Annotated in this window: 58 protein-coding genes and 2 pseudogenes (1 of these 60 running past the window's edge); 21 read left to right on the top strand and 39 right to left on the bottom strand. The window is 71.1% G+C overall.

From position 1 onward, the window contains the following. Both EOINJALH_RS08340 and EOINJALH_RS08335 read left to right on the top strand, forming a co-directional pair. Positions 1-784: the 3' portion of a tripartite tricarboxylate transporter substrate binding protein gene (locus tag EOINJALH_RS08340; protein WP_088279886.1), read on the top strand. It extends 188 nt beyond the left edge of the window; the window shows 784 of its 972 coding nt (coding positions 189-972); the start codon falls outside the window, past its left edge; its stop codon occupies positions 782-784. A gap of 89 nt (positions 785-873) precedes the next feature. Beyond that, a complete protein-coding gene (locus EOINJALH_RS08335) occupies positions 874-1,215 on the top strand; it encodes a hypothetical protein (protein ID WP_088279885.1) in 342 nt (113 codons plus the stop codon). 155 nt (positions 1,216-1,370) lie between these two features. Here the strand turns inward: EOINJALH_RS08335 and soxB are convergent, their stop codons facing one another. The 6 genes from soxB to EOINJALH_RS08305 form a co-directional block, all read right to left on the bottom strand. After that, positions 1,371-3,107, bottom strand: coding sequence for a thiosulfohydrolase SoxB (gene soxB, locus EOINJALH_RS08330; protein WP_088279884.1), 1,737 nt, complete (start codon positions 3,105-3,107; stop codon positions 1,371-1,373). 28 nt (positions 3,108-3,135) lie between these two features. Further along, positions 3,136-3,789 (bottom strand): sulfur oxidation c-type cytochrome SoxX, encoded by a 654-nt coding sequence (gene soxX / locus EOINJALH_RS08325; RefSeq protein ID WP_088279883.1) that lies wholly within the window; start codon positions 3,787-3,789, stop codon positions 3,136-3,138. Positions 3,790-3,802: 13 nt separating this feature from the next. Beyond that, positions 3,803-4,621, bottom strand: coding sequence for a sulfur oxidation c-type cytochrome SoxA (gene soxA / locus EOINJALH_RS08320; RefSeq protein ID WP_088279904.1), 819 nt, complete (start codon positions 4,619-4,621; stop codon positions 3,803-3,805). A gap of 23 nt (positions 4,622-4,644) precedes the next feature. Beyond that, entirely contained in the window at positions 4,645-4,956 is a 312-nt protein-coding gene (gene soxZ, locus EOINJALH_RS08315) for a thiosulfate oxidation carrier complex protein SoxZ (protein ID WP_199873222.1), read from the bottom strand. Positions 4,957-5,077: 121 nt separating this feature from the next. Further along, complete coding sequence (soxY, locus tag EOINJALH_RS08310) at positions 5,078-5,536, bottom strand: thiosulfate oxidation carrier protein SoxY (protein WP_088279881.1); 459 nt, start codon at positions 5,534-5,536, stop codon at positions 5,078-5,080. Between the two features lie 187 nt (positions 5,537-5,723). Further along, complete coding sequence (locus tag EOINJALH_RS08305) at positions 5,724-6,926, bottom strand: hypothetical protein (RefSeq protein WP_088279880.1); 1,203 nt, start codon at positions 6,924-6,926, stop codon at positions 5,724-5,726. A 359-nt stretch (positions 6,927-7,285) separates the two neighbouring features. Between EOINJALH_RS08305 and EOINJALH_RS08300 the strand changes: the two genes are divergently transcribed. Then, positions 7,286-8,242 carry a hypothetical protein gene (locus tag EOINJALH_RS08300; protein ID WP_144289925.1) on the top strand — a complete coding sequence of 319 codons (957 nt, stop codon included), beginning with the start codon at positions 7,286-7,288 and terminating at the stop codon, positions 8,240-8,242. A 125-nt stretch (positions 8,243-8,367) separates the two neighbouring features. After that, positions 8,368-9,363, top strand: coding sequence for a methyltransferase domain-containing protein (locus tag EOINJALH_RS08295; RefSeq protein ID WP_088279878.1), 996 nt, complete (start codon positions 8,368-8,370; stop codon positions 9,361-9,363). Between the two features lie 298 nt (positions 9,364-9,661). Here EOINJALH_RS08295 and EOINJALH_RS08290 read toward each other — a convergent pair whose 3' ends face one another. From EOINJALH_RS08290 to EOINJALH_RS08260, 8 genes and pseudogenes are all read right to left on the bottom strand, one after another. After that, positions 9,662-9,892, bottom strand: coding sequence for a heavy metal-binding domain-containing protein (locus EOINJALH_RS08290; RefSeq protein WP_088279877.1), 231 nt, complete (start codon positions 9,890-9,892; stop codon positions 9,662-9,664). A 105-nt stretch (positions 9,893-9,997) separates the two neighbouring features. After that, positions 9,998-11,032, bottom strand: a pseudogene (locus EOINJALH_RS08285) (dihydrolipoamide acetyltransferase family protein); the annotation flags it as partial. Position 11,033: 1 nt separating this feature from the next. Further along, positions 11,034-11,457, bottom strand: a 424-nt coding sequence (locus tag EOINJALH_RS32605) for a biotin/lipoyl-containing protein (protein ID WP_310732290.1), incomplete at its 3' end; no start/stop codon positions are given. Positions 11,458-11,615: 158 nt separating this feature from the next. Then, positions 11,616-12,629 carry an alpha-ketoacid dehydrogenase subunit beta gene (locus EOINJALH_RS08280; protein ID WP_404872744.1) on the bottom strand — a complete coding sequence of 338 codons (1,014 nt, stop codon included), beginning with the start codon at positions 12,627-12,629 and terminating at the stop codon, positions 11,616-11,618. Position 12,630: 1 nt separating this feature from the next. Then, positions 12,631-13,878: a 3-methyl-2-oxobutanoate dehydrogenase (2-methylpropanoyl-transferring) subunit alpha gene (locus tag EOINJALH_RS08275; protein ID WP_088279903.1), complete on the bottom strand. Its 1,248-nt coding sequence runs from the start codon at positions 13,876-13,878 to the stop codon at positions 12,631-12,633. A 110-nt stretch (positions 13,879-13,988) separates the two neighbouring features. After that, positions 13,989-15,275, bottom strand: a complete 1,287-nt coding sequence (gene eno, locus EOINJALH_RS08270) for a phosphopyruvate hydratase (RefSeq protein ID WP_088279876.1) — start codon at positions 15,273-15,275, stop codon at positions 13,989-13,991. Next, positions 15,272-16,285, bottom strand: a complete 1,014-nt coding sequence (locus EOINJALH_RS08265; RefSeq protein WP_088279875.1) for a phosphotransferase family protein — start codon at positions 16,283-16,285, stop codon at positions 15,272-15,274. The genes eno and EOINJALH_RS08265 overlap by 4 nt, the downstream gene beginning before the upstream one ends. 32 nt (positions 16,286-16,317) lie before the next feature. After that, positions 16,318-17,322: a ketopantoate reductase family protein gene (locus EOINJALH_RS08260; RefSeq protein ID WP_088279874.1), complete on the bottom strand. Its 1,005-nt coding sequence runs from the start codon at positions 17,320-17,322 to the stop codon at positions 16,318-16,320. A 329-nt stretch (positions 17,323-17,651) separates the two neighbouring features. Between EOINJALH_RS08260 and EOINJALH_RS08255 the strand changes: the two genes are divergently transcribed. Together EOINJALH_RS08255 and EOINJALH_RS08250 are read left to right on the top strand one after the other, a co-directional pair. Continuing rightward, entirely contained in the window at positions 17,652-18,632 is a 981-nt protein-coding gene (locus EOINJALH_RS08255; RefSeq protein WP_088279901.1) for a DUF2157 domain-containing protein, read from the top strand. Next, a complete protein-coding gene (locus EOINJALH_RS08250; RefSeq protein WP_088279873.1) occupies positions 18,629-20,269 on the top strand; it encodes a GDYXXLXY domain-containing protein in 1,641 nt (546 codons plus the stop codon). Before EOINJALH_RS08255 ends, EOINJALH_RS08250 begins: the two co-directional genes overlap by 4 nt. Before the next feature lie 13 nt (positions 20,270-20,282). On the opposite strand, the gene EOINJALH_RS08245 is transcribed toward EOINJALH_RS08250, so the two are convergent. Continuing rightward, a complete protein-coding gene (locus tag EOINJALH_RS08245) occupies positions 20,283-21,305 on the bottom strand; it encodes a cation diffusion facilitator family transporter (RefSeq protein WP_088279872.1) in 1,023 nt (340 codons plus the stop codon). Positions 21,306-21,587: 282 nt separating this feature from the next. Between EOINJALH_RS08245 and EOINJALH_RS08240 the strand changes: the two genes are divergently transcribed. Together EOINJALH_RS08240 and EOINJALH_RS08235 are read left to right on the top strand one after the other, a co-directional pair. Continuing rightward, a complete protein-coding gene (locus EOINJALH_RS08240) occupies positions 21,588-22,352 on the top strand; it encodes a tRNA-uridine aminocarboxypropyltransferase (RefSeq protein ID WP_088279871.1) in 765 nt (254 codons plus the stop codon). Between the two features lie 103 nt (positions 22,353-22,455). Next, complete coding sequence (locus tag EOINJALH_RS08235) at positions 22,456-23,094, top strand: glutathione S-transferase family protein (RefSeq protein ID WP_088279870.1); 639 nt, start codon at positions 22,456-22,458, stop codon at positions 23,092-23,094. A gap of 287 nt (positions 23,095-23,381) precedes the next feature. Here the strand turns inward: EOINJALH_RS08235 and EOINJALH_RS08230 are convergent, their stop codons facing one another. Then, the gene (locus EOINJALH_RS08230; protein ID WP_158219691.1) at positions 23,382-24,173 is read right to left on the bottom strand and encodes a PEP-CTERM sorting domain-containing protein; all 792 of its coding nucleotides are present in this window, start codon (positions 24,171-24,173) and stop codon (positions 23,382-23,384) included. 740 nt (positions 24,174-24,913) lie between these two features. On the opposite strand from EOINJALH_RS08230, the gene EOINJALH_RS08225 reads away from it, so the two are divergent. Continuing rightward, complete coding sequence (locus EOINJALH_RS08225) at positions 24,914-25,555, top strand: hypothetical protein (protein ID WP_144289924.1); 642 nt, start codon at positions 24,914-24,916, stop codon at positions 25,553-25,555. A gap of 345 nt (positions 25,556-25,900) precedes the next feature. Here the strand turns inward: EOINJALH_RS08225 and EOINJALH_RS08220 are convergent, their stop codons facing one another. The 6 genes from EOINJALH_RS08220 to EOINJALH_RS08195 form a co-directional block, all read right to left on the bottom strand. Next, a complete protein-coding gene (locus EOINJALH_RS08220; protein WP_088279867.1) occupies positions 25,901-27,232 on the bottom strand; it encodes an RNA polymerase sigma factor in 1,332 nt (443 codons plus the stop codon). Next, positions 27,232-27,579, bottom strand: a complete 348-nt coding sequence (locus tag EOINJALH_RS08215) for a YciI family protein (RefSeq protein WP_088279866.1) — start codon at positions 27,577-27,579, stop codon at positions 27,232-27,234. The genes EOINJALH_RS08220 and EOINJALH_RS08215 overlap by 1 nt, the downstream gene beginning before the upstream one ends. A 256-nt stretch (positions 27,580-27,835) precedes the next feature. Further along, positions 27,836-28,789: a signal peptidase I gene (gene lepB, locus EOINJALH_RS33295; RefSeq protein WP_088279865.1), complete on the bottom strand. Its 954-nt coding sequence runs from the start codon at positions 28,787-28,789 to the stop codon at positions 27,836-27,838. Positions 28,790-28,833: 44 nt separating this feature from the next. After that, positions 28,834-29,121, bottom strand: a complete 288-nt coding sequence (locus EOINJALH_RS08205) for a hypothetical protein (protein WP_088279864.1) — start codon at positions 29,119-29,121, stop codon at positions 28,834-28,836. Continuing rightward, complete coding sequence (locus EOINJALH_RS08200) at positions 29,118-29,708, bottom strand: RNA polymerase sigma factor (RefSeq protein ID WP_158219690.1); 591 nt, start codon at positions 29,706-29,708, stop codon at positions 29,118-29,120. The genes EOINJALH_RS08205 and EOINJALH_RS08200 overlap by 4 nt, the downstream gene beginning before the upstream one ends. Before the next feature lie 643 nt (positions 29,709-30,351). Then, positions 30,352-30,693 carry a hypothetical protein gene (locus EOINJALH_RS08195; RefSeq protein ID WP_088279862.1) on the bottom strand — a complete coding sequence of 114 codons (342 nt, stop codon included), beginning with the start codon at positions 30,691-30,693 and terminating at the stop codon, positions 30,352-30,354. A 204-nt stretch (positions 30,694-30,897) separates the two neighbouring features. Between EOINJALH_RS08195 and EOINJALH_RS08190 the strand changes: the two genes are divergently transcribed. From EOINJALH_RS08190 to EOINJALH_RS08170, 6 genes are all read left to right on the top strand, one after another. Further along, positions 30,898-31,986 carry a DUF3616 domain-containing protein gene (locus EOINJALH_RS08190; protein ID WP_088279861.1) on the top strand — a complete coding sequence of 363 codons (1,089 nt, stop codon included), beginning with the start codon at positions 30,898-30,900 and terminating at the stop codon, positions 31,984-31,986. Positions 31,987-32,102: 116 nt separating this feature from the next. Beyond that, positions 32,103-32,621 (top strand): YqhA family protein, encoded by a 519-nt coding sequence (locus tag EOINJALH_RS08185; RefSeq protein ID WP_088279860.1) that lies wholly within the window; start codon positions 32,103-32,105, stop codon positions 32,619-32,621. A gap of 14 nt (positions 32,622-32,635) precedes the next feature. Then, positions 32,636-33,619 carry a diacylglycerol kinase family protein gene (locus EOINJALH_RS08180; RefSeq protein ID WP_088279859.1) on the top strand — a complete coding sequence of 328 codons (984 nt, stop codon included), beginning with the start codon at positions 32,636-32,638 and terminating at the stop codon, positions 33,617-33,619. Between the two features lie 55 nt (positions 33,620-33,674). After that, positions 33,675-34,472, top strand: a complete 798-nt coding sequence (locus tag EOINJALH_RS08175) for a metallophosphoesterase (RefSeq protein WP_088279858.1) — start codon at positions 33,675-33,677, stop codon at positions 34,470-34,472. Positions 34,473-34,607: 135 nt separating this feature from the next. Further along, a complete protein-coding gene (locus EOINJALH_RS31635; RefSeq protein WP_158219689.1) occupies positions 34,608-34,790 on the top strand; it encodes a hypothetical protein in 183 nt (60 codons plus the stop codon). Then, positions 34,762-35,094 carry a hypothetical protein gene (locus EOINJALH_RS08170; protein ID WP_234413716.1) on the top strand — a complete coding sequence of 111 codons (333 nt, stop codon included), beginning with the start codon at positions 34,762-34,764 and terminating at the stop codon, positions 35,092-35,094. The genes EOINJALH_RS31635 and EOINJALH_RS08170 overlap by 29 nt, the downstream gene beginning before the upstream one ends. A gap of 21 nt (positions 35,095-35,115) precedes the next feature. On the opposite strand, the gene EOINJALH_RS08165 is transcribed toward EOINJALH_RS08170, so the two are convergent. Then, positions 35,116-35,997: a LysR family transcriptional regulator gene (locus EOINJALH_RS08165; protein WP_088279857.1), complete on the bottom strand. Its 882-nt coding sequence runs from the start codon at positions 35,995-35,997 to the stop codon at positions 35,116-35,118. Positions 35,998-36,107: 110 nt separating this feature from the next. On the opposite strand from EOINJALH_RS08165, the gene EOINJALH_RS08160 reads away from it, so the two are divergent. From EOINJALH_RS08160 to eptB, 4 genes and pseudogenes are all read left to right on the top strand, one after another. Beyond that, complete coding sequence (locus EOINJALH_RS08160) at positions 36,108-36,527, top strand: hypothetical protein (RefSeq protein ID WP_088279856.1); 420 nt, start codon at positions 36,108-36,110, stop codon at positions 36,525-36,527. Positions 36,528-36,589: 62 nt separating this feature from the next. Then, positions 36,590-36,748: a hypothetical protein gene (locus EOINJALH_RS31630; protein WP_158219688.1), complete on the top strand. Its 159-nt coding sequence runs from the start codon at positions 36,590-36,592 to the stop codon at positions 36,746-36,748. Positions 36,749-36,763: 15 nt separating this feature from the next. Then, positions 36,764-36,884 (top strand): annotated as a pseudogene (locus EOINJALH_RS32595) (TerC family protein); the annotation flags it as partial. 292 nt (positions 36,885-37,176) lie between these two features. Then, positions 37,177-38,820, top strand: a complete 1,644-nt coding sequence (gene eptB / locus EOINJALH_RS08155) for a kdo(2)-lipid A phosphoethanolamine 7''-transferase (protein WP_158219687.1) — start codon at positions 37,177-37,179, stop codon at positions 38,818-38,820. A gap of 79 nt (positions 38,821-38,899) precedes the next feature. On the opposite strand, the gene EOINJALH_RS08150 is transcribed toward eptB, so the two are convergent. The 16 genes from EOINJALH_RS08150 to EOINJALH_RS08075 all read right to left on the bottom strand — a co-directional run bounded on the left by EOINJALH_RS08150 (position 38,900) and on the right by EOINJALH_RS08075 (position 51,602). After that, the gene (locus EOINJALH_RS08150) at positions 38,900-39,355 is read right to left on the bottom strand and encodes a GNAT family N-acetyltransferase (protein ID WP_088279900.1); all 456 of its coding nucleotides are present in this window, start codon (positions 39,353-39,355) and stop codon (positions 38,900-38,902) included. Positions 39,356-39,404: 49 nt separating this feature from the next. Next, positions 39,405-39,920 (bottom strand): cupin domain-containing protein, encoded by a 516-nt coding sequence (locus tag EOINJALH_RS08145; protein ID WP_199873220.1) that lies wholly within the window; start codon positions 39,918-39,920, stop codon positions 39,405-39,407. Positions 39,921-40,000: 80 nt separating this feature from the next. Continuing rightward, positions 40,001-40,387: a VOC family protein gene (locus EOINJALH_RS08140; RefSeq protein WP_088279854.1), complete on the bottom strand. Its 387-nt coding sequence runs from the start codon at positions 40,385-40,387 to the stop codon at positions 40,001-40,003. A 76-nt stretch (positions 40,388-40,463) separates the two neighbouring features. Then, complete coding sequence (locus tag EOINJALH_RS08135; RefSeq protein WP_088279853.1) at positions 40,464-40,844, bottom strand: GFA family protein; 381 nt, start codon at positions 40,842-40,844, stop codon at positions 40,464-40,466. A 104-nt stretch (positions 40,845-40,948) separates the two neighbouring features. After that, positions 40,949-41,899, bottom strand: a complete 951-nt coding sequence (locus EOINJALH_RS08130; protein WP_088279852.1) for an alpha/beta fold hydrolase — start codon at positions 41,897-41,899, stop codon at positions 40,949-40,951. A 33-nt stretch (positions 41,900-41,932) separates the two neighbouring features. Then, positions 41,933-42,568 (bottom strand): trans-aconitate 2-methyltransferase, encoded by a 636-nt coding sequence (locus EOINJALH_RS08125; RefSeq protein WP_088279851.1) that lies wholly within the window; start codon positions 42,566-42,568, stop codon positions 41,933-41,935. Between the two features lie 92 nt (positions 42,569-42,660). Then, the gene (locus EOINJALH_RS08120) at positions 42,661-43,158 is read right to left on the bottom strand and encodes a GNAT family N-acetyltransferase (protein ID WP_088279850.1); all 498 of its coding nucleotides are present in this window, start codon (positions 43,156-43,158) and stop codon (positions 42,661-42,663) included. Positions 43,159-43,351: 193 nt separating this feature from the next. Beyond that, positions 43,352-43,891 carry a cysteine hydrolase family protein gene (locus EOINJALH_RS08115; protein ID WP_088279849.1) on the bottom strand — a complete coding sequence of 180 codons (540 nt, stop codon included), beginning with the start codon at positions 43,889-43,891 and terminating at the stop codon, positions 43,352-43,354. A 157-nt stretch (positions 43,892-44,048) separates the two neighbouring features. Next, positions 44,049-44,696 (bottom strand): dihydrofolate reductase family protein, encoded by a 648-nt coding sequence (locus EOINJALH_RS08110; protein ID WP_088279848.1) that lies wholly within the window; start codon positions 44,694-44,696, stop codon positions 44,049-44,051. Positions 44,697-45,012: 316 nt separating this feature from the next. Further along, positions 45,013-45,765, bottom strand: coding sequence for a hypothetical protein (locus EOINJALH_RS08105; RefSeq protein ID WP_088279847.1), 753 nt, complete (start codon positions 45,763-45,765; stop codon positions 45,013-45,015). Between the two features lie 348 nt (positions 45,766-46,113). Beyond that, on the bottom strand, positions 46,114-46,620 hold the full coding sequence (locus EOINJALH_RS08100) for an Hsp20/alpha crystallin family protein (protein WP_088279846.1): 507 nt from the start codon (positions 46,618-46,620) through the stop codon (positions 46,114-46,116). A gap of 39 nt (positions 46,621-46,659) precedes the next feature. Next, positions 46,660-47,052 (bottom strand): Hsp20/alpha crystallin family protein, encoded by a 393-nt coding sequence (locus EOINJALH_RS08095; RefSeq protein WP_088279845.1) that lies wholly within the window; start codon positions 47,050-47,052, stop codon positions 46,660-46,662. A gap of 18 nt (positions 47,053-47,070) precedes the next feature. Further along, positions 47,071-47,508: an Hsp20/alpha crystallin family protein gene (locus EOINJALH_RS08090; RefSeq protein WP_088279844.1), complete on the bottom strand. Its 438-nt coding sequence runs from the start codon at positions 47,506-47,508 to the stop codon at positions 47,071-47,073. A 157-nt stretch (positions 47,509-47,665) separates the two neighbouring features. Further along, on the bottom strand, positions 47,666-48,802 hold the full coding sequence (alr, locus tag EOINJALH_RS08085) for an alanine racemase (protein ID WP_234413715.1): 1,137 nt from the start codon (positions 48,800-48,802) through the stop codon (positions 47,666-47,668). 32 nt (positions 48,803-48,834) lie between these two features. Beyond that, on the bottom strand, positions 48,835-50,232 hold the full coding sequence (locus EOINJALH_RS08080) for a sodium:alanine symporter family protein (protein WP_088279842.1): 1,398 nt from the start codon (positions 50,230-50,232) through the stop codon (positions 48,835-48,837). 116 nt (positions 50,233-50,348) lie between these two features. Beyond that, complete coding sequence (locus tag EOINJALH_RS08075; RefSeq protein ID WP_088279841.1) at positions 50,349-51,602, bottom strand: D-amino acid dehydrogenase; 1,254 nt, start codon at positions 51,600-51,602, stop codon at positions 50,349-50,351. Positions 51,603-51,873: 271 nt separating this feature from the next. Between EOINJALH_RS08075 and EOINJALH_RS08070 the strand changes: the two genes are divergently transcribed. Both EOINJALH_RS08070 and EOINJALH_RS08065 read left to right on the top strand, forming a co-directional pair. Continuing rightward, complete coding sequence (locus EOINJALH_RS08070; RefSeq protein ID WP_088279840.1) at positions 51,874-53,409, top strand: sigma-54-dependent transcriptional regulator; 1,536 nt, start codon at positions 51,874-51,876, stop codon at positions 53,407-53,409. Positions 53,410-53,470: 61 nt separating this feature from the next. Continuing rightward, entirely contained in the window at positions 53,471-54,058 is a 588-nt protein-coding gene (locus EOINJALH_RS08065; RefSeq protein WP_144289922.1) for a hypothetical protein, read from the top strand. Positions 54,059-54,209: the final 151 nt, after the last annotated feature.

Raw genomic sequence — 54,209 nt, 5'->3', positions numbered from 1 at the left:
CGTCGTCGAGAACAAGGCCGGCGCCGGCGGCAACCTGGGCGCCGAGGCCGTGGCCCGCGCGCCCGCTGACGGCTACACGCTGCTGGTGGCCACCACCGCGCACGCCATCAACATGACGGTGTTCAAGGCCCTGAACTACGACGTCCAGCGCGACTTCGTGCCGGTGTCGCTGCTCACGCAGGGGCCGTTGGTGCTGGTGGTGCACCCGGGCTTCGGCGCGGCCAGCGTGAAGGACGTCATCGCCAAGGCCAAGGCCTCGCCGGGCGGCGTGCCTTATGCGTCGTCGGGCAACGGGCAGTCGACGCACCTGTCGGCTGAGCTGTTCGCCAGCATGGCCGGCGTCAAGCTCAACCACGTGCCCTACAAGGGCAGCGCGCCGGCGCTCAACGACGTCATCGCCGGGCAGGTGCCGATGATGTTCGACACCATGCTGTCGGCGATGCCGCACGTGAAGTCGGGCGCCCTCAAGGCCCTGGCCATCACCGGCGAGGCCCGTTCGCCCGCCGCGCCCGACCTGCCCACGCTGGCCGAGTCGGGCCTGCCCGGCTACCAGGCCTACGCCTGGAACGGCCTGCTGGCGCCGGCGGGCACACCGCCCGAGGTGATCAGCCGCCTGAGCGACGAACTGAAGAAGGCCCTGTCGCAACCGGCCGTGCAGGAGCGCTTCGGCGCCCAGGGCTTCGCGGCCACCTGGACCTCGCCGGCGCAGACCACCAGCTACCTGGCGGCCGAGATCGACAAGTGGCGGGCCGTGGCCCTGCGCTCGGGCGCGAAGGTCGAATGAGCGCAAGGCCACCCGATGATCGCTTGACTTCCTCCTGCGTGCCCTCAACTGTCAGGCTGCCCGGTTGAGGGCCACACGAGGACATCTGCATGACTGCTTCTGACATCGAAACGATCCGCGGGCGCCTGCAAACCGTCACCACGCTCGCCCACCTGCTCGAACGCATCGAGCGCAGCGAGGGTGTGGTGAACCCGGACCAGTACCAGGCCGTGGTCGCCAAGTTGAAGGAGGCCTTGTCGCAGCCCCTACCGGACGCGGTGCTCAACGCCGTGCTGGCCGCCCACCCCGCCACCGCCGAGGTCTACGAGAACCTGCACTACGCGGTGTCGGGGCTGAGCCGCTCGTCGCTCGAGCGCTCGGTGTCGTCAGAGATGCTGGCAGCGCAGGAACTGGCCCGGTTCACGCTGCACGCACGGTCGGACAAGGGCTGACGCCACGGTCCGCGTGGGAGGGCCGCGCCGGCGCACCCGCTGCAGTCGGCCAAGGCCTCACCTGCTGCGCCTGCCACAGCAAGGCTGAGGGCAGCGCCGACCGGGCGACGCACCCTCCACTGGGTCGTCGGCTTCTGGTGGCCCGTCCAGGCCCCTCAGCCCGCCAGGCCCGGGTTGCCCGCCACGCCCAGCAGCCGGGGCGTGTTGATGCGGCGTGGTTTGACCCGCCCGCCCTGGGCCTTCAACCAGGTCTCGACCAGTTCCCACACCGGGCGGTTGCCGGGCGCCGTGCGGGCCTCTTCGGCCACCGGCGCCCAGCCGGCCACCTTGTAGGTTTTTCCGGCCTCGATGGCCTTGCCGGCCAGGCGCAGGTCGCCGATGCGACGGCCCATGGCCTCGCCCGGCGTCATCGTGTAGGTGAGCCCACCGACGCGCACCATGTCGCCGCCCTGCTGGTAGTACGGGTCGGGGTTGAACAGGTTGTCCGCCACGTCCTCGAGCACGGCCTTGATGGTTTCGCCCGTCATCGGCGTGAGGGTGGCATAGGGGTAGGTGATGGCCAGCTGGTCCATCATCAGCTCGCGGGTGATGGTGTCGCCGGGCAACAGGCTGGTGCCCCAGCGAAAGCCGGGCGAGAAGGCGATGTCGGCGCCCTGCACGTCCATCAGTGCGTCGCACAGCAACTGGTCCCAGCTGCCGTTGAAGTTGCCGCGGCGATAGAGCAGGCCGTCGGTGACGGCCAGCTTCTCGGCCAGCCGGGCCTCGTAGGGTGCGCGCAGCTTGTCGATGAGTGCGGCCATCGCCGGGTCGGGCGTCAGTTGGTTCGCAAAGACCGGCATCAAGCGGTAGCGGAAGTCCGCCACCTTGCCACCCTTGACCTCGAAGTCCATCACGCCGAGGAACTTGCCGTTGCTGCCGGCGTTGGTCACCAGCGTGGTGCCGCCGGGGTTGGCCACCGGCACGGCCAAGGGCACGCCGTCGTGCGTGTGACCGCCGAAGATGGCGTCGATGCCGCGCACGCGGCCGGCCATCTTCAGGTCGACGTCCATGCCGTTGTGCGACAGCACCACCACCACCTGTGCGCCCTTGCCGCGCACCTCGTCGACCATCGCCTGCAGGTGTTCGTCCTGGATGCCGAAGGTCCAATCGGCCACCAGGTAGCGCGGGTTGGCGATGGGTGTGTAGGGGAAGGCCTGGCCGATGATGGCCACCGGCACGCCATTGATCGGACGCAGCACGTAGGGTGCGAACACCGGGTCGCCAAAGTCGGTGGTGGTGACGTTCTGCGCGACGAAGTCGATGCGGCCCTTGAAGTCCTTCTCGACGATCTCCTTGACGCGCTGCATGCCGTAGGTGAACTCCCAGTGCCCGGTCATGACGTCCACGCCCAGCGCCAGGCACGCGTCGACCATGTCCTGGGCGTTGGTCCACAGGGCGGTGGCCGAGCCCTGCCAGGTGTCGCCGCCGTCGAGCAGCAGGGCGCCGGGCCGGCTGGCCTTGAGCAGTTTGACCAGCGTGGCCAGGTGGGCGAAACCGCCGACCCTGCCGTAGCGGCGCGACGCCTTCTCGAAGTCGAGGTAGGTGAAGCCATGGGCCAGCGCGGTGCCCGGCCGCACGCCGGCGCGCTTTAGCAGGTGTTCGCCGACCAGGTGAGGTGGCTGCCCGCTCATGCCAGCCACGCCCAGGTTGACGCTGGGCTCGCGGAAGTACACGGGCTTCAACTGCGCATGGCAGTCGGTCATGTGCAGCAACGACACGTTGCCGAACGGCGGCAACTCGTAGAGGCCGGCCTGCGCCGTGGCCGCATCGGCGTCGGCATGCGCGCCCAGTGCCATGCCGGCGGCCGAGGCCGCGCCCAGCACCTGGAGGAAATCGCGTTTGCTCAGGGTCATGGGGCGGGAGTGTCGGACATCGCTGCCGCTACTGGTTGACCGGCGAACGCGGGTCGAGGATCAGCGCCATCACATGGCGCAGTTGCTGCTCGTCGAGCAGGCCCATGTGGCCGAAGCGCGGCATGTTCGAGCAGGCCGCGTAGGCCTTGGAGTTCCACAGCTTGGCCCAGGTGTACTGCACCACCGCCGCGCTGGCCGGATCGGCCACGTCCTTCACGCCGCGCAGCTTGCCGTAGTTCCACAGGCTGGGCCCGATCGTGCCGTAGGAGATCTCCTTCTGGTCGATCTGGTGGCAGTTGTAGCACTGCGCGCCGTTGGCCGATGGCTTGTCCGACGCGTCGGTCCAGGTCATGCCGCGACCGTTCTGCGCCAGCTTCTCGCCTTCGCGCCAGTCGCCCAGGTACTGCCCGCCGGCGGGCCACTTCACGCTGGCCAGCGATTCGGCCTGGATGCGCTCGGCCAGCGCCTGCGATGGCGGCTGGTCGCTGGAGCAGGCCTGCTGGCCGAGGTCTTGTTTCAGCCGCTCGGCCTTGGCGATGCCTTCGCTGCGGAAGTCCGCGCGCATCATCGCCGCGGCCTGCGCGTCGAGCTCGGCCGGGCCGGGGCCGGTGGCGCAGCCGAGGAGTGCGGCCGTGGCGGCCGCGGCCAGCGCGGTGCTGAGAAGGAGGTGGGTATGGCGCATGCGGGCTCCTGGCTCAGCGCTTGATGGCCGGGGCGATGGATTCGGCCCCCTTGGCGTTGACGCCCATGTACACGCCCAGCGCGATGGTCACGTCGGAGGCGAAGCCCGGGTAGGGGAAGCGCTGCTGGCGGTAGCAGTCGTTCAGGCGCAGCTGCATGCTCCACATCTGGCCGTTGGAGACGCGGTAGGCCGGCCAGGCGGCGAAGCCGATGCCGTCGCCGGGGTTCTTCGTCAGCTCGGGCAGGTCCTGCAGCCGGATGCGCTTGCCGGCCTCGCCGTGGCACGACGCGCAGGAGAAGTCCATCGGCCCGCCGCGGAAGTAGAACGCGCGCTTGCCCAGTTCGTAGAACCTCTGCTCCTGCGGGTGGGCCTGCGGCAGCGCGAAGCGCTGGCCGCGCGACTCCGCCGCGATCCAGGTGGCCAGCGCGGTGATGTTGGCCATCTCGCCGCGGCCGAAGGGGGTCTTGGCCAGTTCGGCCGCGTCGAAGCCCTGCAGCGTGGCCATGCAGCTGACCAGACGCGATTCGACGTCCTGCACCCGGCCGGTGTCGGCAAAGTAGCGCGGCAGCTGCACCCAGGCGCCCTTGACGACGCCAGGGCCCAGGCCCAGGTCGCAGGCCTGCAGCGTGGCGGCCTTGGGGCCGCGCTTCTGCGCCCACAGCGCCTCGCCCTTGGCCTCGAAGAGGTCGGCGGGGTTGCCGTCCTCGAGCATCTTGCGGTACTCGGCGATGCCGTCGGCGGCGCTCTTCTGCGCGAGCGCGGCCAGCGGCAGCGCGCCGAGGGCGAGGGCCAGCGCTTGTGCGACCAGTGGCGCGGCCAGGGGGTGGTTCATGGGCGGGCGGCTCATCGGCGGGCTCAGGCGACCACGGCCTCGTCGGTGCGCTTGTCGCCCCGGTTGTCGACCCAGCTCACGGCGATCTTGTCGCCCGCCTTGGCGCCCTTGACGGTGAACTGCAGGAACGGGTTCTTGGCCACCGCCGGGCCCCACTGCGCGCTCATCACCGGCTGGCCGTTGTGCGTGGCGCTGACTTCCTGGATGAACCACGCCGGGATCACCTTGCCGGCCGCGTCCTTGCGCTGGCCGGTCTCCATCTCGTGGCTCATCAGCACGCGCACGGTCGCCTTGTCGCCTGCCACCTGCGCGCGGATGCGCATCGGGTCTGCCATGGTTGACTCCTATTCCTTCGATTGACGATGCGCGTGTCCGGGGCATCCGCCCACGGCCTCGCAGAGCTCGGCCGGTTCGCCAGGCACAGGCCAGCACGCTGGTGCTGTCCCGTGTCCGGGCTCACCCACCGCATCCCCCGAGCGTGACCTTGATCTCCTTCTGCGCGTACAGCACCTTGCCGTCGCCCATCACGGCCACGGCCATGACGTTGGAGGACTGGCCCATCTTCACGCGGGTGGAGAACGCGGGCTCGACCGCGTCGCTGACGTCGAACAGCGCGGCCAGCGCGCTCGGGTTCTTCTCGACGAAGAGCATCAGCCGCTTCACCCCGGGCAGCGCGCAGGCGCAGGCCACCGGCACCACCGCGCCGTTCTCGGCGATGTCCGGGCCGGTGAGCGTGACGTCCTTGCTCGCCGCCGGCGCGCTGGCGCCCAGCGCCTTGATCGCCTCGGCCATGGTCTTGGCCTCGAAGGCCGGCGCGCTCCACGCGGCCTGCGCCGTTGCAGGCAACAGCCCGAAGCCGCCCATCAGGGCCGCCAGCCCCGCGCTGCGCTCGAGCAGCTGTCGTCTTGTGTGCATGAACCCGGTCTCCTTCGTCGTCCGAGGGCCGTATCGTAGGGGCAGGCACGGCGGGGCCTCTGCAGGGCATTCCCCGGGACCGCTCCCCGGCCCACCGCGTTGCAACACGCCGACACCGATGGCCCTCCCTGAGTGGCCTTCACGGTGCCGCGCCGCCTGTGGCTGCGCTGTGCACGCGCACCTTGGCCTATCTGGACACCAACTGCATGGTGGCGCGCATCCAGGGCCCCGGATCCGTCCATCGCCAGTAGGCATAGCTCGACGCACGCATCTGCGAGGCCAGCCAGGTCCAGCAGCTGCCACGTTGCGCTCGCGGTGTCGACTGGCGGGCGTACAGGTCACGGCGCAGATCGAGCCAGAACCGATGCTGCAAGGTGAACCCATGCGGAGGTGTTGCCGGCACGGCACCGATCAGATCGCGGCAAGCGAGCCATGGTAGGTTCAAGCCGCAGTCGCACAGGTGTCCGATGCACAGGAAAGGGCGGGCATTGAAGTCCAGCAAATAAAAGTCGCCCGATGAGGCATCGCGCAGCCACTCGATGCCGAAGATGCCGTGGTAGGGCATGCAGCGCAAGAGCCGCTCGGTGAGCGTGCGCAGCGTCGACTCTTGCCGGGCGGGCAACTGCGCCGGGATCTCGCCAAAGCAGGTGGATCCGAGATCGACCCGGTACTGACGCCAGCGGCGGTGCGAGGCCAGCGCAGTGATGCAGCCTCGGTGGTCGCTGCAGCCGTAGGTGTCGAAGATCTCGCCGTCGCCGCCGCGCTGCAATGGCTGCACCAAAACCCCCCGCAGGCCGTGTCGTTGTGCCTGCCCAACCAGCGACTGCCGGTCAGCCACGACCTGGTTGCGTGCACCCATCGCGGCCGATGCCGCGCCGACATAGCTGGGCTTGAGCAGGTAGGGGCCGGGGCGGGTGACCGTCCATTCGGCCAGTGCTGCATGGTCAGGGCTGAACAGGAACGGCAGCACGGGCAATCCCGCCGTGCGCGCCGTCTCGTACAGCCTTTCCTTGCGGACAATCGACTGCAGTTGGTCATGCGATGTCGATGACACGCGGCACACACTGCCGAGGCTGGCGCCGTGCAGTGCCAGCATCAGTGCCGTGGCGTCGCTGGTCGGAAGGACCACTGGCCTACGCCCCAGCGCGATGGCGCAATCGATCAGGCGTGACAACAAGGCGGGCTCGTCGCGGTCCAGGCCGAACGCCTCGATCTTGCGCCCGTGTCGTGACCAGGCCAGTGGGTCGCCGCGATCGAGCAGGAAGGCATGGACCTCCATGCCCGCGTCGGCCAGTGCGCGCACAGTGGCCAGCCCCGTCGCCTCTTTGCACAACACGATGACTGGCACATCGTCCGAATTCACGGCGCCGCGATGCAGCCTCGGTTCCATGATCGCTGCTTTACGGCGTTGCAGCCGAAGCCAGCCCGATGAACATTGGTCTGTCTGCGAGCAGCAGAGCCCCTCTCGAGCCGGTGGAGGACCGCTTGCCACATTGACGCTCGGCACAGGATCTGAGCCAGGGCCATCGCCGCGTGTACACATGTAGGTTGCGGATGCCGCTGAAGCGTCCGCTAACATGAGCCTGCGTTGTGGCCGCGGGCTTGCATCGTCCGTGGCACACCGACGCTACACGGCAACTGGGCAATCGAATGTCCTGGACAGGATGGCAGCTTAGACAACTGGTACGGTGCCTGAAGCTGGTGCGCCTGCTGACGCCGGCCTCGCCATCGCGCGATCTGAACCGGATCATGACGTACCACTACTTCGAGGTCGCGTCGCGCGAACTCGGCATTGCGTGCCGGCTTGTCGGCGACGTGCTGCAGTTCGAAGACAAGCAACTCACGCGACGCATCTGGGGCTTGTGGGTCGATCTCGATTCCATGGGCACTGCACGCATCGCAGGCGACAAATCATTGTGCTCGGGGTTGTTGCGTGAGCGCGGTATGCCTGTGCCCAGCTTCACGGCATTCATCGTCGACGAGGCCACCCTGCAATCAATGCCGTTGCCAAACGCTCCACGCTGGCTGGTCGTCAAACCTGCCCGCGGGACCTCGTCGGGCCGAGGCATCACGCTTCGGCTGGCCGTCAACGATGCCTGGGGCCGGATGTGGGCCATTGTGAAGGCGGGTCTGTGGTCGGACATGATCCATGTCGAAGAGTTCGTCGAAGGCGACAGCTTCCGTTTCCTCGTGTGCAAGGGCCAAGTGCTGTCTGTCGTGCACCGCGGAGCGTCCTTGCTGGGCGACGGGACCTCGACGGTCAGCCAACTGGTCTCGCGCGAGAACCGTGCTCGAAGGGAGCTCATCGATCAGGCACCGCGCGGCGCCCGACCCGTCAAGGATCTGCTCACCGTCGTCCCGCACAACCTGTCCTATCAAGGTTTGCACAGGCGCTCCATACCTGGCGCCGGGCAGCGCGTCCCTGCCTTTGGCGCCTACCACTGCCCAGCCACACCGGACAGCGACACCGACGTCACGGCCATCGCGCACGAAGACCTCGTTCAACTGGCCATCGATGCGGCCTCAGCCGTCGGCATCAACCTGTGCGGTGTGGACATGATCTGCAAGGACATCACCCGGGACCGCGTCGCTGGTGGCGCGGTGATCAACGAGGTGAACACATCGCCCGCCTTGTGGGATCACCACGACATTCCCAACGCGCAGAACGTGTGCCTGGCGGTGTTGAAGGCGATGTTCGATCGGTAGCGGATATCCGGAGCCGTCGCGCGTCCACGCCCCGAGCGCGGGCTGCACCTATTGATCGGTGTCAATGCCAATCCCGCCATCCGGGCGAGCATTCACGGTCACTTCGCATCGACAACTGCATCGCCGTGCTGAGCAAACACCTCGACCTGTTCGTCTGCCCTTGCTGCGCCGGCGAACTGGCACTGGCCGATGGCGCAGCCATGTCCGGCGAGCACATCGAGTCTGGCTGGTTGACCTGCGGCGCCTGCCATCAGTCCTACGAGATCGTGCGCCGCGTGCCACGCTTTGTCTCCCGCGACAACTACGGCAATTCCTTCGGCTGGCAGTGGCAGGCTCATGCCCGCACCCAATACGACAGCCACACCGGAGGCACCATCAGTGAAGAGCGGTTCTTCAAAGAAACCGGATGGCCACGAGATCTGAGGGGGGCCACCGTGCTGGAGGTCGGCTGTGGGTCGGGTCGCTTCACCGAACTCGTGGCCCGCACCGGAGCGCTGCTGGTATCGATCGACATCAGTGCTGCAGTCGACGTCAATCAGGCCTTGAATGGGGCGAACAACAACATCGTCTTCGCGCAATGCGACCTCAACCGATTGCCGTTTCGCAGGCACTGCTTCGACCGCGTGTTCTGCTTCGGCGTGTTGCAGCACACGCCCAACGTCGAGGCGGCCTTTCGCGCGCTGCTGGCCATGCCACGGCCGGGCGGTCACGTCGTGGCCGACGTCTACGCACGTCAGCCCTGGTACAAGCACTTGGTCAACACGAAGTACTGGGTGCGTCCACTGACTCGGAGGATGAGTGCCGAGCGCCTGCATCGATGGGTGTCTCGCTATATCACGCTGATGTGGCCGGCCACCAAGGTGATCAGCAGATGTCCGTTGGGTCGCCGGATCGCCCTCGGTCTGCTGATCTGCGACTACCGGGGTCGATTCGAACTCGACGACGATCAACTGAGGGATTGGGCCATCCTGGATTCCTTCGACATGCTTTCGTCGGCCTACGATCAGCCGCAGTCGATTGAAACGGTGCGCCGGTGGGTCGCCGAGGGCGGGCTGCACGATGCCCAGGTGCAGTACGGCTACAACGGCATCGAGATTCGCGCTTGCGTGCCTTCTCTATGAGCGCCGTGGTCACCGGTCAGCCAGCGCGCCCGGTCGGGCAAGGCCGCGGCTTCGCGGTGGTGGCCAACGCAGTGCGCCGCCTGGCCAAGCGCAGGGCCGAGGCAACCAACAAGATCGAGGGGCTCAGCGCCACCAGCGTCGAGCGCGCCGATGCGTGCGACAGGCCTGGCGCAGGCCGGCTCGACGTGCCGTGGTCAGCAGCACGACGGGCCCGGCTCGATGCGCGAGCAAACCGTCGACAACCCAAGCAGTCGCCTGGGCATGCCCGACGGTGCACTGCCCACCGTCACGGCATGAACTAGACCGCCGTGCCCTTCGCGTCGATGTAGCCCCAGGTGGTGAAGCCAATGCCGATCTCGCAGGTGACCCGGATCACGGCGTCGGCGCCCAGCGCGCGGGCCTTCTCGATCAAGGCCAGGTTGGCCTGCTCCTTCGTCGGATCCTGGTGGAAGATCGTCAGCTTCTTCACTGACACCTCGATCGGCCCGATCTCGGTGCACTTGCGGCCCGGCAGGTTGTCCTCTGCCACGGTGACCTGACCGGATGAGGTGGCGGCTGGTGGCGCCGTCGTCGGCGCGCCGGCACCGCCGCGTCGTGATTCGACGGATGAATGGCCGGCCGGCGCCGGGCCGGGCTATTCGGCGAACAGCAGGGCCGGCGTCTCCAGCACGGCCCGCACGCCCTGGATGAAGCGGGCGGCGTCGATGCCGTCGACCACGCGGTGGTCGAACGAGGACGACAGGTTCATCGTCTGGCGCAGCACCACCGCGCCGCCGCGCGCCACCGGCCGCTCGACGATGCGGTTGACGCCGACGATGGCCACCTCGGGGCGGTTGATCACCGGCGTCGAGACGATGCCGCCCAGCGCCCCCAGGCTGCTGATCGTGAGGGTGGAGCCGCTCAGCTCGGCGCGGGTGGCGCGGCCGGTGCGCGCGGCCTCGGCCAGGCGGGACAGTTCGGCCGCCATCGCCCAGGGCGTGAGCGCCTCGACATGCCGCACCACCGGCACCATCAGGCCGTGCGGCGTGTCGGTGGCCACGCCGAGGTGCACCGCGCCATGGCGGGTGACGATGCCGGCCTCGTCGTCGAAGGTGGCGTTGATCTGCGGGTGCTCGCGCACCGCCAGCACCACCGCGCGCATCAGCAGCGGCAGCAAGGTCAGGCGCCCGCGCTCGGCGCCCCACTTCGCGTTCAAGGCGCGGCGCAGCGCCTCGAGCTCGGTGACGTCGACCTCTTCGACGTAGCTGAAATGCGGGATGCGGCGCTTGGCTTCCTGCATGCGCAGCGCGATGCGCCGGCGCAGGCCGATGACGGGGATGGCCTGCACGTCATCGCGCAGGGCGACCGGCGCTGCGGCGGGTTCGGCAGGGGACGCCGCGCCGGGCACGGCCTGCGCCTTCGGTACGGCCGCCGGGGGCGCCGACGCCGACGCCGCGGCGATGCCCGGCACGCCCGGCCCATGGATCGCAAGATACGCGTCCAGATCGGCGTGCACGGTGCGGCCGGCGGGGCCGGTGGCGGGCACCGCCGCGAGGTCGATGCCCAGCTCCCAGGCACGGCGGCGCAGTGCGGGCGAGGCGATGGGGCGATCGGTCGGCACGGCAGCGGCGGACACGGCGGCCGTACCGAAGGCGCAGGCCGTGCCCGGCGCGGCGTCCCCTGCCGAACCNGCTGCGGCGCGGCACCGCGCGGGGCCGGCGGGGTCGGAGACGCTGCAACCGGCGGTGCGGTGGCCGTTGCGGCCGGTGGGGCGGGCGTCGGCGTCGGCGTTGGGCTGGCCGCGGCCAACGCTGGCGCCGGTGCCGCGGCCGGCGCCGGGGTGCTGGCGGGCGCCGCGGTCGTCCCTGCCGCCGCCACCTCGAGGCGGATCAGCTCGGCACCCACCGCCAGCGTCTGCCCCACCACGCCGCCCAGTGCCAGCACCCGGCCGGCCACCGGCGACGGGATCTCGACGCTGGCCTTGTCGGTCATCACATCGGCCAGGATCTGGTCCTCGGCCACGCTGTCGCCGGGCTGCACGTGCCAGGCGACGAGTTCGACCTCGGCCACGCCCTCGCCGACATCGGGCACCTTGATCACGCGGTCGGTGGCCATCTCAGTACCGCCCGGCCGTTCCGAAGGAACTGACCGCCCCCAGGGCCGGGCTGCGCCCAGCCCGCCCCCCGCGGGGGTCAAGCAAAGTGGCAGAGCCACATTGGCTTGTGACCGCCCCCTCGGGGGCCAGCGAACGAAGAGAGCGTGGGGGCTTCATTTCAAGTCTCCATCGCGCGGCGCAGCGCCGCGGCCACCCGCGCCGGGCCGGGAAAGTAGTTCCACTCCAGCGCATGCGGGTAGGGCGTGTCCCAGCCGGTGACGCGCTCGATCGGCGCTTCGAGGTGGTAGAAGCAATGCTCCTGCACCAGCGCGGCCAGTTCGGCGCCGAAGCCGCTGGTGCGCGTGGCCTCGTGCACGACGACGCAGCGGCCGGTCTTCTTCACCGACGCCACGATGGCCGGCAGGTCGAGCGGCCACAGGCTGCGCAGGTCGATGATCTCGGCGTCGATGCCGGCCTCCTGCGCCGCGGCCTCCGACACGAAGACCATGGTGCCGTAGGTCAGCACGGTGACCTGACGGCCGGGGCGAAACACCGCCGCGGTGTCCAGCGGCACGGTGTAGTGGCCCTCGGGCACCTCGCCCAGCGCGTGCTGCGACCACGGCACCACCGGCCGGTCGTGGTGACCGTCGAAGGGGCCGTTGTACAGGCGCTTGGGCTCGAGGAAGATCACCGGGTCGTCGTTCTCGATCGACGCGATCAGCAGGCCCTTGGCGTCGTAGGGGTTGCTGGGCATCACAGTGCGCAGGCCGCACACGTGGGTGAACAGCGCCTCGGGGCTCTGGCTGTGCGTCTGCCCGCCGTAGATGCCGCCGCCGCAGGGCATGCGGATGGTCAGCGGCGCGGTGAAGTCGCCGGCCGAGCGGTAGCGCAGCCGCGCCGCCTCCGACACGATCTGGTCCGAAGCCGGGTAGAAGTAATCCGCGAACTGCACCTCCACCACCGGCCGCAACCCGTAGGCGGCCATGCCCACCGCGGTGCCGACGATGCCGCCCTCGGAGATCGGCGCATCGAACACGCGCGAGCGGCCATGCTTGGCCTGCAGCCCCTCGGTGCAGCGGAACACGCCGCCGAAGTAGCCGACGTCCTGGCCATAGACGACGACGTTCGGGTCGCGCTCGAGCATCACGTCCATCGCCGAACGCAGGGCCTGGATCATGGTCATGCGGGCCATGTCAGATTTCCTGGCGCGCCTGGCGCAACTGCTCGCGCAGATGCGCCGGCATGTCCTTGTAGACGCCCTCGAACATCGTCTCGATCGGCGGCACGTGGCCGTCGACCAGCGCACCGCCGTGCCGCTCGGCCTCCTTCAGCGCGGCGGCCACCTCGGCGTCCAGCGCCTGCTGCACCTGCCCGTGCTCGTCGTCGGACCAGTCGCCCTGGCGCGTCAGATGCTGGCGCAGCCGGGCGATCGGGTCGCCCAACGGAAAGTGCTGGGCATCGTCGGCCGGGCGGTACCGCGACGGATCGTCGGACGTGGAATGCGCGCCGGCGCGGTAGGTGAGCCATTCGATCAGCGTCGGCCCCAGGTTGCGGCGCGCACGCTCGGCGGCCCAGCGCGAGGCCGACAGCACGGCCAGGAAGTCGTTGCCGTCGACGCGCAACGCCGCGATGCCGCTGCCCACGCCGCGCGCGGCGAAGGTGGTGGACTCACCGCCCGCGATGGCCTGGAAGGTGGAGATCGCCCACTGGTTGTTGACGACGTTCAGGATCACCGGCGCGCGGTACACGTGGGCGAAGGTGAGCGCGGTGTGGAAGTCGGATTCGGCGGTGGCCCCATCGCCGATCCAGGCCGACGCGATCTTGCTGTCGCCCTTGATGGCCGAGGCCATGGCCCAGCCGACGGCCTGGATGAACTGCGTGGCCAGGTTGCCGCTGATCGAGAAGAAGCCGGCGCGCTTGTACGAGTACATCACCGGCAGCTGCCGGCCCAGCATCGGGTCGCGCGCATTGCTCATCAGCTGGCACATCAGCTCGGCCATCGGCACGTCGTCGCGCGCCAGCAGCAGGCCCTGCTGCCGGTAGGTGGGAAAGCACATGTCGCCGGGCGACAGCGCCAGCGCATGCGCCGTGGCGATGGCCTCCTCGCCCAGGCACTGCATGTAGAACGAGATCTTCTTCTGCCGCTGCGCCAGCAGCATCTTGGCATCGAAGGCGCGTGTCTTCATCATCGCCCGCAGGCCGCGGCGCAGCAGCGCGGCGTCGTGCGGCGGCGCCCACGGGCCCACCGCCGTGCCGACGTCGTCGAGCACGCGCACCAGCGTGAAGGCCAGGTCGGCGGTGCTGGCCGGCGTGGCGTCCAGCTCTGGGCGCCGCACCGCGCCGGCCGGCGACAGGTGCAGGTACGAGAAGTCGGTGGCCTGCCCCGGCCGGCCGGTGGGCTCGGGCACGTGCAGGTGAAGCGGCTGCGGGGTTGGTGGCATCGGGGCGCTCCTGGCCGCCATCTTGCGTCACGGCGCGGCGATGTCAATCGGGCCGATGCCTTGCGACGGCACGGCGGGCCGGCTGGACGCAGCCTGGCCTTTGGGGGCGCTCAGCAGCGGCCGAACACGCCGGCGCCGGCGAAGCGGGCGCGCGTGCCCAGGCGCTCTTCGATGCGCAGCGCCTCGTTCCACTTGGCCATGCGCTCGCCGCGGGCGAACGAGCCCACCTTCAGCTGGCCGGCCTGCCAGGCGATGGCCAGGTGCACGATGGTGGTGTCCTCGGTCTCGCCCGAGCGCGCCGAGACGATGCCGGCATAGCCCAGCGCGCGCGCGGCGTCCCAGCACTGCAGGGTCTCGGTGAGCGTGCCGCGCTGGTTGGGCTTGAGCAGCACGGTGTTGGCCGCGCCCGCGGCGGCGGCCTGCTGCACCAGTTCGGCGCTCGACACCAGGAAGTCGTCGCCCACCACCTGCAGGCGGTGGCCCACCGCGCGGGTGAAGCGTGCGAAGGCGGCCGGGTCGTCCTCGGCCAGCGGGTCTTCGATGCTGGCGATGGGGAAGCGCTCGCACCAGCGCAGCAGCAGCTCGATCAGGCCGTCGCTGTCCAGCTCGCGGCGCTCCAGCCCCAGCGTGTAGCGGCCATTGCTGCCGAAGTCGCTGGCCGCGATGTCCAGCGCGATGGCCACCTGCTCGCCGGGCACGAAGCCGGCGCGCTCGATCGATGCCACCAGCGCCTCCAGCGCCTGCTCGTTGCTGTCGAACGAGGGCCACCAGCCGCCCTCGTCGGCCACGCCGGCCAGCGCGCCGCGCGACTGCATCAGCAGGCCGGCGTGGCGGTAGACCTCGGCCGTCCACTCCAGCGCCTGCGCAAAGCTGCCGGCGCCGGGGCACACCACCATGAAGTCCTGGATGTCGACGCGGCGGCCGGCGTGCGCGCCGCCGCCGAAGATCTGGATCTGCGGCATCGGCAGCAGCACGGCTTCGGCGCCGCCGAGCGACTGGTAGAGCGGCACGCCGCGCGACGCCGCCACCGCGTGCGCCGCCGCCATCGACACCGCCAGCGTGGCGTTCGCCCCCAGCCGCGACTTGCCCGGCGTGCCGTCCAGCGCGATGAGCCAGGCGTCGATCGCGGCCTGGTCGTCGGCGGCCATGCCGCGCACGGCGCGGCCGATCGTGCGGTTGACATGGCCCAGCGCGCGCTGCACGTCGAGCCCGCCGAAGGCCTCGCCGTGGTCGCGCAGCTCGAGCGCCTCGCGCGTGCCCTTGCTGGCGCCGGCCGGCACGATGGCGCGGCCCACCGAGCCGTCGTTCAGCGTCACCTCGGCCTCCACGGTGGGGCGGCCGCGGCTGTCCCAGACGCGCCGGCCGTGGACGCTGAGGATCGAGCAGGCGGTGGTCATGTCGGATGCTCCCGTTGCCAGGCCGCGCTCACCCGATGGAGCTGCGCGACCGGCTGTTGCAGCAAGGCCCGCGCGGTGCGGCGCACCACCTCGCGCGGCGCGTCGGCCGTCAGGTACTCGACCGGCGACTTGCCGTCCACCCGCGCCAGCAGCAGCCCCGGCAACAGGGCGGCGGCGCGCTGTTCCAGGGCCACGCACGGTTCCCAGTCGACGCCCTGCAGGTAGGCCTCGGCCAGCGCGGCGAAGCAGGCCAGGAAGGCCGCGGTGGCCGGCGGCTGCCACAGGCACTTCAGCAGCAGGTGGTTCAGGCAGAACGCCAGGTCGAAGGCCGGGTCGCCCCACCAGGCGCATTCGGCGTCCAGCAGCACCGGCCCCTGCGGGCCGACGAGGATGTTCTTCGGGCTGACGTCGCCGTGCACCAGCGCCAGGGGATGCGACTGCGTCTGCGCCACCAGCGCCCGCAGCTGTGGTGCCAGGTCGGGGTGCCGCGCCGCGGTGGCCAGCAGGTAGGGCTCGAGCCGGATGTCGAAGAAGATGCGGTCGGTGTCGAACTGCGCGGCCAGCGCCGGCCGCGCCGCCGAATGGGCGTGGATGCGCACCAGCGTGCGGCCCACCGCCTGCGCCGTGGCCAGATCGGCCTGGCCGTCTCGCAGCTGCGCCTTCCACAGCGGGTGGTCGTCGGGCGGCAGCCAGCTCATCACCAGCACGCCCAGCGCCGGGTGCTGGCCCAGCACCCGCGGCGCGCAGCCCGGCACCGCGGCGTCGGCCACCTGCATCCAGCGTGCCTCGTAGCGGTTGCGCTCGATCGGCGCCCGCCAGTCGGCGGCCACGCGCAGCCGGGCCAGCGCCCGCTTGGCGCACACCGGCCCCTGCGAGGTGTCGAGGCGCCAGATGTCGGACGACACGCCACCGGTCAAGGGCTCGCCGGTGAGCACGCTGCGGCCGGCCAGGCCCAGCTCGTGCAGCGCCTGCGCGAATTCGGGCGGCACGGCGGGGCGGGCGTCGGGCATCGTGCGTCGGGGCGGAACAGCGGCGCCGCGGCTCAGCCGGCCGCGCGGCTGGCTTCCACCAACTTGACCAGCGCCCACAGCGCCTGGTTCACCGGGGTCGGCACGCCGAGCTCGGCGCCGCGCCGGGCCACGTAGCCGTTGAGGTGGTCGATCTCGCTGGGCTTGTGGCGCGCCATGTCCTGCGCGGTGGACGACAGCTGCGCCGGCATCGCCACGGCGATGTGCGACATCGCCGCCAGCGCGGCGTCGAGCGGCAGGCGCTGGCCCTCGGCCTGCGCCACGGCCACCACCTCGCGCACCACCGCCTGCTGCAGTTCGCGGATCGCGGGCAGCTCGGCCATGCGGCCGTAGGGCGCCTGGGCCAGGCCCGAGATCGCGTTGTAGGCGCAGTTCACCATCAGCTTGCGCCACAGCTCGCCCATCACGTCGGGCGACACCTGCACCGGCACGCCGGACGCGGCGAACAGGGCGGCCACGGCCTGCAGGCACTGCTGCTGCGCCGGGTCGTCCGCGGCCTGGGCGTCGATCGGGCCGATCACCAGATCACCGCGGCCGAAGTGCTGCACCACGCCCGGCGAGGGCATCGCGGTGGCCACGTAGACGACCACTGGCACCACCATCTGCCGCACGTGCCGCGCGATGGCCTGCGGGTTGTCGACGCCGTTCTGCAGGCTCAGCACCACGGCGCCGTCGGACAGCAGCGGCGCCATCTCGCGGGCCACCGCGTCGGTGTCGGTGGACTTCACGCAGAACAGCACCAGGTCGGCGCCGCGCACGGCCGCCAGCTCGGTGGTGGCGGCCACGCGCACGAACTCGACCGTGCCGCCGCGGTGCAGCGCCAGGCCATGGGCCTCGATGGCCTGCACATGCGCCGGGCGGGCGATCAGCGTGACCGCATGGCCGGCGCGCGCCAGCATCGCGCCGAAGAAGCTGCCGACGGCGCCGGCGCCGACCACGGCGATGCTGTGGAACGCGGCGCTGGCCTGCAGCGCAGCGCTGGCGGGCGCGGCGGGCGGAACGGGTGGGAGCGTCGGCATGGCCGCGAGTATGCAATGCTCCTCAGGCCCAGCACGGCGGTGCGGGCTCCGCCCGTCGCCTCTTCGCCCCTTGCCGCGCCGTTCGCGCGACCATGGCCGAAGCGGTGTCCCGGGCGTCGAGAAATCTCCTGCGCCGGGCGCTGATGGCGCGATGGTGGAGCGTCCACCTCGACGCCGTCTTCGGGACGGCCAGGCCGCGCGTTCGCGGCGGCAGGGCGTATCGCCGGACGCGCCCACCGGTCTCGCGGGGCAATCCACCCCCGATGGCCCGCCGCCTGGTCGACCGCGCGCCTACGATGCCCACCATCGCCACCACCCACAGGCCCCCCATGGACATGCGCCTGGCGCTTTACCGGCTCGCGGCAGCGCACCGCCTCGATGCCGAAGCCACCCGCCGCCTGGAGCACCTGGCCGGCCTGCACGACGCGCCGGCCGCGTTGGCGCCGCGGCTGCAGCGCGGCGTGGCGGTGCTGGGGGCGGCGCTCGTCGGGCTGGGGCTGGTGTTCTGGGTGGCGGCCCACTGGGACACGCTGGGCCGCTTCGGCCGCTTCGCGCTGATCGAGGGCGTGGTGCTGGCGATGTGCGCAGGCGCGCTGTGGCGGCCGGCCGCGCGCGCGCCGCTGGGGCTGCTGGCGCTGCTGGCCATCGGCGGCCTGTTCGCGCACTTCGGCCAGACCTACCAGACCGGCGCCGACGCGTGGCAGCTGTTCGCGCTGTGGGCCGCGCTGGCGCTGCCGCTGTGCCTGGGCGTGCGCAGCGACGTGCTGTGGGCGCCCTGGGCGCTGGTGGTGCTGACGGCGCTGTCGCTGTGGGTGCAGGCGCACACCGGCCACCGCTGGCGGGTGGAGCCCGACGACCTTTGGGTGCACCTGGCGGGCTGGGGCGGCGCCTGGGCCGTGGTGGGGGCACTGGATGCCCGGTGGCGGCCCGTCACCGGGGCCGGCGTGTGGTCGCAGCGCACCGCGCTGACGCTGGCGGTGGGGGTGGTCACGCTCACCGCGCTGGGCGGGTTGTTCCACGAGCACGTCGGCACCCATTACCCGCTGGGGTTGGCGGTGCTGGCCGCGGCCGCGGCCTGGCAGGCCAGTGCGCGCGGCTTCGACCTGTACGGCCTCAGCGCGGCGGCCCTGGCGATCGACGGCCTGCTGGTGGCCGGCCTGACGCGCGCACTGTTCGACCGGCACGACGGCCGCGACCCGATCGGCACACTGCTGCTGCTGGGCCTGGCCGCCGCAGCGCTGCTGGCGGCCACCGTGGCCTTCGTGCTGCGGCGGGCGCGCGCCCAGCGTGCCATGGAGGGCAGGACATGACCGCGCCACGCCTCGACGCCGTGCTGCGCGCGGCCATCGACAACGGACTGCTCCCGCCGACGGCCACGCCGCCCGCGCCGGACGCCCGCCCGTGGCCGGTGGTGCTGCTCACCGCGCTGGGCGCCTGGCTGGCGGCGGTGCCGCTGCTGGGGGTGGTGGGCCTGCTGTTCGGCGACCTGATCGGCCGCAGCGCCGGCCCTTACCTCGCCGGCGGGCTGGTGCTGGCCGGCGCGCTGGTGGTGCTGCGCTCGTCCGGGGTGTCGGCCTTCGCCGAGCAACTGGCCGTGCCGGCGCTGCTGGTGGGCGGAGGGGGACTGGGCTTCGGCCTGTTCCGCGACCTGCCGGACGCGGCCGCCGCGGCGCTGCTGGCGGCCCTGGCGCTGGCCGTCGCGGCGGGGGTGGCCCAGGCCTGGCTGCGCGCGCTGCTGGGCGCTGCGGCGGCCGCACTGCTGGCGGTGGCTTGCCTGCGCGGCCACTGGGGCGCGCCGCAATCGCTGCGCCTCTGGCTGGCCTGGCACCTGGCCCTGGCGCTGTGGCTGCTGGCCACCGCGGTGCAGCAGCGGGCACTCGTCGATGGCGCCCGTGCGCGCCTGGCGGCGCTGCTGGAATCGGTGTCCACCGGTTGGGTGCTGGCCACGCTGGCAGGCCTGGCCTGGTGGTCGGGCATGGCCTTCCTGGTCGGCGGCAGCCTGGGCGGCGGGCTGCCCGGCGAGGTGCTGCGGTCGTCGGCGATGCGCACGTCGGCCACGGTCGGCCTGGGCCTGGCGCAGGGCGTGTCGCTGCTGCTGGCCCTGGCCGCCGCGGCCTGGACCGCCCACCGGTGGCCGGCGGTGCGCCGCCCGTGGCTGATCGGCGTGGCCGCGGCACTGCTGGTGCTGGCGTGGTTCATGCCCGCGCTGGGGGCGGTGCTGCTGGTGCTGGCGGCCTGTGCCACCAGCGCACGATGGCGGCGGGCCGCGGCGGCGGCGCTGGCCGCGGTGTGGACCGTCGGCGCGTTCTACTACACCCTGGCCTGGCCGCTGTCGACCAAGGCCGTGGTGCTGGTCGCCGCCGGAGCCGTGCTGGGCGCGCTGGCCTGGTGGGCCGGCCGCGCCGATCGCCGCGCCGGCCCACCGCCGCCGGCCTCGGCAGCGGCACCCCGCGGCGACGGTCTCGGACCGCGCTTGGCCATCGCCGCCAGTGCACTGCTGGCGCTGGCCGTGGCCAACGTCGGCGCGTGGCAGAAAGAGAACCTGATCGCGGACGGGCAACCGGTGTTCGTCGAACTGGCGCCCGCCGACCCGCGCTCGCTGATGCAGGGCGACTTCATGCGGCTGAACTTCCGCGTGCCCGACGCCGTGCAGGCCACGGCCGACGGGCTGCTCACCGGCGCCCGGCCGGTGGTGGTGGCCCGGCGCGACGGCCGCGGCGTGGCCACGCTGCTGCGCGTCGACGACGGCCGGCCGCTGGCCGCGGACGAACTGCGACTGCAGCTGACGCCGAAGGACGGCCGCTGGATCGTCGTCACCGACGCGTGGTTCTTCCGCGAGGGCGAGGCCGCGCGCTGGGCCGCGGCGAAGTACGGCGAGTTCCGCGTCGAGCCTGGCGGCCGCGCGCTGCTGGTGGGCCTGCGCGGCGAGGGGCTGGCGCCGCTGTGATCGCGCGGCTGCGTCAAGGGCCCGTCGCAGCCACGCCCTCGCCGTCCAGACGGATCGCATCCGGCCGCGTCCAGCGCTGCAGCGCCGAGCCGGCACCGGCCTCGACGAAGAGCCGCCGGATCATCGGGTAGCGTGCCCGCACGCGCTGCACGATCTGGGCAAAGGCCAGCGCCGCTTCGGCCGTCCCGGTGCCCGCGTCGAAGTCGAGGTCCATCGTCACCAGCGCGTCGTCGGGCCCCACGTACATCGACAGCACCCGCCCCACGTCGCGCACGCCCGGCTGGGCCAGTGCGATGGCGCGCAGGGCCTGCGCCGTCTCGGGGCGGATGCCCTCGCCGATGAGCAGGCCGCGCGATTCCCAGGTCAGCAGCGAGGCCACGCCGGCGAGCAGCACGCCGATGAGCAGCGAGGCCACGCCGTCCAGCACCGGCATGTCCAGCGCATGGGCCAGCGCGATGCCCGTGGCCGCGATGGCCAGGCCCGCCAGCGCCGCCGCGTCTTCGGCGAGCACGGTGTAGGTGGTGGGGTCCTTGCTGCGGTGCACCGCCTGCCAGAACGGCGCACCGGCCGCCTGCCGGCGGAACTGGCGCAGCGCGATGGCGAAGCTGATGCTCTCGAACAGCGTGGCCGCGCCGAGCACGGCGTAGTTCCAGCTCGGGTCGGTCATCGGCTGCGGGTGGCGAATGTGCTGCACGCCCTCGTAGAACGACACGCCACCACCCAGGCCGAAGATCAGCACCGCGACGATCAGGCTCCAGAAGTACAGCTCCTTGCCGTGTCCGAACGGGTGCTCGGGCGTGGCCGGCCGCTGGCTCAGGCGGATGCCCACCAGCAGCAGCACGCCGTTGAAGGTGTCGACCGCCGAGTGGATGCCCTCGGACAGCATGGCCGAACTGCCGGTGACGCCGGCCACGGCGAATTTGGTGACGGCGATGGCCACGTTGGCCGCGATGGCGCCGTAGATCGCCACCCGGGATTCGGCCGCGGGAGCGGCCAGGGGGATGGCGGCGGTGGCCGTCGCGGGGCTTCGGGTCATCGCGTGCCGATCGGTGGGTGGGGCGGGGGCCGGCCTGGGCGGCGGCTCGCCGGCTGCACGACTGTGGGCGCCGCACCCGGCGGGGTCTGTACGCCATCGCACGGCGCGAGCGGGCGTCGGGCGCAGGCCGACGGGCCGTCGCCGGCCCGGGCACCGTCGGGCCGCGCCGCCCGGGGGCGTCTGCCATCATCGGCCCCTCGGTGTCGCTCGACCGCCCGTGCAGGGCCCGGTGGCCCGCCACCGCCCGCACGCCGGGCCCGCCGCCCCCATCGAAGCCATTGCATGCCCCACGCCGTCTCCCTGCTGCGCGCCGCCCGCGTGGCGCGCAGCACCAAGCCCTTCCTGGCCCGCGGCGGCTTCCGGCGCGAGCGCTGCGCCAGCTGCCGGCTGGCCGTCAGCCACTGCCTGTGCGCGCTGCGGCCGTCGGTGCCCACGCGCGCGGGCGTGTGCCTGCTGATGGGCGACGTCGAGCCGCTCAAGCCCAGCAACACCGGCTGGCTGGTGGCCGACGTGGTGGCCGACACCTTCGCGTTCGGCTGGGCCCGCACCGAGACCGACCCCGCGCTGCTGGCCCTGCTGCGCGACCCGCAGTGGCAGCCGCTGGTGGTGTTCCCGGGCGAGTACGTGCCGCCCGAGCGCGTGGTGCACGGCCTGGCGCCGGCCGACCCCTGCCCTGGCGGCGACGGCCCGCGCCCGCTGTTCATCCTGCTGGACGCCACCTGGGCCGAGGCGCGCAAGATGTTCCGCAAGAGCCCGTACCTCGACACTCTGCCGGTGCTCAGCCTGCAGGCCGCTCAGCTGTCGAACTACAAGCTCAGGCGGTCACGGCGCGACGACCACTTCTGCACCAGCGAGGTGGCCGCGCTGTGCCTGGGCCTGGCCGGCGAGCCCCACGCCGAGCAGGTGCTGACGGCCTACCTGGACGTGTTCACCCACCATTACCTGCAGGCGCGGAACCAGTTGCCGGTCGACTGGGACGGCGCCGCGCATCGGCGGCTGCGCCAGTTGGCGGAGCCCGGGCCAGCGCACGCGACCGCGGTGGGGTGATGGCTCAGGCAGCACCGCCGGCGCGCACAATCGCCCGGGTTCGGCGGTCGAGCGCCGCCGTCCATCCGGTACCCGGCACAACCTGAGCAAGAGGAATCGACACATGAGCGAACCCGTCGTCTACGGAGATCCGATCAGCACCTATGTCCGGTCCGTCCGGCTGGCCCTGGCAGAGAAGGGCGTCCAGCACTCGCTGGTGGCGGTGGACCTGGTCAAGGGCCAGCACAAGGAAGCGGCCCACATGGCCCGCAACCCCTGGGGAAAGATGCCCGCCTTCGAGCATGAGGGCCGATGCTTCTACGAGGCCAGCGCGATCATGCGCTACGTCGACGAGGCGTTTCCCGGGCCGGCGCTGATGCCGTCGACGCCGGCCGAGCGGGTGCGGGTGAACCAGTTGATGAGCGTCGTCGACAGCTATGGCTACGCGGCGTCGATCACCAACATCTTCATCCCGCGCGTGCTGGTGCCGATGCTGGGCGGACAGACCGACGAGGCCCAGGTCGCAGCGGCCAAGCCGCAGGCGGCGCTGTTCCTGACCGAAGTGAACCGCCTGCTGGGCGGCACCGACTTCTTCGGCGGCTCCACGGTGAGTCTGGCCGACCTGCACCTGCTGCCTGTGCTGACCTACCTGCAGGCCACGGCGGACGGCCAGGCCCTGATGGCGGCCACGCCCGCCGTCGGCGCCTGGATGGGGCGCATGAACCAGCGCCGCAGCGTGCAGGAAGTGATGCCGAGCGCCTGACGGCGCCCTTGGCAGCCACGGCGTTCGGCGCGCGCCGCCGGCGCCGCCGGACCCGCCGGACCCGCACGGACCCTGCGTGCCGACGATGCGGTGCAGGTGTCTGCGCAGGCGGGCTGCCCAACTTGCCGGCGGCATGGCCGAGCGCCACCGAAGCGCCGTTCGCGCGTTGACTCACCCTCCGGTGGCCGGCGGCGGCACCCGGCCCGCCTGCGCGGACCTGGGCGACCCGATGTCCACGGGCCTGCGGGCCCGTGGCCGCCGACGCAGACCCTAGGCCAGGGACGACCTCAGGCCGAGGCGCGCGCCGCTGTCTTCTGGCGCCGACGGCCTGCAAACGCCAGTGCCGCCGCGGCAACCAGCAGCGCCGTGTTCGGCTCGGGCACCACTTGCCCGGCCTGGGCGGCGCCGTACTCGAGGATGTTCACCCGCAGATTGAAGGCGTCGGCCTCAGGATCCTGGAAGTTGGTGGTGGTCATCCCGCCGAACATGACGTGGCCGGCGCCAACGGCCATCTCGGCCAACGTGGATTCGCCGCTGCCATCGTTGATCAGCGAGGTCAAGCCGGCACCGAAGACGTTGGCGTGGCAGAAGGACGATCCCGTGTAGGCCGTGGCAACGCCCGAGAAGATGGGGTGCGCGGCATTGACGGCCGTCGCGGTGTCGCAGCCGTCGAAGTCCGGATACGACAGCGTCACGCCAAACCCGTAGTTCATGCCGTCGCCCTCGTTCGGGGCGGCGTTGACGAACAGGCTGCCGCCGCCGTTCACCCAGGCCGCGATCAACGCGCCGTTGGCGCCCAGAAAGGCCTCGAGTTCATCGGCATTCGTGTCACCGCCTTCCATGAAGATGAAGCGGTTGGCCGCACTGAACAGCGTGGCGACGTTGGCGGTCTCGTAGCGCAGATCGCTCCAGACGCCCGCCCCGAATGCCGCATTCATGGCGGTCTCGTTGGTGTTGACGCCCCAGGGTTGGCCGGTATTGGACCGCAGGTAGACGGGGGCCGCCGAGACTTGTCCGGCGAACAGCGCCGCACCGATGACGCCCGATACGAGGCTGCACTTCAAGAACGAAAGACTCATGGGTAGCTCCAATTGACTGTGGGTGGATTCAGACTGCATCGGCGGTTAGTAAAGATCAGACCACCCCAAAAATCCGTTGTGAATCAACACGAGAACGCGTCAACCAAGGCTGGAATGTAGAAGCCGCCGACACTGGGATGCCGCAGGGCGCGGTGGCACCAGGCCCCGGATGCGCTGCCCGCGGCGGGGCCTCCGCGCGCCTTGCGGCGACCGGTTCCGTGCCGAGGCGGTACCACCGGCGCCGGCCGGTTGCGATGCCGTGATAGCGCTGGCGGCTCGGCCTGCCCGGACGCGGTGGGTCGGACGTCGCCGCCCTGGGCGGCGAGCGCGAGGGTCGCACCAAGGTCTTCCACGGCCACCCGACCCATGCCCCTGTCGGTCGGTGACGCAGCGCTTCGCCACCGCGCCAGGCGCGCCTGTGAGCTGGACGGCCGTCTTGTCCGCCCCGGAGTCGTCTCGGCCACCTGGCGCTCACCTTCGGCGTTGCTCGGCAGGGTTCCAACGCCGGTGTGCACGCACTGCGGCAGCGCCCGGTGGCCTTGGGTGCGCCGCCGCTGGCACGGCAGGCGGGCGTCCACGCAATGGAACGGCTCGCCCGCCTGCGTCGCCTGCCGTGCACACCGCGTACCACCCGCGGCCCGGGGGCGCAAGCGATGACCCGTCACGTCGACTCGGACACTCCATTGACGGCCGCGCCACCGGCCGGCATCGTCAGCCGCCCTGCCCATGAAGACCGCACCATGAACGTCACCCAGTTGCTCGATGAAGTCCGCCGCCGCGTGCCGCAGGGCGCGCCCTTCGGCACGCGATGGAAAGGTCGGTCGGTGGTCACCACGCCCGGGGGCGAGCACCACATCGCCGCGGCCGCCCGCATCGACGTCCAGGGCCGGCGGCGCGAGCAGTTCTGGTGCGACGACGTCCGTGTGGAGCACGCCGTGTGGCTGCGCCTGACCTGCACCGAAGGTGAGTGCCCCCACGCGACGCAAGTGCGCGCGCAATGGGCCGCCTTTCGTCGGCGGAACGGGGCGGCCGCCAGGTCGGCACCTACGCCGCCGCGCCCCCTGATGGCCGAGGTCGCGGTCCACCTCGGGCCGCAGCGCTTCATTGCAAGGCCTGCGTGCTTTCCGTGCTACACACCGTGCCCCAACGGCGCCCATCCGCCGATGACCCTCGACAAGACCGGGTTCGACCTGTTCGACGACGGCAGCTGCCTAGGCGGCGGCGTCACGCAGTCCGGCGGTGTGCAGCGCCCGCGCCTGCCCACCGTGCGCGCCGCCGAGGCCTACCTGCTGGCCCGGCACCTGGAGACCCTGGCGGCCGTGGGCGCTGCCCGCGATGCCTCGCGCGGCCGGCCAGGCGGCCCGGCCGCCGAGGCCGACTAGGGCGTGCGCCTCGGGCCCACTGAACGGACGTGGGTCAGCGACGAGGAGGATGCGCTCCGCCTGCAGGGCATTCACGGACCGTGCCGACCGGTCCAGTTCGGCGACGGCCCGCACCAATCCCACCAGCCCAGGCTCGCACGTCCACGACGACGGCGTCGCACCAGCGGGCTCGTCGTCGTTGCGCCGCTGGTGCGCAAAGAACGCGTCCAGTGGCCCCATCAGCAGCCGCGCGCCCTGGCCGGCGCCTGACGTCCCCTGGGGCCCTTGGGCCATGGGTCCATTGGGCCCTTGGCCCATTGATCCCCCTGGGCCCCACAGAGTTCGGCGAGCGTCACCGGCAAGCCCTCAGGCGTCTCGGTCGTTCGGCGGCCCAGGCCCCGCTCGATCGTCCATCGACGAGCACAGTGCCTGCCGACGCCGCTCGAGCTCGGCGCGCACCCGCGGGCCGCCGGCCAAGGCGATGGCGCGCCCCAGCGCCTCCAATGCCTCGGCGCGGCGTCCCGCCAGCGTGAGCAGGTGGGCTCGCGCGGCCCAGGCCGGCTGGAAGGCCTCGCACAGGCCGGGGTCGATCGCATCCAGCGCGGCCAGGCCCGCCGCCGGGCCGTGCGCATGGCCCAGCGCCGTCGCCCTGGCCACCCGCGCGCCCAGGCCGGGTGCCAGCCGCACCAGGCCTTCGTACAGCAATGCCAACGCGGCCCAGTCGGTGTGGCCGCTGTGCGCCCGGGCGATGTGCACCGACTGGATCGCCGCCTCGAGCTGGAACCGGCCCACGGCGCCCTGCGCGTGGGCGCGCCCGAGCAGCCGCTCGCCCCACCGGATCAGCCGCGGGTCCCAGCGGGCGGTGTCCTGGTCGCTCAAGGCCACGTAATCGCCCTCCGGTCCCACGCGGGCCGGCCGCCGCGCCGCCGACAGCGCCAGGCCGGCGGCCAGGCCCAGCACCTCCGGGTCGTCGGGCAGCAGTTGCACCAGCAGGTCGGCGAGGTAGCGGGCCTCGTCCGCCAGGTCGGCGTCGGCGGCCCCCTCATCGGCCTCATCGGTGTCGTTACCCACGGCGAGGCAGGCCTCGCCCGCCAGATCCCAGCCGATGGCGTAGGCACCGTAGATGGCTTCCAGCACCGCGTCGAGCCGCGCAGGCATGTCGGAGCGGCCGGGCAACGCGAACGCGATCGCGGCCTCCTTGATCTTGCGCTTGGCCCGCACCAGGCGCTGGGCCATGGCGGCAGCCGGCACCAGGAAGGCACGGGCGATCACCTGCGCGTCGAGGCCCAGCACCGTCTGCATCATCAACGGCGCCCGCACGCCGGGATCGATGGCCGGGTGAGCGCAGACGAACAGCAGCTTCAACCGCTGGTCCGGGATCTCGTCGGGGTCGGGGTCGGCCAGGAACATGGCTTCGATCTGCTCTTCGTCCAGGGGCACGCTGGTGCGCGCGGCCGCGCTGCGCAGCACGTCCAGCTGGCGGTGGCGGGCCACCGTCAGCAGCCAGGCCTGCGGGTTGTCGGGCACGCCGCGGGTGGGCCACATCGCCAGCGCCGCGGCAAAGGCATCGGCCAGGGCATCCTCGGCCCCGGCCACGTCGCCCGAGCGCGACGCCAACAGCGCCAGGAGCCGCCCGCGCGAATCGCGGGCGGCCCGTGCCGCGTGGCTGGCCGCGTCGGTGCCGCCCAGGCTGGGCATCAGCCCATGGCCGACGGCCGCACCTCGATCAAGCCGCGTTGGGCGGACGGGCAGCGCTCGGCCCATTGCAGGGCCTCGTCGAGCGAGGGCACCTCGATCACGTAGTAGCCGCCCAGTTGCTCCTTGCTGGCGGCGTAGGGGCCGTCCTGGATGCGCCGGGTGCCGTCGCGCACGCTGAGCACGGTGGCCGTGTCGCTGGGGCGCAGCCAGTCGGTGGCGACGAAGACGCCCGCCTCCTTCAGCGATTGCGTGTAGGCCTCGAAGGCCGCCTTCACCTGCTGCAGGGCGGGTGCCGGCGCGTTGGCCCTCTGGGCTTCGTCGTTGTACAGGAACAGGGTGTACTTCACAGGGGATCTCCATGGACGAGAGCGGCTTGCTCACACCCCCATGACGGGTTCGATGCGGCCCGATCGACAAGGCCTGGCCATTCAGTGGCGGCAGATCGTGACCGACCGGCGCGGCGTGCAGTGTCGTGCGGAACCGGCCGGCCGTCCACCGGGCGTCGGGGTGCGCCGACGTCGCAGGGCCTGCGGCAAGGCCAGGGCGCCGGCAACTCCACGCCGGCGATCCATCCCGGCCACGCCGGGTGTCGGCGAGGGCCCGTCACTGCACCACCCTGCCCAGCCGCGACCAGCGCACGCCGCCCTCGCCCCACGAGAACCACACCTGCCGCACGCGGCCCACCACGTCCTGCAGCGGCACGGTGCCGAAGTGGCGCGAGTCGACGCTGCGCGTGCGCTCGTCGCTCAGCGCGAAAACCTGCCCGGGCGGCACGACGAAGTCGCGCGCGGCGGCGTGTTCGGGCGCGGGCGGCAGGGTCGCGGGCAGCACGACCGTGGGGGAGGCGCCCGGTGGCGCCGGCCCGTCCACCGGGGGCACCGGCGCGCCATTCACGCGCAGCGCCGCGCCCTCAGCCTGCACACGGTCGCCGGGCAGGGCCACCACCCGCTTGACGTACAGCGTGGTGCGGTCGTTGGGGTAGGCGAAGATCACCACGTCGCCGCGCCGCACCGGCTGGCGGCAGCCGATGCAGGCATAGCGCATGTCGGCAAAGACGAAGTCGCCAGGCCACAGCGTGGGCGCCATGCTGCCCGACGGGATGCGGAAGGCCTGCACCTGGTGGGCGCGCACCACGCCGATCAGCAGCGGCAGCGCGATGAAGTCGCCCAGCACCAGGATCAGCAAGGTGACGCCGCCCATGCGCCACACCGGCAGCACATCGGGCACGTGCCGCGCGGCCATCGGCGCATCGCCCTGCCGGCGCTGCACCCGCCGCGCCACGCGCCAGGCGTCCACCGCCGAGCCCAGCCACAGCGCCAGCGCGGCCAGCACGCCCAGCGCCAGCGCCGGTGCCGTCCACGACGGCGGCAGCACCAGCGCCACCAGCGCCACCGCCGGCACGCTGACGAAGGCGAAGGCCAGGAAGCACCAAACCGCCTTGTTGATCTGGCCGTTGTGCCACTGGCCCAGGCCGGGCAGGGCCAGCGATTTCAACGTGGCGAGCAGCGGCTGCGCGGGCAGGCCCGGGGGCAGCGCGAAAGTGGTCGAGGCGGTCATGGCGTGGGTCCGATCGTCGATGTGATGAAAAAGGGGCCGAGCGGTCAGCCGACGGCCACCGCGGTGGCCGTCCACAGCCCGCCGACGAAGAGCAGCACCTCGACGGCGCCCAGCGCCCCGCAGGCGGCCAGCACCAGCGCCTGCACCAGGCGCCAGAGCCGGGCGGGCGGGCGGCCCGTGGCGCCGGGAGGCTCGGCCCCCACGGGGCGCGCGGGCAAGGCGGCGAGCACGCGGGCGCTGAAGTCGTCGGGCACCTGCAGCAGCGGGCCATCGAGCGCGCGGTCGATGTCGGCGTCGAGGTCGATGGCGGATGGCGTGGGGTGCGGGGTCATCGGCTGGCTCCGGTGGCGGGGGTGTCGGTGGCGGACAGGGCGTCGCGCAGGCGCGCCCGGGCCCGGTGCAGGCGTGCCTTGACGGCGGATTCGCTGCAGCCTTCGAGCCGGGCCACGTCGGCCAGGCTCAGCTCGTGCACATAGGCCAGCGCCAGCACGCTGCGGTCGTCGGCAGGCAGGCGCCGCAGCGCGGCCTGCAGGGCCGCCTGCCGCTGCAGCAGGTGCAGGGCCTGCGCGGGCCCGGGCTGGTCGCAGGCCGGGTCGGGCGCGGGATCGCCCGCCGGGGCCTGCCAGCGGCGCTCGGCCCGGTCGAGCTCGTTCAGCGCCAGCCGCCGCACGATGGTGTACAGCCAGGTCGAGAACGCGCCCTGCTCGAAGCGGTAGCGGCCCAGGTGCTGCCAGGCGCGCACGAAGGCCTCCTGCGCCAGCTCTTCGGCCTCGGACTGGCGCAGCCCCATGCGGCCCAGGAACGAGAAGATCGGCCGCTGGAAGTGCCGCACCAGCACCGCAAAGGCCTCGCGATCGCCGGCGGCGGCCCGCACGATGTGCGGGGCCAGGGGATCGGTGGCGGTGCCGTGGGGGTCCAAGCGCGGGCGTCCTTCGACGGGGAGGGGGGTCCCAGGCTTATACCGGCGAGTGGGCGGACGGTTGCGCGGGCCGGCAGGGCCCGACAGGACGTGGCCGACCGCGGTGTCCAGGTGCAGCCGCACCGGACGGCGTCTGGCGGTTGTCGCTGCCAGCCGTGTGAAGGACTTCGAGTCCGCCCTTTGGCATCACGTCGCCAGCGCCGCTGGCCAGGGGCATTGCCGACCTTGGGTGGTTCGGTGCTGGTGTGGTGCGCTCGACGTCGTCGGGCCTGTCGCCGCAGGGGGATCTCGGCTGCATCGCGAGCCGGTCAGTTCCGGGACGACGGCCGAAACATCTCGTGGTGCAAGCCCCAATGCTCGACAGCAGGTCCTCGCAGAAGGCGTCCAGCAGTGCGTGCAACTCATGTCGCGTCAGCCCCAGCTGCTCATGCACGACCAGGCGGTCGAGCCACTTGATCTCAGCGTCGCCGATGTCGCCATCGGCGACCAACGTCTATGCGACGATGCGGGCTGCGGGCTGCGGGCTGCGGGCTGTTCGCGCGCCGCCTGCGGCGATCGGCGCCGAATGCGCGGCTTCCGGGCGAGCGGTCGAGGGGATGGACGTCCTGATGTTCAGGGTGTGGAGTCCTGGGGTCGTTCGAGTTCAGCGTTCGTGACTGATGAAGCGTTGGCGCATGCGGCGCGAGTCAGTGCCGCGGCGCCACAGGCGCATGAGGAAGCGCGCGGCGCGTGCCAACGCGTTGTCCAGCGCAGTGCGCCAGTCGCTGGCCACGGAGGCGACGACCACCGACCCGGCGCCATCGGTCCGGAGTTCCACCTGGCAGCGCTTGTCGATGCCGCCGCGCGGTCCGTTCACGTCCGACATCTGCACCTCGGCGCGTGGCACCCGCCAGCCCAGGCGTCGCAGCACGAAGCGCAATCGGCGCTCGGTCAGGTCGCGCAAGTCGGTGGCTTGCGGATGGCGGGACTTGAAGAGCACTTGCATCACGGATCTCCATCGATTGAGGCACAGATGCAATGTGGGGCGCCGGGTGGTTCTGGAAAAGCAGCCTTTCAAGAACGCGAACATCGGATAAACCTGAGCATGGGATGAGAGTTCGGCCGCAGAATTCGCAGTCTGGCGGCTCCGGCCGGCACGCGTTGCAGCGCGCAAGCCTTCCTGGCACGTCACCCTCTGGAGAACCACCCGATGCCCAACGCACGAACCGCGAACGCCGTCCGCCTGGAGTTCGCTGCTGACTCCCTGGTTCAATCCAATCTGTCGGGGGCAGCCTTCACCGGCAACTGGCTCTGGGTGGCGGGCGACGAAGCCTGCGGCCTGGACCGCCTTCGACTGCTCGACCCCGTGGGGCGCGAGGCCTTGCGCTTCGGCGAGGTGCGCGACTTCCCGCTCGCCGATCTGCTGGACCTGCCCGGCACAGCCGGGGAAGAGGCCGACCTGGAAGGCATGGCCGTGGCCGACGGCTTCCTCTGGGTGGTGGGCTCGCATGGCCTGAAGCGCAAGAACGCCAAGCCGGACCGGGACCACGCCGACAACGCCAAGCGGCTGGCCAAGGTGGCGCTGGACGGCAACAGGCGTCTGCTGGCCTGCCTGCCCATCGAGCCCGACGCCCAGGGCGAGCCCTGCCTGGTACGGCAGGCGCAGGACGGCCGACGGGCGCTGCGGCTGAAGGGCGATGCGCAAACCAACCTGCTCACCCGTGCGCTGGCCGATGACCCCCACTTTGGGCCGTACATGGCCATCCCGGGCAAGGACAACGGCTTCGACATCGAAGGCCTGGCCGTGGACGGGCGCCGGCTGCTGCTCGGCCTGCGCGGCCCGGTGCTGCGCGGTTGGTCGGCGCTGCTCGAGATCGCGGTCGAAACCCGCGGTGACCAACTGCGCCTGGCGCCCCTGGACGACAACGGCACGCTGATCCGCAAGCATTTCCTGCAACTCGACGGCCTGGGCGTGCGCGACCTGCACTTCTCCGGCGACGACCTCTACATCCTGGCCGGCCCGACGATGGTGCTGAACGGCGACATCCGCGTCTTCAAGTGGCCTGCTGCCCGGCCCCTGCTGGCCACCAACCGCGAGCCGGTGCGCTTCGAGTCGGCGCTGACCGAGTCGGTGCACCTGCCGCACGGACGCGGGACCAACCGCGCCGAGGCCATCTGCGACCTGCCGCCGGCGCTGTCGGGCGGCAAGGCGCGCTGGCTCGTGCTGTACGACGCGCCTGGCGCCGATCGCAAGGAGGGCGAGCACACCGTCTTCGGTGATCTGCTGCGCCGCGATTGAGATCGTCCGCCCCGGTCTGTCTCAGCCGCCTGGACGAACGGGCCCGCGCGGCGCACGGGGCTGCGGCCGGATCGCTGTTCGTTGTCACTGTCCGCTCTGTTTCACGGTAATCAAGCATGGAAAAACTACTTTCAAAAGTCGGGTCGCTGCTCTACGGCATGAGATTCACCATGCTGTTCTTCTACGTGGGTCTGGTGGCGATCATCTTCGGCATCCTGGGCAAGTTCCTGCTGGAGACCTACAAGCTGATGAGCACCTTGCTGTTCGGCGACCTTGCAAAGATCGACCTGATCATCAAGGTGCTCGAGCTGGTGGACATGACGATGGTGGCGCAGCTGGTCTGGGTGGTGGCGCTCGCCGGCGTGTCGCTGTTCGTGACCACGGGGCACTTCGACAAAAAGGACATGAAGAAGCCCGACTGGCTGGACCACGTCAACACCTACAACCTCAAGTTGAAGCTTGCATTCGCCATCATCTCGATCTCAGGCGTGCATGCCTTGAAGACGTACCTGAGCGGCGATCTGAGCTTGGAGAACATCCAGATCGTGACGATGGTGGCTGTCATCCACTTCACCTTCGTGCTCTCTGCCATCGGCATTTCGTTTGCAGAACGTCTGACGCGGGAAAAGACCTGATCGCGCCTCGGGCCATGGCCGCTCTCCCAGAAGTCGACCTCGGGTCACCGCTGCAGTTCGTCATCAATGCGGCAGCGGGCAGCAACGACGCGCGGGCGAAGCGCGAAGTCATCGAAGCCGCGCTGCGGGCTGGTGGGCGACCAGGTGACTTGCTGTTCTGCAGCCCCGCCGACTTGACCAGCGTGTCGCACCAGGCTGCGACAAGGGCGATCGCCACCCGCACGGCCGTGGTCGCCGTCGGTGGCGACGGTACGCTCAACACCGTGGCACAGGCCGCACACGCCGCAGGCTGCGCCATGGGTGTGGTGCCGCAGGGCACGTTCAACTACTTTGCCCGCACGCACGGCATCCCCCCAGACCCGGCCGATGCCGTCCGCCAGTTGCTGCGTTGGGCGCCGGCGCCGGTCCAAGTGGCCGGCGTCAACGAACGGGTGTTCCTTGTCAACGCCAGCCTCGGGCTCTATCCCGACCTGCTGGAAGACCGGGAAGCCTACAAGGCCCGCTTCGGCCGAAGCCGCTGGGTGGCGTTCGTGGCCGCCTGTGCAACCCTGCTGCGTGCGCAGCGCCGTTTGCGACTGCACATCGAGATGGGTGGCACGGTGCGCGACATACAAACCTTGACGCTCTTCGTGGGCAACAACCGCCTGCAACTACAGCAGTTCGGCGCGGAGCCCGATGACACCCTGGCCGGCACACCAGGCGACGGCAGCATGGCCGCGCTGGTGCTGCGCCCTATCGGGACGCTGTCGATGATCGGCCTGATGCTGCATGGCGCCATGGGCAGGCTGGGTGAAGCCGCAGGCGTGGAGCGCTTCGAGTTCGAGCACCTGGTGGTGCGGCCGACGCTGCCGCTGGGCCGCCGCGGGGTGAAGGTGGCCTTCGATGGCGAAGTGACGATGATGCGCGCGCCGCTCGACTTCCACGTGCTCGCCAAACCGCTTTACTTGCTGAAGCCACAGCGCGACGCTGCCGTCCGCGTTGAAGGGGCAGCGCCATGAGCGCGCCGGGCCGCCCCAAGCGCCATACCGCAGCGCGCAGCGCGGAGCTTGCCTGATGAGCGCCCTGCTGCAGATTTCCGACACGCACTTCGGCACCGAGCAGGGCGCGGTCGTCGAAGCCCTGGGCGCGCTGGCCCACCAGCAGCGTCCTGACGTGGTCGTGCTGTCGGGCGACATCACGCAGCGCGCGCGTCCGGCCCAGTTCCGCGCGGCACGCTCGTTCGTGGACCGTCTGGGGGCGCCGGTGCTGGCCGTCCCGGGCAACCACGACATCCCGCTCTTCGATCTGTGGGCGCGCCTGCGCCGGCCGTATGGGCGGTACAGCGCCGCGTTCGGCATGGATCTCGAGCCGGTGCACCGCTCTGCGGAATTCCTGGTGGTGTGCGTCAACACCACGCGACCCTGGCGACACAAGGATGGTGAAGTGTCCGCACTGCAGATCGACCGCGTGGCCCGGCTTGTGGCGCAGGCCGACCCTGCGCAACTGCGGGTGGTCGTGGTGCACCAGCCCATGGCTGTCACGCGTGCCGAGGACGAGCCCAACCGACTGCGCGGGCATGCGGCCGCTCTGCAGCGTTGGGCTGAAGCCGGCGCCGACCTCGTCATCGGCGGTCACATCCACCTGCCCTACGTCATGCCGCTGCACGGCCTGGCGCGCCTGCTGTGGGTCGTGCAGGCGGGCACGGCCGTGTCGTCCAGAGTGCGTGATGGCGCGCCCAACTCGGTGAACCTCTTGCGCTGGGGTGCAGATGCGGCGCCGGGATGCTGTCGGATCGAGCAGTGGGACTACCAGGCCGACGACCGCGCTTTCCGGCTCGCCAAGGTCAGTGAGGTCCGGCCGGATCGGACGTGAGCGCAGTTCTGCAACGGGCGCGCCATCTTCAGGCAAGTTCGTATTTTCCTGAGTTGGATTATCGGAAGTGTCGCTTCTTCCGAAGCAGGACCGGGTGCATACTCCAGCCTGTCATCACTTCCGAGCTCACCCGCCATGAAGCCTTCTTTGCGCTTTGCATCCCTCGTCATTGCCCGGATCAAGCAGAGCCTGCACGTGCTGAAGGAGGATCTCAGGCAGTGGGTGCCGCAGCCAGCGCCGGTGCTCGTGCCCATCCCGATCCCGGCCGAGCGCCGTGCACGCAGGTCGGATGGCCGGCATCCCGCCCGAGGCGAATGAGTCCGAAACCCAGCCCTTGCCGCACATCGTCCACCCCTTGTGCGAAGAGCTCCTGGCGGGTGGATACGAGACCGGTTCGCTCATGGGCAGTGTCGATGACAGCGCCCTGGCGTCGTTGACGGCCGGGATCTCCGATCCGGCGCTGCAATGGAAGGTGCTGCGTCTGTCCCTGACCGCGGCGCGGGCCGATGGCCACCTGGCCGACGGCGAAACCGTGGTGGTGGCGACCGCTCGGCGCCATTGGAAGCTGGCCGGTGGCGAGGAGCCGAGCGCCACGACGATGGCCCGCCGCCACGCACACTGATCGGATTCGATCGAGATGCCTTCAAGGCCGTGCCGCAGCCACCACCTGCGTCACCAGCGGGTGGTGCTGGCCGCGCCTCGACCGGATGGCGTGGATCTCTTCCTTCACGCCATCGCTGCTGCCCAACAGCCGAAGGCCGCGCATCAGGCCGACGTCGTCTGCTCCGAGCCGGCTGACCGGGAACACGCCAAGCCCGCGAGCCGCAAACACCGCCAGAAGCGCACTGTCCTCGAACTCGCCGACGATGCGGGGCCGCAGGCCTTGAGTCTCGAACCAGTGGTCCAGCGTCGGTCGCAGCGCGGAATGCCCCGTGGGCAGCAGCACCGGCAGGTCGTTCAGGCTTTGCGGGAAGCGGTCGCGCTCGGTCTTGCCGACCAGCCGGGCCGGGCCATACCACTCGACCGGTGACTCGACGAGGCGCTCGCTGGTGAGGCGCAGGTTCGGGTTGCGCGGTGCGGCCTGACCGGCCAGCACCAGGTCCAGGTGATGCAGCGCCAGCTCGCTGAGCAGCTGCTCGAACTCTCCTTCGTGGCAGACCAGCCGAAGGTTGGGGGTGCCCAACACGGGCTCCAGCAACGCATGGGCGGCGAGCTTGGAGATGCCATCGGAAAACCCGACTGCCAGGCGGGCCACCTTGCCGCTGGCCGCTTCGCGCACCTCGTCAGGGATGCCCTGGCCCAGCTGAAAGATCTCCTCGGCGCGCGCGAAGGCGGCATGGCCGGCCTCGGTGAGGGCCACGCCACGGCCCGAGGGCTTGAGGAGCTGGTGGCCCAGCGCCTTCTCCAGCTCGCGCACCTGCGCGCTGATGGTCTGCACCGCCATGTCCAGCCGTTCGGCGGCACGGGCGAAGCCGCCTTCCTTGGTGACGACCCAGAAGTAGTGCAGATGGCGGTAATTCAGCATGTGTCCTCCGGTGCGGGAAACCCGAAGTCTAAGTACGTTTCGATCTGGTTTGTTCGATGCGGATTCATCCCCACACTCCAACTCACCCGAACGCCCGAGAAAGCCCGATCATGTTCTACGCCCTCAGCTGGTTCTTTGTCGTTGCTCTGCTGGCGCTGTGGTCGCTGGCGGCCTGGGCGTTGCATGCCGTTACCGTCTGGACGGTCTCGAACGCGGGCGCGCTCACAGGGGCTGCATCAGGCGCTGGCACCATCACTGTGCCGGGTTGGCTGGCCCCCTGGGTGCCGCCCGAAGTCGCGCAGTGGGCAAGCCAGGCCTTGGCGGGCTTGGGGCCGTTCGTCGATGGCCTGCTGCAGGCTGCACCCGCACTGGCGGGTGGCCTGACCGCAGCGACATGGGTGATCTGGGGCATCGGCAGCGTGCTGCTCGTGCTGCTGGGTGCCGGGCTGCACCTGCTCATCGCGCTGTGGCGCCGCCGCGGCGGCAACGGATCCGGTCCCCGCGCCGGCTCTTCGCTGGCGGCAGTCTGATTGCGCCAGCGTCTCAGTCACCTCCAAAGCGAATTCCGGATCGCCTCGGCAACGAAATCACCATGGACACCAGCACGCTTCTCTTCGCCATCCTGACCCTCTGTCTGGTCGGGGTCACCTTCCACGCCTGGCGCTTGGGCAATGAGAAGCGCGATGTCGCGCTGCTCGGTGTGTTCAGCGCCCTGATGGGCGTGGGTACGGCCATCGCGGCGATCCTCTGAATCCGAAAACAGAACATGGGCTTCCTGCTTCCCTTCCTCACAGTCGACTTCATGGGCACGCCCGCCTTGGGTCTGGCTCACCTTCGTCGGCACCGTCGTCGCGCTGCTGGCCTTCGACCTGGGCGTCCTGCACAAGCGAGTGGGCGGACGGTTGGGCGGACGGTTGCGCGGCCGTGCGGGCCGTGGTGACCGCGGCGGGTGGCGGATCGGCGCGGGTGCCGTGGGCAGGACGTCCTTGCATCGCCCGGCACGGGCAATCGCGGCTTCCATGGGCCCGCCCCCAACCCGGTGGCTACCAGGCCATGTCGGGAGTGAAGCCTCGCTCCGTCCCCTGACATCCAGCCCCGCCAAGAACTGACGCTGGGCGTGCAATGCCGATGACTCCTTTCGATCGACCTGGGCTGGCCCGTCGCGATGCGCCGCCCTTCGTGGCGACGCTGCTGCTGGCGGCCTACCAGGCCTTGTGTCTGAACGCGCCCGAGTTCTGGGAGCGCCTGGGGGCGGTGCGGGATGCCGGCGGCACGCCGGGCTCCTCTGCCCTGATGGTCGCCGCCGAAGCGGGGCTGGTCCTGGGTGTCTGCCTCCTGCTGGCCCTCCTGCTGGCCGCCCTCGGCCGCGCCGTGCTCCTCATCGGTGGCGTTGCCATGATCCTGTTGTCTGCGGCGGCCAGCTACTACATGGTCCGCTATGACGTGGTCATCGGCTACGGCATCGTGCAGGCCGTGATGGCCAGCGACCAGGCGCTTTCGGCCGAAATGGTCGGCCGCGATCTGTTGCTCTGGGTGCTGCTGCTCGGTGTTCTGCCCGCAGTCGCCTGGTGGCGCCTGTGCTTCAGGCGCGTGGTCCGGCCGACGTCCGTGTCGACACGCCGCGTCTGGAGCATCCGCCTGGCGATGTCGGTGTCGGCCCTATCGCTGGCACTTGCGAGCCATGCCGTCGTTCGCCACACCGCCGAACAGAGCGCGGGCGGGAAGCCACCCGTGAGTGCATCGGGTCTGGTCGCTCATCGGTATGTGCCGACCAACTGGCTGTCGGGCATGGCCATGACCGGCGCCAACCGCGCCACCGCGGCGATGCGCGCCAACCAGCTGAGCGACCCGGCAGAGCGTTTCACCTACCTTGAACGTTCGCCGCTGGACCATGTGACGGTGGTGCTGGTCATCGGCGAGACCACGCGGCACGACCACCTCGGACTGCTGGGCTACAACCGGGACACGACGCCCCGACTGCGAGGCGAGGCCGGCCTGGTGGCGTTCCGCGCGGAGTCCTGCGACACCTCCACGCGCCTGTCCCTGGCCTGCATGTTCGCGCGCCCCGAAGGCGTCGTGACTGGCGCGGGGTTCGAGCCCGATCGGATCGATGAACACAAGGTCTTCAGCGTGTTCCGCGAACTGGGGTTCTCGATCGAACTCTTCGCGATGCAGAGCGAGGTCGGCTTCTACCAGAGGGTGGAGCCGGACTTCTACAAGATGCGAGAGGTGATCGTCGCAGACGCCAGCTCCAGCCAGCGCCAGGTGTTCGATGGCCTGTTGCTGCCGGAGGTCGACTCATCGCTCGACCGACATCCCGATGGACGGCACCTGATCGTCCTGCACAAGAAGGGCTCGCACTATCTCTACAGCCAACGCTACCCGCGCGAGTTCGCGCGCTGGCAGCCCGAGTGCCTGGATGCCGACGACCACTGCGGGCGTGCCGAACTCGTCAATGCCTACGACAACTCCGTGCTCTACGGCGATCACGTGCTGGCCGAACTGTTCGATCGCTTGAAGGGTCGAAAGGCGCTGGTCGTGTTCACCTCCGACCATGGTGAGTCGATCGGCGACGGTACGCACTTTCACGGCACGCCACGGGCGATCGCCCCGCCCGAACAACGCCGCGTACCGCTGCCGTTCTGGGGATCGCCACTGTTGCTGTCGGATCCGGTCCACCGCGAGGCCTTCGAGCGGCTGCGCCAACGAGCGCAAAGCGGCCAACTGGCCAGCCACCAGAACCTGTTTGCCAGCATGCTGGGCTGCCTGTCGGTCGAGTCCCGGGATGGCGGTGTGACTCCCGCGCACAACTTGTGCCACTGACCGGCAAGGCTGCCCCGCTGCGGGTGTCGCCTCCTGCGCGTCTCGATGCGCCAGGCACACGACGCCGCGGCGCCGCGCACTAGGCCGGGATTGATTTCTCCATGAACACGCTCAGCGGATCGTCGCGGTAGCCGCCGAAGGGCCCGCGCCGCCGGTAGCCGCTGCGGGCGTACAGCGCCAGCGCCTCGGGCTGGTAGGGCCCGGTCTCGAGCCGCAGTTGCGTGCAGCCTCGGGCCAGCGCCTGCGCTTCCAGCAGGCCCAACAGCCGCGCGGCGAGACCCTGGCCCCGCGCCGCGGGGTGCACATACATGCGCTTGAGCTCGCCATGGTCGGGGCCCAGCACGACGGCGCCGCAGCCCACGGCCCGGCCCTGCGCGTCACGCACCACCGCAAACACCACGTTGGGCTGCGTCAGCGAGTGCAGATCGAGCGCGTGGCGGCTCTCCGGCGGGTAGAGCGTGTCCTGGTAGGCGTCGAGCTCGGCGATGAGCGCGACGACCTCGGGCTGGTCGGGCGATTCGAGTTGGATGGGCATGGTGCGGCGCGCAAGGGACGGCGGCAAGGGCAGCGCGAGCAACGCAGCGTCAGGGCTCACCGTCCCAATAGTCGAGGCTCGGCGCCTGGCGCGCGATCACCTCGAACGGCGCCGTCCGGTCGAGGCTGCCTTCGGCCAGGTACTTGCCGGAATCGGGGTACTCGCAGATCTCGGGCGCCTCCATCGTGCTGATGGACAGGTACTTCAGCGGCGCGTCCGACGTGTTGATGATCTGGTGCGGATACTCCGGGCCCGCGGGAATGAAGACCACGTCGCCGGCCTTCAGCGGCAACCGCTCGCCGGCCACGCGCAAGGTGCCGCTGCCTTCGAGCACGATGAACATCTCTTCCTGCGCGTGGTGCAGGTGGTAGGGGCAGCCCACCTTGCCCGGCGCCAGCGTGTCGATGGACGCGCCCAGCTTGCGCGCCGCCGTGCCCCGGGCCAGGCGCGCCCCCAGCGCGTCGTAATGGGGGTCGCGCTGCATGCGGGTCAGCGGCACGTCGTTGAAGTTGCGGATGAGCGCGGCCGCGAGCGCGGCTGCGGTGTCGGACAAGCCGGTGGACATGGCGGAAGACCCGTCAGCGCTGGGGTGACGCCGCGGCACGCTGCGCGCAAGCGGCCGAACCCGCGCCGCGCAGGGGCCGCTCATTGGCCCGCGGGGGGCTGCCACAGCTCGACCTTGTTGCCCTCGGGGTCCATCACCCAGCCGAACTTGCCGTACTCGGAGTCGTCGGTCTTGTCGAGCACCTGGCAGCCCTCGTCGCGCAGCGCCTGCAGCAAGGCGGCCAGGTCGTCGACGCGGTAGTTCACCATGAAGGGCGAGGTGCTCGGCGCGAAGTAATTGCTGTCGGCCGCGCCGATGGTCCAGATGGTGGTGCCCTTCATCGGCTGGCCCGCGGCGTCGACCCAGGTGAAGGCGGTGCCGCCCCATTCCTGCACGTCGATGCCGAGGTGCTTTTGATACCACGCACGCAGCGCGACCGCATCGCGCGCATTGAAGAAGATGCCCCCGATGCCAGTGACTCGCTTCATCTGAACCTCCGATGTGTGCACGAAGCCGGAGCGTAGCGCGTTCCGGCCCGGAGCAGAAGCGGTTCGTCGCGTTGCGTCAGCGACGGCCGTCGTCCTGCACCAGCGTCCAGGCCTGGCCATTGCCGACCGGCACCTCGCCCAGCGCGTGCACGTCGACGCCCTCGATGCAGGCCATGTTCAGGCCCAGGGTCTGGGTTTCGCCGCGCATCACGTGGTGGGTGTAGATGCCGCAGACCTTGCAGAAGCAGTGTTGTGCCTCGTGGGTGTTCCAGGTGTAGGTGGCGACGAGATCGTCGCCCGCGGTGAGCCTGAAGGCCGAGCGCGGCGCGGCCCCCATCACCGCACTTTTGCGGGCGCAGAGCGAGCAATTGCACCGGAAGTACGGGCCCAGCGGCTCGTCGGTGTCGATCTCGAACCGCACGCCACCGCAGTGGCAGGAGCCTTGGTAGGTCGTCATGGCGCCAGCCTAGCAGGCGGGCGACGCTGCGCCAAGTGCCCGGCACCCGGACCGGTCGGGACGCGCACCACGGGTCGGCCGGGCGAGGATCCGGGGCAGCCGCCTCACGGTGACCGCTGGTGGCCGGCCAGGATGAAGCGCTGCACCTCGTCGCCGATGGCCTGCTGCTGCAGCGCGATCAGAAGGTGCCCGCCGCGTTCGAAGGCGTGCAGCCGGGCCCCGGGGATGGTGGCGGCGGCGAACTCGGCGTTGCGGTAGAGCTGCAGGGTGTCGTCCCGGGCGTGCACGATCAGCGTGGGCGCGCGGATCGCCGCGATGCGCTCGTTCGGCATCGCCGCCCGGTTGTCGAAGGCCACCCCCGCCGACCGCGGCGACGCCGGGTTCATCTCGTCGATGATCCGGTCCACAAGGCGGCGCTGCCCGGGCGACAGGCCGGCCACCACCGCCTCGTCCGCGCCCATCAGCGACATCAACTGCCGCCGCAGCAGGGTGCTGACGGCCCAGTAGAGCGCATCGTGCTTGAAGACCATGGTCAGCGCATTGCCCTTCTCGTTGGCCTGGGCCTGCGCCGGGTCGGACGACGAGGCCACGCCGCACGACAGCAGCGTCAGCGACGACACGCGCTGCGGGTACAGGGCCGCGAACAGCAGCGCCGACGGTCCGCCGTGCGACATCGCCACCACCGCCACCTGCTGGAGGCCCAGGTGGTCCAGCAGGCGCGCGTAGGCGTGGGCCTGGTCGTCGAAGGTGGCGCCGGCGGGCACGGCCGAGCGCAGGTAGCCGAAGCGCGATGGCGCCACCCAGCGGAAGCCGTCGCCGAGCACGGCCTGCGCCACCAGCGCGCCCTGGTCGAAGCCACCGCCGCTGCCGTGCACCACCAGCACGGGCGGGCCCGATCCACCCTCGGCGAACTCGAGGGGGCCTTGCGGCAACGGCACCAGCCGGCTCGCGCCGACGATGCGGTCGTACGCGCGGCCCATGTCGCGGAGGTAGAGGCCGACGGCCAGCGCCGACAGCGCCAGCAGAGCGATCGCGATCCAGCGCAGCGCGGTCATGGCTGGGGCAGGAGGTGGACCCGTCTGGCCCCGTCAGGCCCCGTCGTGGGCCAGCGGGTGCGGGGGCTTGGGGTTGCGGATGGCCGACACCCCGAAGGCGTGCCAGCGCGTGATCACGCCGCCGCTGGGGCGCCAGCCGTCCTCGGTGTCGAAGGCCTCGATCGACAGCCCGGCCAGCATCGATCGCAGCGCGGCCTCGGTGAGCACATGGACGTCGTCGCTGCCCGAGAAGCCGTGCCGGTCACCGAAGAAATCCCCCGCGAACCGGCCGTTGGGCCGCAGCGCGCCGACGATCGACTGCCACACCGCGGGCAGGGCCGTGGCCGGGCAGAACGGCAGGCTGTAGCCGGCCCACACCAGGTCGCAGGCGGGGAACTCGAAGTCCTCGAAGCGCGCCTGGTGCACCTGCAGTCGCGCGGCCAGTTCGGGCCCGGCGGATTCGGCCAGCAGCGCCAGGCCGACCGGATCGGCGTCGACGGCATGCACCGTCCAGCCGGCCTGCAGCATCTCCAGCGCGTCGGCGCCCGAGCCGCAGCCCAGGTCCACGGCCACGCCCGGCTCGGCGCCCGCGTACTCGATGCACCCCAGGGTGCGCCTCAGCAACTCTCGCGGTGGCCGGGGCTGCCGGCGTCGGTTGAAGCTGGCCCAGTCGTCGTCTGTGCTGCTCATGGGGGCTCCTCGTGGGGGGTGCGTCGCCAGCGGCGGCACCCCGTGCGCAGGATAACCAACGAAGCGCCACGGGCCAAGCCTGCGCGCGCGCGTCAGGCCGGGCGCCCTGCCGGAGCGACCGGCCCCGCGAGTTCGTACAGCACGTCGGGACAGTGTTCCTCGTTGTCGTGGCCCTCGGTGAACGCGATGGCCGCGAAGCCGTGGCGCTCGTAGAACCGCCGCGCCCCGGCGTTGGCCTGGAAGGTGTACAGGCGGATGGGCCGGCCCAGCGTGCGCAGGGCGTGGGCCAGCAGCACGGTGCCGAGGCCCTGGCCCACCCGCGCCGGATCGACGGCCATCTGGTGGATCCAGCCGAGCCCGCCCGACCATTCGGTGGCCATGATGCCCTGCACCGTGCGGCCGGTTGCACCGTCCACCATGGCCACGGTGACCCCGCCCGACGGCACCAGGTGGCTCGCCACCCACGCGCGCACGTCGTCGTCGGCGTGGGCCGACGGCGCATAGGACATGAAGGCGGCGCGCACGTCGATCAGCAGGTCCGCGATGCGCGGCGCATCGGCGGCGGTGGCCGGGCGCAGGGTGACGTTCACGGCTCGAGGCCACCCTCGACAGCGACGGCGATCGCGAGGCCCAGGCCACCCGCGTCGGCAGGCCGCGCGCAGGGCACGGCAGCTCGCCGCGTGGCGGTGGTGACCAGACGAGCCATGCACATGCCGTGGATCGGGCGATGGGTTGCGAAGACGGCCCTGGCCGCAACACCGAGGCCGAACCGAGCCACCGGCGCTAGCGCGCGAACTCCACGTCCTGGGACGCGACCAGCGTCACCACCGGACCGAAGCTCTCGATGTTGGACAGCGTCGTGTTGTGGTGCGCAATGATCTGGGCCGCCGAGAGGTGCTCGTTGTCGAGCGTGGAGTGGCCGTCCGACACCAGCACCACCGCAAACCCCAGGGCCAGCGCCCGGCGGGTGGTGGTGTCGACACAGAAGTCCGACTGCATGCCGCAGACGACGAGGCGGGTGACCTGCCGCTCGCGCAGCAGCGCCTCGAGCGCCGTCTTGTGGAACGAGTCGGGCGTGGTCTTGCGCAGCAGCACGTCGGTGGGCTCGGTGTGCAGGCCCCGCGCCAGCTGCCAGCCTTCGGACCCGTAGGCCAGCAAGGGCCCGCTGGATTCGTGCTGCACGATGACCACCGGCGCCCCGGCCTGGCGGGCCTGGCGGGCGAGCCGATCGATGCGCTCGACCAGGGCCTGCGCCCCGAAGGCTTCGTGGGGCCCCTCGCAGAGGGCGCGCTGGACATCGATGATGAGAAGGGCGGTGGTCATGGTCGTCTTGGGTGGGGTGGAGAGAATCGACACAGGCCGCTAGAGGCGCTGCGCGCAGGGCACCGCTGGCCCGGAACGCCCCGCTGAGGGGCACCCGTGTGAGCCCGGTCGGTCCGAGCCTTGCCGCCTGCCATGGCAACGTCGGGTGGTTCTGCGGTCATTGCCGCGACAGCACGATGTGGGTCGCCTGCGCCGTCGCCACGTGCGTCGTGCAGGCATACCCCAAGGCACGGAGATCGACCCCGTCGAACAGTCGCTCACCCGCGCCAAGCAGCACCGGCGCGATGGCGATGTGCATCTCGTCGATCAGGCGCTGCCGAAGGTACTGCTGGATGACGTTCACGCCGCCACCCAGCCGCACGTCCCTGCCCTTGGCCGCTTCGCGCGCGCGCTCGAGCGCGACGACCGGGCCTTCCGTGACGAAATGGAACGTCGTTCCGCCCTCCGTCACCAGCGGTGCGCGCGCATGGTGCGTCAGCACGTAGACCGGGACGTGATACACCGGGTTGTCGCCCCACCAACCTCGCCAGCTTTCGTCTGGCCAAGGCCCGCGGATGGGACCGAACATGTTCCTTCCCAGGATCCAGGCCCCCATGTTCCGGAACCCCCGTGCCGCGAAATCGTCGTCGATGCCGTCTTGTCCGCCATCGGCCCCGAACAGGTGCTTCTGAAACGTGCGCGTCGAGAGCGCCCAGCCATGCAGCGCGGTTCCGCCCACGCCGAGTGGATTGGCCAGGTCTTGACCCGGGCCGGCGCCGAAGCCATCCAGCGAGATGGTGAAACTCTCTACGCGAAGCTTGGACATGGGGTCTCCCAGCGTGGCGGGCGGCCGTGGGCCGTGGTGTGTCTTGACCCACGTTGGCACCGTCGGTGCGTGCGCCGGGATCGTGCCTGGCGCGCGAGGCCGATGCTAAGCCTGAGTGCCGTGCGGGCCAAGTGCCTTGCCGGCGACGCCGTCGCCCGGGCCAAGGGCGGCGCAGCACTGATTGCAGCGTGTGGGTGCGTCATCCCAGCGAACCGCATGGCGTCACGCTGCGTTGGTGAACTCCGCATCGAAAGGCGCGGCGATCCGGCGGGAAGAGGTTTCACCCGGCGATAGGGGATGCCCCTGCGGTCAGGCCTCAGCTGCTGGCACGGTAGAGCTCCATCGACCGTTCGAACGAGATGAGGGGGGCTCGGATGGTGCCGTCCGAGAGCTGGCTTCCGCGCAGCGGATCGACGGGCTCGATCAGGTAGCGATCTTTGCCCCGGTCGAGCCCGTCGATGATCACGTCAATGGTCATTGCGCGGCTGGATCTGGGCGCAAACCAGTGGACGTTGTCAGTCGATGAGGTCATGGCGGCGGAATGGCCGGGTTCGGCCAGGGTATCTTGCGTCGGTCGAAGGATGAGAAAGTTCTCTTCGTCCTTGACCCGGTCGAAGGTTCGAACCCTCACGCGGCCGTCGATGACCATGTGCGCACTGGCCATGTACCGGTGCGCATGGGGCGTGATCACGCTCTCCGGCCCAAAGTCGAACAGTGCGAGGCCATAGCCGAGCCTGACCGGTGCGTCGTCTTCTCCCAGGATCGTCACGAACCGCTTCTGGGGGTCGTGCCCGAACGGCGCTCCCGCGTCCTTGATCCTGGCGCGCCTCAATTCGTGGGCGAGAGACTCGAGATCGACGTCCTTCGACAGCTCGTTGACCTGCTGGTGCCAGTCGGCTGGGCTGATCTTTCCGCCGGCAAGTGCGCGTGCAAGTTCGCTCTGCAACGACAACCAACGGCGTGCGGGCACGGCCTGCGTCCTTGGTGCGGCACGCGCGAGCTCGGCGACCAATGCGTAGACCGGGAAGGACGCGCAGTTCCGAAGGAGACTTCGACGACTGACCGGCATGTGGAGATTCCTGAGGCCGAACCAATGACGTTCATCTGGCGCGCCGGCGCTCAGACCCAGTGCGCGCGACGCTTCCCGTGGCAGTTGGACCCCTGCGGACTGACATGCCGCGGCGGCGCTTGAGTGGGGAATGTAAGGTCGGCGCGAAGCCGTGGCAACGACCTGCCTGGGGATGGGTCGCTCCGGGACCACCGGGCCGCCTGCGGCCAGAGCGCTGGCGGCGTCGGCGTCGTGGCAGCGGAAGCGTCCGACATGGGCGGCGCACCTCCCGCGCGCACCCTCTCGATCGCCGCGAGGCCGGCGAGGGCCGTGCGGCGGGCGGGCCGGCCACCGGCCCGCCCGCCCCGCTCAATGCACGGTGATCTGCGTGACGCTGGGCTTGCCCGGCTTCTGCTTCACCAGCTCCACCTTCAGCACGCCCTGGCGGTAGGTGGCGCGCGACTCGTCCTCCTTCACCGGCGCGGGCAGCGGCACGGTGCGCAGGAAGCTGCCGTAGGCGCACTGCAGCACGCGCCAGCGGCCGGCGGTGCTCTCGCGCTCGAAGCGCTTCTCGCCGCGCACCACCAGCGCGTCGCCCAGCACCTGGATGTCGAAGTCGCCCTTGGCCATGCCCGGGGCCTCCAGGCGCACGACGATGCGCTTGTCGTCCTCGAACACGTCGCCGCCCAGCATGGCCCAGCTGGCGCTGGGCACGTAGCTGGCATCGTCCACCTCGTCGGGCCGGGGCAGGCCGGCCTGGTTGGCGGGCCGGTAGCGCGTCAGCGCCCCGGCGGTGGTCTGGCGCAGGCGGTCCCAGCCCTCGGCCACCGAATCCCACAGCGCGCCGACGCCCTGGCGGATGTCGTCGAGTTTCATGGTCGCTCTCCTCGCGGTTGTCGTGCGGCGGCGCGGGCCTCAGCCGGCCTGCACCTCGATGCGCCGCGGCTGGGCGTGGCGGGCTTTGGGGATGCGCACGCGCAACACGCCCTGGGCCAGTTCGGCCCGCACCTGGTCGGGGTCGAGCTCGCGGCTCAGCGTGAAGGCGCGGCGGTAGTGCGTGCGCTGCACCTCGGCGTGGCTGGGCTGCATGTCGGGCGGCGCGCTCAGCACCATGTCGGCGTCGATGAGCAGGGTGTCGCTCTCCACGCGCACGTTCAGTCGGTCGCGCGGCACGCCGGGCAGGTCGGCGTACAGGGTGATGCCGGTGGCATCTTCGATCACGTCCACCGGGGGCAGCAGGGCCGGTTCGGGGCGAGCGTCGTCGCGCGCGTCGGGTCGACCGGTCTGGGTGACGGCTTGGCTGGTCATGGCGTCATCTCCTCGGGTTCATTGCACTTCGATGCGGCGCGGCTGCGCCGATTGGCGGCGCTGCACGCTGACGTGCAGCACGCCGTCGCGGTAGTCGGCCCGGACGGCTTCGGGGTCGATGTCGTCGGGCAGGCTGACGACGCGGCGGAAATGGCCGTCGAAGCGCTCGGCCAGGTGCGCCGTGGTCTTGCCGTCGTCGGGGCCGGTGGCCGGCTCGCGCTGCCCTTCGAGGGTGAGCACGCCGCGGTCCAGGTGCACCTCCACGCGCGCCGGGTCGATGCCCGGCACGAAGGCGTACACCTCCACCGAGGTCGGCGTGTGGCCGACGTTGAGCGCCGGGTAGCCACGGGCAAAGCCGCGGATGCTGGGCGAGACGGTGTCGAAGGATTGCTGCAGCTCACGCTGCAGGCGATCCACTTCCGCGAACAGATCGCGGGGGAACAGGCTGCGATACATGGTCTGGACCTCCTGGGGTGGCAGGCACCGCGCCAACAGCGGCGCAGCGCCCTGGCACCACCGAATCTAGAGGCGGGTTCCGCGGCTTTCAAGAGGGCCCCATGCGACCCGATTCGCGGGCGCCGGGGCCGAGCGCCGCGCGGCGCGGCGCGGGGCCTCAGGCCATGGCGGCGGGGACGCCATCGCGCGCTGGGGCGGTCTGGATGCCACCCAGTTCGTCCCCACCCAGGTAGTGCCGCGCGTAGCGGCTGCCCAGGCTTGTGAGCACCTCGTAGCCGATGGTGCCGGCCTGCGCGGCCACCGCGTCCACGCCGTGCCGCGCGTCGATCAGGTCCACCAATGTGCCCGGTGGCAGTGCTCCGTCCGGCAGGGCACCCACGTCGAAGGTGGCCGTGTCCATCGACACCCGGCCCACCAGCGGCAGCTCGACGCCGTCGAACCAGGCGGTGCCGCGATCGCTGAGGCTGCGCAGCCAGCCGTCGGCATAGCCCACCGACACGGTGGCGATGCGCGTGGCGGCCGGGGCGCACCAGCCGAAGCCGTAGCCCACCGGCGTGCCGGCGTCGATGGCGCGGGTCTGGATCACCTTGGCCTGCAGGCGCACCACCGGCCGCATCGGGTTGGCCGCCCCGGGCACCGGCGCCACGCCGTACAGCGCCGCGCCGGGGCGGGCCAGGTCGAAGTGCCAGTCGGCGCCCAGGAAGATGCCCGACGAGTTGGCCAGGCTCGCGGGTGCCGCCGGCAGCCGCCGCCGCGCCGCGGCGAAGCGCTCGCGCTGCGCCGCGTTGGCCGGGTGGGCCGGCTCGTCGGCGCAGGCCAGGTGGCTCATCACCAGCACCAGGTCGATGCCGTCGAGGGCCTGGGGGTCGGCCGCCAGCGCCTCCACCTCCACCGGCGACAGGCCCAGCCGCGACATGCCGGTGTCCACCTGCAGGATGGCCGGCAGTCGCCGGCCCCGCCGCGCCGCCTGGGCGCGCCAGGCGTCGACTTGCGGCCGGCTGTTGAGCACCGGCACCAGGCCCGCCGCCGCGGCGTCGGCCTCGGCGCCGGGCGGCACGCCGTGCAGCACGGCCACGGTGGCCTGCGCCGGCAGGTGCGGCCGCAGCGCGAGGGCCTCGTCGATGTGCGCCACGAAGAAGTGTCGGCAGCCGGCCGCAGCCAGCGCCGGGCCGACGCGCGACGCGCCCAGCCCGTAGGCGTCGGCCTTGAGCACCGCGGCGCAGTCGGCGCGGCCGACGCGCGCCTTCAGCAGCCGCCAGTTGGCGGCGATGGCCGCCAGGTCGATCGTCAGCACGGCGCCCGCGCCGTGGGCAGAGCGCGCGCCCATCACAGCCGGCCGGCCAGGCGGTGCGTGTCGACCGGCGTGGCCGGGGCGGCCGCCCGGCGGTCGAAGTAGTCCTTCGTCACCTGGACCACCACCGGCGACAGCAGCAGCAGCGACACCAGGTTGGGGAAGGCCATGAAGGCGTTCAGCGTGTCGGACACCAGCCAGACGAAGTCGAGGTGCGTGACCGCGCCGACCAGCACGAACAGCGTCCACAGCGCGCGGTAGGGCACTTCCATCTTCGAGCTGCCGATCAGGTATTCCCAGCACTTCTCGCCGTAGTAGGCCCAGCCCAGGATGGTGGTGAAGGCGAACACCGCCAGCGCGACGGCCAGGAAGTACTGGCCCACACCCGGGAAGGCGGTGGCGAAGGCGCTGGAGCTGAGCGCCGCGCCCTTCAGGCCGCTGCTCCACACGCCGGTGACGATGAGCACCAGGCCGGTCATCGTGCAGACGACGATGGTGTCGATGAAGGTGCCCATCATGCCGATCAGGCCCGACTCGGCGGCGTGCTTGGTCTGGCCGGCGGCCTGCGCGATGCCGGCGGTGCCCAGGCCCGCCTCGTTGCTGAATATGCCGCGGGCCACGCCGTAGCGCATGGCCAGCATGATCGTGGCGCCGGCAAAGCCGCCGGTGGCCGCCAGCGGGCTGAAGGCGTGGTGGAAGATCAGTCCGAACGCGGTCGGGATCTGGTCGGCGTACAGGCCCAGCACCACCAGCGCCGCGCCCACGTAGCCGATGCACATCGCCGGCACCAGCTTCTCGGCGACGGCGCCGATGCGCTTGACGCCGCCCAGCAGCACGAAGCCGGTCATCACCATCATCACCACGCCCGACACCCAGGGCGAGATGCCGAAGCTGGCCTGCATCACCTCGGCGATGCTGTTGGACTGCACCATGTTGCCGATGCCGAAGCCGGCCAGCCCGCCGAACAGCGCGAAGGCCGCGCCCAGCCAGGCCCAGCGGCGGCCGAGGCCGTTCTTGATGGCGAACATCGGCCCGCCCATCTGTTCACCGTGGTCGTCGGTCTCGCGGAAGTGCACCGCCAGCAGCACCTCGGCGTACTTGGTGGCCATGCCCACCAGCGCGGTCATCCACATCCAGAACAAGGCACCCGGCCCGCCGATGGCGATGGCCGTGGCCACGCCGGCGATGTTGCCGGTGCCCACGGTGGCGGCCAGCGCCGTCATCAGCGCCGCGTAGGGGCTGATCTCGCCCTTGGCGCCGGCCTCGGGCGTGCGGCCCTTCCAGACCATGCGGAAGCCCGTGCCGATGCGCCACAGCGGCATGAACTTCAGGCGCACCTGCAGGAACAGGCCGGTGCCGAGGATGAGCACCAGCATCGGCGGGCCCCAGACGAAGTCGTTGATCGCCGTGACGATCGCGGTGAGTGTGTCCATGGTTGTCTCCTTGGAAGTGTGGGAAGAACGCGGGAAGGGAAACCGTTCGGGCAAAGCGAGTGCCCCGGGCAGGCCGCCCGTGCGCCGTTGGGGCGCGTTGTTTGGGTGGTAGAACGCTACGAGTAGCGCGCGACGGTCAGCCCGTCCAGGCTGATCTCGGGCTGGCGGCCGCTGATCAGGTCGGCCATCACGCGGCCGGTGCCGGCGGCCATGGTCCAGCCCAGCGTGCCGTGGCCGGTGGCCAGGAACAGCTTGTCGATCGGCGTGCCGCCGACGATGGGCGTGCCGTCGGGCGTCATCGGGCGCAGGCCGGTCCAGAACTCGGCCTTGGCCACGTCGCCGCCCTTGGGGAACAGGTCGCCGACGACGAACTCCAGCGTGCGGCGGCGGTTGTCGTTGAGTTCGAGGTCGAAACCCGACAGCTGCGCGGTGCCGCCGACGCGGATGCGGTCGCCCAGCCGGGTGACGGCCACCTTGTGCGTCTCGTCCATGATGGTGGATTCGGGCGCATGGCGAGCGTCGGTGATGGGCACCGTGATCGAGAAACCCTTCACCGGGTACACCGGGATGCGCAGGCCCAGCGGCGCCAGCATGCGGGTGGAATAGCTGCCCAGCGCCAGCACGTAGCGGTCGGCCTGCAGCAGGCCGGTGGCGGTGCGCACGCCGGTGATGGCACCGCCGGTTTGCTCGACCGCCTGGATGTCGACGCCGAAGTGGAACTTCACGCCCAGCGCGCGGGCCATGTCGGCCAGTTCGTTGGTGAACTTGTAGCAGTCGCCGGTCTCGTCGCCGGGCAGGCGCAGCGCACCGACGAACTTGTGCTGCACCTCGGCCAGCGCGGGCTCGTACTGCAGGTAACCGGCGCGGTCGAGCACCTGGTAGGGCACGCCGTACTCCTTCAGGATGGCGATGTCCTTGGCGGTGCCGTCGAGCTGCTTCTGGGTGCGGAAGAGCTGCAGCGTGCCCTGGCTGCGCTCGTCGTAGCCGATGCCGGTCTCGCTGCGCAGCGTCTTCAGGCAGTCGCGGCTGTACTCGGCCAGGCGCACCATGCGCCCCTTGTTGAGGCGGTAGCGCGCCTCGGTGCAGTTGCGCAGCATCGACAGGCCCCAGCGCCACATCGCGGGGTCGAGCATGGGCTTGATGACCAGCGGGCTGTGGTGCATCAGCAGCCACTGGATGGCCTTGATCGGCACGCCGGGGCCGGCCCAGGGCGCCGAGTAGCCCGGCGACACCTCGCCGGCATTGGCGTAGCTGGTCTCGAGGCCGGGGCCGGGCTGGCGGTCCACCACCTCCACCTCGTGGCCCGCGCGCGCCAGGTAGTACGCCACCGAGGTACCGATCACACCACTGCCGAGCACGAGCACGCGCATGTTGACTCTCCTGAAAGGGGTGCCCCGCCACGCCCGGCGGCGGGGCGTCGGGAGCGGGCGGGACCGACAGGCAACGCAATGGCCGTGCCAGGCTGCCCAGCCCTTGTGAATCAAGGGCTTGCACGCGCGGCGAGGCGGGCGCGCTGTCTGCGCTTCGATACAGGCGGCGCCCTCACACGCCAGGGGCATCGAGAAACGCCAGTCCCGACAAGGACTTGCGCGCGCCGTCTGCAAATCGATACGATGGAACGATTTCGCGACAGGGCATGGCGTGCGCATCGATGTCTTCATCGCCGACCGGGTCGGCATCGCGCAGGAGATCCTGGCCTCGCTGGCCCGGCGTGCGCTCGACGTGTCGGCGGTGGAGGTGGAGCCGCCGCATGTGTACCTGGAGGCGCCGGCGCTCGACGACGCCGGCCTGGAAGGGCTGCGCACCGAACTGCTGCGGGTGGCCGGCGTGCGGTCGGTCGAGTCGGTAGCGATGCTGCCGGGCGCGCGCCGGCGGCTGTACCTGGACGCGCTGCTGGCCTCGCAGGCCGACCCGGTGCTGGCTGTCGATGCACGCGGCCTGGTGGTGGTGGCCAACGCCGCGGCCGTCAGCGCCAGCGGCATGCCCGAATCGCGGCTGGTGGGCACCTCGCTGCAAGACCTGGCCGGCGACCCGAAGCTGGTGGACGCGCTGATCGCGCAGGGCTACCGACTGCCGGTGAGCGAGGTGCAGATCGGCGGCGATTCCTTCCTGCTCGAGACGGTGGCGCTGCACGAGGACAGCGGCACGGTGGCCGGCGCGGTGCTCACGCTGCACGCGCCGCACCGCATCGGCGAGCGGCTGAGCGCGCTGCAGAACTACAGCGCCGGCGGCTTCGAGGCCATCCTCGGCCAGTCGCCCGCGATCCGGCAGTTGAAGCAGCGCGCCGCGCGCATGGCACAGGTGGACGCCCCGCTGCTGGTGCGCGGCGAGACCGGCACCGGCAAGGAACTGGTGGCCCACGCCTGCCATGCGGGCAGCCGGCGCGCGCAGCAGCCCTTCTTCGCGCTGAACTGCGCGGCGCTGCCCGAGAGCCTGGCCGAGAGCGAGCTGTTCGGCTACGCGCCGGGCGCCTTCACCGGCGCGCTGCGCGGCGGCCGCCCCGGCCTGCTGGAGCTGACCGATGGCGGCACGCTGTTCCTCGACGAGGTGGGCGAGCTGTCGCCGTACCTGCAGGCCAAGCTGCTGCGCTTCCTGAACGATGGCAGCTTCCGCCGCGTGGGCGGCGACCGCGAGCTGAAGGCCGACGTGCGCATCATCAGCGCCACCCACCGCGCGCTGGAAGACATGGTGGCCGCCGGCAGCTTCCGGCAAGACCTGCTCTTCCGGCTGGACGTGCTGCAGCTGCAGGTGCCACCGCTGCGCGAGCGCAAGGAAGACATCGTGCCGCTGGCCGAGGTGTTCCTGGCCCGCGCCTGCGCGCAGACCGGCCGGCCCAAGGCCCGCCTGAGCCAGGCCGCCGCCGCCGCGCTGCTGGCCAACCCCTGGGTGGGCAACGTGCGGCAGTTGCAGAACGTGGTGTTCCGCGCCGTGACGATGAGCGAGGCCGCGGTGATCGACGTGGGCGACCTCGAACTGGCCGGCGCCAGCGCCGCCACGATGCCGGGGCCCGCCGACGAGGTGGGCACGCTGGACGACGCGGTGAACGCCTTCGAGAAGGCGCTGCTGCAGCGGCTGTACCCGCAGTACCCGTCGAGCCGCAAGCTGGCCGAGCGGCTGGGCACCTCGCATTCGGCCATCGCCACCCGCTTGCGCCGCCATGGCATCGGGCCCGCGTGACACGGTGTGGCGGCGTGCTGCGGTACCGTGCGGGAATCCTTCTCCTTTCGCAGAGCCTTCGATGACGAGACTTTCCCTGGCAGCGGCCGCATGCGCCGTGGTCCTGACACTGGGCGCGCCGGCGCACGCCCAGCCCGTGGCGGGCAGCGGCGCCGCCGTGCCCGGGCTGCAGGAGCCGGGGCGCTTCGCGTTCCTGCGCTATGCGGCGCCGGTGCCGCGCAGCTGGCAGTCGCTGCAGCCGTCCAGCAGCTTCCGCGCCGCCCAGTACCGGGTGCCCGGCGAGGGTGGCGGCAGCGACGGCGAGGCGGTCGTCTTCTATTTCGGCAAGGGCCAGGGCGGCCCGGTGGCCGCGAACATCGACCGCTGGGTGTCGCAGTTCCTGCCGGTCGACGGCCGGCCGGTGCAGCCGAAGACCGAGTCGCTCAACGTGAAGGGCATTCCTGTCACGGTGGTCGAGCTGAACGGCAGCTACGCACGCGGCGTCGGCATGGGCCCGATCGGCGCCGCCAAGCCGAACCAGACGATGCTGGCCGCGGTGATCGAAACCCCCGACGGCAACCTCACCGTGCAGTTGCACGGCGACCAGGCCACCATCGCCCAGCACCGCGCCGGGTTCACCGCGATGGTGAAGGGCTTCGAGGTGCGCTGAAGAGCGGTCGGGTTGTGGCTCGTAGCGGACGTTCTGCGTGAAGTTGGGGCTGGACCGTGTTGTGACGTTTCGGCGCTGAGGCGGCAAAGCCGCGGACGGGCAGGCCGCAGCACGCGACCTCCGGCGGTCGGCGCTGCGCGCCGACTTCCCA

It is taken from the genome of Ideonella sp. A 288 (assembly GCF_002198735.1).
Taxonomy (GTDB): Bacteria; Pseudomonadota; Gammaproteobacteria; order Burkholderiales; family Burkholderiaceae_C; genus Pseudaquabacterium.
This window is presented reverse-complemented; position numbering and strand designations above follow the sequence as displayed.

Coding starts and splice junctions, on each gene's coding strand:
- EOINJALH_RS08080 (WP_088279842.1), bottom strand. CDS start 50,232: ATGGACACACTCACCGCGATCGTCACGGCGATCAACGACTTCGTCTGG.
- EOINJALH_RS08240 (WP_088279871.1), top strand. CDS start 21,588: ATGCCCCACGCCGTCTCCCTGCTGCGCGCCGCCCGCGTGGCGCGCAGC.
- EOINJALH_RS08245 (WP_088279872.1), bottom strand. CDS start 21,305: ATGACCCGAAGCCCCGCGACGGCCACCGCCGCCATCCCCCTGGCCGCT.
- EOINJALH_RS08150 (WP_088279900.1), bottom strand. CDS start 39,355: ATGCCCATCCAACTCGAATCGCCCGACCAGCCCGAGGTCGTCGCGCTC.
- EOINJALH_RS08095 (WP_088279845.1), bottom strand. CDS start 47,052: ATGACCAGCCAAGCCGTCACCCAGACCGGTCGACCCGACGCGCGCGAC.
- EOINJALH_RS08185 (WP_088279860.1), top strand. CDS start 32,103: ATGGAAAAACTACTTTCAAAAGTCGGGTCGCTGCTCTACGGCATGAGA.
- EOINJALH_RS08260 (WP_088279874.1), bottom strand. CDS start 17,322: ATGCCGACGCTCCCACCCGTTCCGCCCGCCGCGCCCGCCAGCGCTGCG.
- EOINJALH_RS08280 (WP_404872744.1), bottom strand. CDS start 12,629: ATGGCCCGCATGACCATGATCCAGGCCCTGCGTTCGGCGATGGACGTG.
- soxX (WP_088279883.1), bottom strand. CDS start 3,789: ATGCGCCATACCCACCTCCTTCTCAGCACCGCGCTGGCCGCGGCCGCC.
- lepB (WP_088279865.1), bottom strand. CDS start 28,789: ATGACCGCCTCGACCACTTTCGCGCTGCCCCCGGGCCTGCCCGCGCAG.
- EOINJALH_RS08160 (WP_088279856.1), top strand. CDS start 36,108: ATGTTCTACGCCCTCAGCTGGTTCTTTGTCGTTGCTCTGCTGGCGCTG.
- EOINJALH_RS31635 (WP_158219689.1), top strand. CDS start 34,608: ATGAAGCCTTCTTTGCGCTTTGCATCCCTCGTCATTGCCCGGATCAAG.
- EOINJALH_RS08110 (WP_088279848.1), bottom strand. CDS start 44,696: ATGTCCAAGCTTCGCGTAGAGAGTTTCACCATCTCGCTGGATGGCTTC.
- EOINJALH_RS08250 (WP_088279873.1), top strand. CDS start 18,629: ATGACCGCGCCACGCCTCGACGCCGTGCTGCGCGCGGCCATCGACAAC.
- EOINJALH_RS08145 (WP_199873220.1), bottom strand. CDS start 39,920: ATGTCCACCGGCTTGTCCGACACCGCAGCCGCGCTCGCGGCCGCGCTC.
- EOINJALH_RS08305 (WP_088279880.1), bottom strand. CDS start 6,926: ATGGAACCGAGGCTGCATCGCGGCGCCGTGAATTCGGACGATGTGCCA.
- EOINJALH_RS08265 (WP_088279875.1), bottom strand. CDS start 16,285: ATGCCCGACGCCCGCCCCGCCGTGCCGCCCGAATTCGCGCAGGCGCTG.
- soxA (WP_088279904.1), bottom strand. CDS start 4,621: ATGAACCACCCCCTGGCCGCGCCACTGGTCGCACAAGCGCTGGCCCTC.
- EOINJALH_RS08255 (WP_088279901.1), top strand. CDS start 17,652: ATGGACATGCGCCTGGCGCTTTACCGGCTCGCGGCAGCGCACCGCCTC.
- EOINJALH_RS08140 (WP_088279854.1), bottom strand. CDS start 40,387: ATGAAGCGAGTCACTGGCATCGGGGGCATCTTCTTCAATGCGCGCGAT.
- EOINJALH_RS08205 (WP_088279864.1), bottom strand. CDS start 29,121: ATGACCCCGCACCCCACGCCATCCGCCATCGACCTCGACGCCGACATC.
- EOINJALH_RS31630 (WP_158219688.1), top strand. CDS start 36,590: ATGGACACCAGCACGCTTCTCTTCGCCATCCTGACCCTCTGTCTGGTC.
- EOINJALH_RS08125 (WP_088279851.1), bottom strand. CDS start 42,568: ATGAGCAGCACAGACGACGACTGGGCCAGCTTCAACCGACGCCGGCAG.
- soxZ (WP_199873222.1), bottom strand. CDS start 4,956: ATGGCAGACCCGATGCGCATCCGCGCGCAGGTGGCAGGCGACAAGGCG.
- EOINJALH_RS08115 (WP_088279849.1), bottom strand. CDS start 43,891: ATGACCACCGCCCTTCTCATCATCGATGTCCAGCGCGCCCTCTGCGAG.
- EOINJALH_RS08225 (WP_144289924.1), top strand. CDS start 24,914: ATGAACGTCACCCAGTTGCTCGATGAAGTCCGCCGCCGCGTGCCGCAG.
- EOINJALH_RS08235 (WP_088279870.1), top strand. CDS start 22,456: ATGAGCGAACCCGTCGTCTACGGAGATCCGATCAGCACCTATGTCCGG.
- EOINJALH_RS08130 (WP_088279852.1), bottom strand. CDS start 41,899: ATGACCGCGCTGCGCTGGATCGCGATCGCTCTGCTGGCGCTGTCGGCG.
- soxY (WP_088279881.1), bottom strand. CDS start 5,536: ATGCACACAAGACGACAGCTGCTCGAGCGCAGCGCGGGGCTGGCGGCC.
- EOINJALH_RS08170 (WP_234413716.1), top strand. CDS start 34,762: ATGGCCGGCATCCCGCCCGAGGCGAATGAGTCCGAAACCCAGCCCTTG.
- EOINJALH_RS08135 (WP_088279853.1), bottom strand. CDS start 40,844: ATGACGACCTACCAAGGCTCCTGCCACTGCGGTGGCGTGCGGTTCGAG.
- EOINJALH_RS08220 (WP_088279867.1), bottom strand. CDS start 27,232: ATGCCCAGCCTGGGCGGCACCGACGCGGCCAGCCACGCGGCACGGGCC.
- EOINJALH_RS08075 (WP_088279841.1), bottom strand. CDS start 51,602: ATGCGCGTGCTCGTGCTCGGCAGTGGTGTGATCGGTACCTCGGTGGCG.
- EOINJALH_RS08100 (WP_088279846.1), bottom strand. CDS start 46,620: ATGAAACTCGACGACATCCGCCAGGGCGTCGGCGCGCTGTGGGATTCG.
- EOINJALH_RS08180 (WP_088279859.1), top strand. CDS start 32,636: ATGGCCGCTCTCCCAGAAGTCGACCTCGGGTCACCGCTGCAGTTCGTC.
- EOINJALH_RS08275 (WP_088279903.1), bottom strand. CDS start 13,878: ATGCCACCAACCCCGCAGCCGCTTCACCTGCACGTGCCCGAGCCCACC.
- EOINJALH_RS08165 (WP_088279857.1), bottom strand. CDS start 35,997: ATGCTGAATTACCGCCATCTGCACTACTTCTGGGTCGTCACCAAGGAA.
- EOINJALH_RS08335 (WP_088279885.1), top strand. CDS start 874: ATGACTGCTTCTGACATCGAAACGATCCGCGGGCGCCTGCAAACCGTC.
- EOINJALH_RS08195 (WP_088279862.1), bottom strand. CDS start 30,693: ATGCAAGTGCTCTTCAAGTCCCGCCATCCGCAAGCCACCGACTTGCGC.
- EOINJALH_RS08300 (WP_144289925.1), top strand. CDS start 7,286: ATGACGTACCACTACTTCGAGGTCGCGTCGCGCGAACTCGGCATTGCG.
- EOINJALH_RS08190 (WP_088279861.1), top strand. CDS start 30,898: ATGCCCAACGCACGAACCGCGAACGCCGTCCGCCTGGAGTTCGCTGCT.
- EOINJALH_RS08105 (WP_088279847.1), bottom strand. CDS start 45,765: ATGCCGGTCAGTCGTCGAAGTCTCCTTCGGAACTGCGCGTCCTTCCCG.
- EOINJALH_RS08175 (WP_088279858.1), top strand. CDS start 33,675: ATGAGCGCCCTGCTGCAGATTTCCGACACGCACTTCGGCACCGAGCAG.
- soxB (WP_088279884.1), bottom strand. CDS start 3,107: ATGACCCTGAGCAAACGCGATTTCCTCCAGGTGCTGGGCGCGGCCTCG.
- EOINJALH_RS08230 (WP_158219691.1), bottom strand. CDS start 24,173: ATGAGTCTTTCGTTCTTGAAGTGCAGCCTCGTATCGGGCGTCATCGGT.
- eno (WP_088279876.1), bottom strand. CDS start 15,275: ATGACCACCGCCTGCTCGATCCTCAGCGTCCACGGCCGGCGCGTCTGG.
- EOINJALH_RS08090 (WP_088279844.1), bottom strand. CDS start 47,508: ATGTATCGCAGCCTGTTCCCCCGCGATCTGTTCGCGGAAGTGGATCGC.
- EOINJALH_RS08065 (WP_144289922.1), top strand. CDS start 53,471: ATGACGAGACTTTCCCTGGCAGCGGCCGCATGCGCCGTGGTCCTGACA.